Consider the following 57100-nt stretch of genomic DNA (forward strand, 5'->3'; position numbering starts at 1 on the left):
GATGCCAGACGATCTTTGAAAATCCGCGTGTCCTTGGTTCGATTCCGAGACTGGCCACCACTTCCAACGGTTCGCGCTTTTCGCGGGCCGTTTTCATTGAAAATCATCCTGTGTCATCCCGCCAGATACGCCGGGTATTACCAGCGGATTTACATGCGCTACACATCGGTACGGGCAGATCGAATTCGCGGTCCCAGGCAACACCGAATGCGATCAAACCTTGCGCTTGCTGACCCAGTCAACGGGGACGGACGCGGGCTGAAAGGCATAGAGAAGCCGGCCCGTATTGATAGCGGGGATGGCACCACGACGGGCGGCGGCACCCTCCCCGCTTGTGTTACATCACTTCTTTTTCGCGGCTTTCTTACCTGCGACGGCGGTCTTGAAGCCAGCGCCTGCGGTGAAGCGCGGCACTGTCGACGCGGCGATCTTGATCTCGGCGCCGGTTTGCGGGTTGCGGCCAGTACGCGCAGCGCGCTTGGACGACTTGAAGGTGCCGAAGCCGACGAGGGTCACGGTGTCCCCTTTCGCCACGGCCTTGACGACTGCATCAAGGATTGCGTCGAGTGCTCTGCCAGCTGCGGCCTTGCTGATGTCTGCCTCGGTTGCGGCGACTTCGATCAATTCGGATTTGTTCATAAATATCCCTTCGTTGGTTGAGAGAACTAAATACTACAAGCATTCAGGCTTCCTTGGCTTATCTGCAAACAACTTCCCCTTCATCAGCCACACAAAGGGTCAGGTTCTAACCACACCATTCCTGAAGAACGGACAATAGGCGGTATTCGAAAGCAATGCTAGGGGTAGAGGCCGGCCAATCCCGGCGGTGCCGCAGTTCTTCCTTTTGTGTTTTCGTCCAGACGCGTGAGCGTTTCGGCCAGCGGTTTTCCCGTCCACGTTCCGCCGGCATAACAGGCCCGGTCGAGCTGCTTCAGCAAGCTTGTCGATTCGGCATCGTCAAGCCGCTCCGACAAGGCCTGGAGACCCAGCGGCGGATCGCTCGGCCAAGTGGCACGTGCCCAGCCGAGCAGCGTCCGTCGCGCCGCGTGCGGATCGTCATCGTGGCAGGCCTGCCGGAAGGCCTTGCGCGCATCTGCGACGGCAACCGTCGATGTCGGTCTGCTTGCGCCCGGGCTGGATGACGGGCGGCGACGCCGGCTGAACCACCATGCTGTGAGCGTCCCCAGCCAGAGCATGCCCAGAACCAGGCTGAGCCAGTACCCGTGGGTGTTTGCCGGCGCCCGGATCTGTTCGGCGATCGACTTGGACGGACTGGCCGGCAACAGCGGCGTGCCGGCAGTCGGGCCTGCGGACGTGACCGTGGCAGCGACGCCGCCGGAACCGGGCAGGACAAACAAGGTACGCGCCGGCAGCTCGACTTCACGCTGCTGGTTGCGAGTGGTATCCCACCAGTACAGATGCAACGCGGGGATCTGATAACGACCCGAACGGCTGGCGATCAGCGCAATGTCCTGGTCGCGGGTGCCGACGACGCCGTCGCCCTGCACGCCGGTATCCAGCTTGGCTTGGTCGGAGTAGGCCCGCAGGCCGTCCGGCAGTGGCATCAGCACGCTCAGGTCGGGCAGTTGCGAGGCAGTGAGGCCGAGCGCACTGAGATGCACGTGGCGTGTGATGGGGTCGCCGACGTGGAACGGCCCGTTGTCGGGCTGCCAGCTTTCCGCCAGCGTCACCTTCTGCGCAGGCAGCCAGTCGTGCCCGGTTCCGCTCGCAGGACGCGGGCGCACGTCGAGGATCAGCGGGTCGGCCCGGGCCCGTAGCGGCTTGGTGGCATTCATCATGCCCGCGAACGGGTTGCGACCGAATACGTTGCCGAAGAAGGCGTTCGTCCCGAACGGGTCGTTGCCGTTGCGGTCGTCCTGCACCTCGGCATTCAACACCGGGCCGTCGAGGTGTATCTTGCCGCTGCGCTGCGGGAACAGCAGGTATTTGCGCTCGACCACCCGATAGCTGCGGCCGTCGCGCGTGGCGCTGGTCTGGCTGTCCTGGCCCAACTGCTGCACCAGCACGTCGTTGCTCGGTTGCAGTTCGAGGCTGGCCTGATAAAGCGGCTGGTCGGTATAGAGACGAACCGTCAGGGTATCGGCGGCCTGGACGTAGGGCTGTTTCTGGTCGAGCGTCGCGCTGAGGAAGACGTGCGCCGAGCCGCTGGCGGGGACGCTGTCCGGATGGGCAGCGGCCGCGTTTCCGCTTACGATCAGGGTGAGGGCGGGCGTCGTCTCGCCGTCCCACTGCAGGGCCGGCACCTGCAGCGTGCCGCCGTGTTTCGGCATCAGCGTCAGGTTGATTTCGGTCTGCGCCGACATCGTGCCGTTGACGATCTGGATGCTGGAACCCGTACTGCGACCAAGCACGTCGAAGTCCTGCTTGAGCGGGCCGAGGTCGGGCTGCTTCCCCGTCTGGCCGTCGTGTTTGAGTATGAGCTGTACTGCTTCGCCCGGGCCGGCCTGGGTCGGGTCGAGCCAGGCGCTCACCGCGGCGGAAGCGGTCAGGCTGAGGGTGCTGAGTGCTGCAAAAACGAAGAGGCGGCATGGGGTGTTCATGGTTGCGTCCCTTGCTGTCGGATGAGATGTTCGATCATGAATTTGTGCCGCAACAGGCCGCCCGGGTCGTCCGGAATGCGGCGCAGCCATTGTTCCTCGGCGAGCTGGCGTTCGCTGGACGGGCGGGTCGCGGCCTGTGGCGCCTGGAGCGCCTGCGGCTTGGCCAGTCCGGCGGCGGCATCATTGCGGGCCTGGGCGGCGTCGTTCGCGGCCTGACCCTGTTGTGAACCGTTCGCGTCCGTGTTGCGGCGATCGGACGGCTGACCCGGATTGGTCTGATCGGGCTGGGTCTGTCCTTGCTGTGGCTGGCCTTGTCCGGCGGGTTTGGTTTGGGCGCCTCCGGCCTGGTTTCGGTCCTGCTTGCCCGCTTGCGCCGTATTGTTCGAAGACGGCTTCGACACCTCGCCGTTCTGCGTGCCGGAATCCTGTTTCTGCTTGCCCGGATCGCCCTGCTTCTGGGCGTCCTGATTCTTGTTGCCCTGCCGGCTCTGGCCCGAGGCGGATTGCGTCTTGGGTGGCTGCGTCTGCAAGGCCTTGGCCACCAGCTCGCGGTTGTGCCGCGCATCGCGATTGTTCGGATCGCGCGCCAGCGCCGCGTCGTAGGCCTGGATCGCTTCCTGCAGATGGCCTGCGCGCGCCAGGGCATTGCCCCGGTTGTACTGGCCGTCGCTGTCGCCAAAGACAGCGAAATCCTGTGCCGCCTGCAGGAAATTGCCGGCCTGCAGCTCAGCATAGGCCTTGCGGCGCGGGTCCTGAAATAGCCGGGACGCTTCGGCCGGCTTGCCTTGATGCAGGAGTTGCTGGGCGCGCTGGTCGGGCGTACTCCACAGGCTGTCCCAGGTCGGGCTTGCCTGCGCGGCAGCGGCCCACATCAGCAGCCCGGCCAGCCACAGGCCGCGCATCACAGCCACCCCCGCCGCGCCAGCAGGCCGGCAAACAGCAGCAAAAACGGCAACAGCCAGATCCCGCCGTCCAGCCAATGCGCCACGCGGATATCCTGCGCGGCCCGTGTCATGCCGGCACGACTGGCGCGGGCCTGGAGCTCGCCGATCAAAGCGGGCAGGCCGGCCACATCGGCATAGTGTCCGCCGCCCGAGGCGGCCAGTTGCCGTAGCCGGTCGACGTCGGGCGGCCTGGCATTCAACTGGCCCGTCCGGACGAAACCGCCGCCGTGGGCACCGACCACCACGACGCTGACGGCGATGCCGCGCGACCGCAGTTTCCCGGCAGCGTCGAAGGCGGCGGCCGGGTCGGCGAAGCCGTCGGTCAGCACCACCACCTGGCCTGCCTGGCCCCCGCCGTGTGCCAGCAGTTTGCCGGCCTGTTCGAGCGCCGGTGCCAGGTCGTCGCCGCGCGTCGGCATGATGCCCGGGTCGAGCGGCGGCAGCAGGGCGCGTACGGTGGCGACATCGTCGGTCAACGGCGCAACGGTATAGGACTCGTCGCTGAACACCACCAGGCCGACACGGGCATCGTGTGCGGCGTCGAGCAAATCGTCGAGGGCGTAGCGGGCGCGGGTGGCCCGATTCGGCGGCACGTCGGCCGCGTTCATCGAAGGAGACAGGTCGAGCACCAGCACCCAGGCTGCATTGCCGCGATAGGCAGGCGAAGGCGCGCGTTGCCAGCTGGGACCGGCCAGCGCCAGCGCCGCCAGGGTCCAGGCCAGCGCCAGCCAGGGCCACGGAGAGCGCCCGGGTGTGCCGCCACCGTCGAGGCGCAGCGCCGGCAGCAGGTCGGGGTCGATGAGCCGGGCCCAGTCGCCGTCGCGGCCGCGACGCCGGGCGAGCCAGAAGACCAGACTCCAGAGTACGGGCAAGGCCAGTAGCCAGGCCGGCCGCAGGAAGTGAAGCGACTGCATCAGCGCCATGCGCGTCCGCTCCACAGCACGGCCGGCAGGCTCAGCAGCAGCGCCAGCCCCAATGGCCACGCGAACCATTCGTCGCGCGGGCGATACCACTGCTGGCGCGCAGCGCTCGGCTCCAGTTGGTCGATGCGGTCGTAGACCTGTTCGAGGGCGGCGGCATCGGTGGCGCGGAAGTATTCGCCGCCGGTTGTCTTGGCGATGCTTTTCAGCGTGTCCTCGTCCAGGTCGCTGTTGCCGCTGACGCCAAAGAAGCCGTCCTGCGCGGCGGCACCGACGCCGATGGTGTAGATGCGCAGCCCGGCCTGGGCGGCCATCTTGGCGGCTTCCACGGGCGGCATGGCGCCGGCGTTGCTGCTGCCGTCGGTGAGCAGGATCAGTACGGTATCGCCCTGGTGGCCCGATCGGGTCGGGTCCTGCTTGAGCCGCTTGATGGCGAGGCCGATGGCGTCGCCGATCGCCGTCTGCGTGCCCGCCACGCCAATCATGGCCTCGTCGAGAAACTGGTCCACCGTGTTGAGATCGGGAGTGAGCGGCGCCTGCAGATAGGGCCGAGTGCCAAACAGGATGAGACCGACCTGGTCGCCGTGACGGCGGCGGATGAAATCGCCGGCCACTTTCTGCACCACCTGCAGACGAGTTGCGCCACCCGCCATGTCCTGGTTGGCCATGGAACCCGACACGTCGACCGCCAGCAGCAGGCGCCGCCCGGTTGCGGCGACCGCTTCGGGGTCACCCACCCACTGCGGCCGGATGGCGGCGAGGACCAGCAGCAGCCAGACCAGGGCGAACAGCAGTTTGCGCGGGGGCGGGGCCGGATGCCCGGCCGGCAGCGCCGCGCCCGCGACCATGGCGGCGAAGGGCAGGAACAGCGCCGCGCCGTGCGGCTGCGCGGGCGGCAGCCAGCGCGCCAGCAGCCACGGCAACGGCAGGCTCAGCAGCATCCAGGGCCAGGCGACATGGATCACCGGCGGACTCCGAGGAAGCCGCGAACCCCTTTCAGCCAACGGGCGCGATCGGCTGAGACCCGGCTGCCGTAAGCAGCGCGCAGCAGCGCCTGGCCCGCGTCGCCCGCCAAATCCCGGCCACCGTGCGCAACGACGAAGTCCAGCCAGGCCGATCCACTCAGATGCGCTACAGTCTCGCGGCCATGGACGGCGATCGCGTAGCGGCGCATCAGGTGTTCCAGCTCGCCGGCCAGGCGGGCGGCGTCGTTCGGCCCGCTTTCCAGACGCTTGAGCTCGCGCAGAGCGACGCGCCGCAGGCGACCGGCAGGGCGCCGGTACCAGTAGACCCCGGCTGCCGCGACCAGTCCGAGCAGCAATGCCAGTCCCCACCAGCCGGGCGCCAACGGCCACCACCCGGGCGGCGGCGGCGCATGGGCTGGCGCCAGTTGGGACAGCCAGTCGGCATTCATGCCGCCCATGCCGTTTCCCTGAGTAGCGGCGGCAGCGACTCGGCCACGGCATCCGCGGTATCCAGGTGGGTCAGCGGCAAGGCAAGCCGGCAGGCCAGGGCATCCAGCTGCTGGTGCCGCGCCGTCCATCTTTCCTGCCAGGCGTCCCGGCTGCGCGCGCCATCGAGCCACCAGAGCCGGCCAGGCAGGCCGGCACGATACAGGCCGGCGGGCAGGCCATTGCGCTCCAATGGATCGCTCAGTCCCAACAGCCGGCAGTCGCTGTGCGCGCTCAGCGCGGCCAGGGCGGATTCGGTGCGCTCGTCCAGCGCGCTGAAGTCGCTCAGTACCAGCACCAGACTGCCGGGTTGCAGCAACGGCCGCAATCCGGCCAGCAGGGCGTTCAGGTTGTCGGCATTGGGCACGCCGGGCGCCTGCGGCTGCGCCTCGACCAACGCTTCGAGCACCGGCAGCACGCCGGCTTCGCGGCCACGAGGCGGGAAGATGCGTGGCTGATCATGGCCGCTGGCGATCAGGGCGCCAAGGCGGTCGCCGCCCAGCACCGCAACCCAGGCCAGCAGGGCCGCCGACCGCAACAGCAGGGCGGACTTGAACTGGCGGCGGCTGCCGAAATAGAGACCGGGATGCAGGTCCGCCAACAGCCAGACCGGCCGCTCACGTTCCTCGCGAAACAGTTTGGTGTGCGGCCGGCCGCGCCGCGCAGTGACGCGCCAGTCGATGTTGCGGGCGTCGTCGCCGGGCGCGTAGGGCCGCACCTCCTCGAATTCCAGGCCGCGCCCGCGTTGGGCGCTGCGGTGCGAACCCTGCAGTCGCGCGAGTGCGGGGCGGTGCGCGTGCAGGCTGAGACCGCAAGCGGAGCCGCGCAACGCGACCAGTTCCGCCAGATCGGGCAGGCTCACGGGGCGGGCACCTGCTGCAACAATTCGGCCACGCATTGCTGGGCGGTGACGCCGCGCGCCTGCGCGGTGTAGTCGAGCAGCAGCCGGTGGCGCAGGGCATCGGGGGCAATGGCCTGGACATCGTCGGGACTGACGTAGTCGCGCCCGTCGAGCCAGGCCAGTGCACGGGCGCCGCGCTCGATGGCGATCGCCGCGCGCGGGCTAGCGCCCCAGCGCAGCCATTCGGCGAGGCCGGCACTGTACTTTTCCGGGCTGCGCGTGGCCTCGACCAGAGCGGCGATGTATTCCGCCACCGAATCGGCGAGCGCGAGGTCGAGCACGTCGCGGCGCGCGGCGAGGATCGTTTCCTGGCTCAGCCGGCTGGGCGGCGGCGGCAGTTCGCGCGCTTCCCGTGCCTCGCGGCGGGCCAACTCCATGATGCGCAGGGTGGTGGCGCGGTCCGGGTAGTCGACCCGGGTATGCAGCATGAAGCGGTCTAGCTGCGCCTCGGGCAACGGATAGGTGCCTTCGTGCTCGATCGGGTTCTGGGTGGCCATCACCAGGAACAGGCGCGGCAAGGGATAGGTGGCGGCACCGACGCTGATCTGCCGCTCGGCCATCGCTTCGAGCAGCGCGGATTGCACCTTGGCGGGCGCGCGGTTGATCTCATCCGCCAGGATCAAGTTGTGGAACAGCGGGCCGCGCTGGAAATGGAAGCCGCCTTCCTCGGGACGGTAGATGTCGGAGCCGGTGAGGTCGGCCGGCAGCATGTCGGGGGTGAACTGCAGACGCTGGAAGTCGCCTTCCAGACCGTGCGCCAGTGCCTTGATGGAACGGGTCTTGGCGAGACCGGGTGGGCCCTCGACGAGCAGGTGGCCATCCGCCAGCAGGGCCACCAGCAGGCGCTCGACCAGGCTTTCCTGGCCGAGGATCTGGTCGTTGAGATAAGCGCGCAGGCCGTTGAGCGCGGCGAGCGCGGGGCGAGTGACTGAAGCAGTTGCGGCGTCCACGGCATCCTTCCGATCAGGTGTGTTGTTGAGTTGCCTGATAGAGAAACGCGGCATGGCCACGAAGTTCCCGAACGCCTGTCGGCCACGCAAGGACAGGTCGACGCGATCTGCCCTATCATGCTTGGCGAACCAGGCAGACCGGCCGACCCGCTCGAAGGACGTGACATGAAAATTAAAATCATCCTGCTCATCGCCGCAGTCGTCGCCGTGCTTGTCGGCGTCGGCTGGTTCTGCAACGAAGAGGGGCCGCCGCAGAATGAACTGACCCTGCACGGCAACGTGGACATCCGTCAGGTCGAACTGGCTTTCAACGCCAGCGGCCGCATCGTCCAGGTCCTGGCGCAGGAAGGGACGCGTGTGAAAGCCGGGCAATTGCTGGCCAGCCTGGACACCGAGCGGCTGCGCCTCTCGCGCCAGCAGGCCGAGGCGCAAGTAGCCGTCCAGCGCCAGGTGGTGGCGCGCTACCTGGCGGGTTCCCGTCCGGAGGAAATCCGCCAGGCGCGCGCGCAGCGCGACGCGGCCCGGGTGGCCGTGGCGGACGCCCAGGCCTATTACCAGCGCCAGGCTGACCTGGTGGCTCGCAACTTCATCTCGCAGCAGCAGGCGGACAGCGCCCGTTTCGCCCTCGACAAGGCGCGCGACCAGTTGAAGGCGGCCGAGGAAACGCTGCGTCTGGCCGAACTCGGTCCGCGCAAGGAGGACATTGCGGCGGCGAAGGCGACCCTCGCTGCCGACGAGGCAACCGTGGCCGTGCTGCAGCGCGACCTCGACGAAGGCGAACTGCACGCGCCGTCCGACGGCGTGATCCAGAACCGCATCCTGGAACCGGGCGACATGGCCTCGCCGCAGAAACCGGTGTTCACCCTGGCGCTGACCGATCCGGTCTGGGTGCGCACCTGGCTGGCCGAACCCCAACTCGGCCGCGTGCCGGTGGGCGCGCGGGCCTGGGTACAGACCGACAGCCACCCGGACAAGCGCTACCGCGCCTGGGTCGGCTATGTCTCGCCGAGCGCCGAGTTCACCCCCAAGTCGGTCGAGACCACCGAAATCCGTTCCAGCCTGGTCTACCAGACCCGCGTGTTCGTCTGCGAAGGGCAGAGCGAACTGCGCCTGGGCATGCCTGCCACGGTGACGATTCCGCTCGACCAGGCACCGCCGGCGCAGGGCGTCGCCCCTTGCGCGGACGGCAAGTAGGCGGCGCCGTCATGGACGACGCGCCGATCCTGGAGGCGGTTGACCTGACCCGGTCCTTCGCTTCCGGCCACCAGCGCACCCAGGCGCTGGATGGCGTGAGTTTCGCCATCCGCCCCGGCGTGGTGACCGGGCTGATCGGGCCGGACGGGGCGGGCAAGACCACCCTCATGCGCCTAGCGGCCGGGCTGCTGGTTCCCGACGCCGGCCGCATCCGCGCACTCGGCATGGACTCCACCCGCGAGTCCCTCGCGGTGCAGGCCGCGCTCGGCTACATGCCGCAGCGCTTCGGCCTGTACGAGGATCTCAGCGTGCAGGAAAACCTCGACCTCTACGCCGACCTGCAGGGCGTACCCCATACGGCACGCGCCGAACGCTACGACGAACTGATGCACATGACCGGCCTCGGCCCCTTCACCCGCCGCCTGGCCGGGCGCCTGTCCGGCGGCATGAAGCAGAAACTCGGCCTGGCCTGCACCCTGGTACGGGCGCCGCGCCTGCTGCTGCTGGACGAACCCACCGTGGGAGTGGACCCGGTATCGCGTCGCGAACTGTGGAGCATCGTCGACCGCCTGGTGAAGAACGAAGGCATGAGCGTGCTGCTGTCCACCGCCTATCTGGACGAAGCGGAACGCTGCCAGGCCGTGATCCTGCTCGACCGGGGGAAGATCCTCGACCAGGGCCCGCCGGCGACGATCAGCGCGCGCATGACGGGAAGAACCTGGGCCGTCAGCGTCGCCGGACAGCGCCCGCGCGACCTGCAGGCCGGGCTGACGGGCCAGCCTGGCGTGGTAGACGCCCTGGTCCAGGGCGACCACGTGCGCCTGGTGACGCAGACGGCTGACGATCCAGCGCAGCTGATCCGGCTGCCCGGCCTGCAGGACGCCCGCATCGAGGCGGTGCCGCCGCGTTTCGAGGACGGCTTCATCGATCTGCTGCATACCCGCAACGACCCAATGGCCGCCCCGCATGGCGTACCCCGCGTCGACACGCTGCCGCAACGCGCCGATGCGGGCGATACGCCGGTCATCCAGGTGGACGGCCTGCGCCGCCGCTTCGGCAATTTCTGGGCGGTGGACGGGATCAGCTTCGAGGTGCGTCGCGGCGAGATTTTCGGCCTCCTGGGCGCCAACGGCGCCGGCAAGTCCACCACCTTCCGCATGCTCTGCGGCCTCCTGCCTGCCAGCGCCGGCACCCTGCGCGTGGCCGGCCTCGACCTGCGCCATGCGGCGTCCACGGCACGCGGCCGCATCGGCTACATGTCGCAGAAATTCTCCCTCTATGGCAACCTGAGCGTGGCGCAGAACCTCGATTTCTTCGCCAGCGCCTACGGCCTGACGGGCACGATGCGCGAGACACGACGGGACTGGGCGCTGACCGAATTCGAGTTGTCGCCCTACGCCGAACGGCTTTCCGCCGACCTCTCGCTCGGCTACAAGCAGCGCCTGGCGATGGCCTGCGCGCTGATGCACCAGCCGGAGATCCTGTTCCTCGACGAACCGACCTCGGGCGTCGACCCGCTGGCCCGGCGCGAGTTCTGGCTACGCATCAACGCGCTCGCCCGCGCCGGCGTGACGGTGCTGGTGACCACCCATTTCATGGAGGAGGCGGAATACTGTGACCGCCTGGCCATCATGGCCGCCGGCCGCATCCTCGCGATGGACGAACCGGCCGCCATCAAGGCCGGCGCCCGCACGCCCGAGCAACCCGAGCCCAGCATGGAAGACGCCTTCATCCGGCTGGTGGAAGCCGCCGGTGCGGCGAAGGAAGCAGCATGAGCGTCGCGCGGAAACGCCCTCTGCGCGGCGGCGGCCTGATGCGGCTGAAAGGCCTGGTGCACAAGGAATTCCTGCAGATCGTGCGCGACCCGAGCAGTATCGCCATCGCCTTCGTCATGCCGATTTTCCTGCTGGTGCTGTTCGGCTACGGGGTGTCGCTCGATGCCGACCACGTCCCGGTGGCCCTGGTGGCGGAGGCCCCTTCGCCGGATACGGCGGATTTCTTCGCCAGCCTGGAGAGCAGCCATTATTTCGCTCCGTTGCATGCCCGCACGCTTGCCGCGGCGGAGCAGGCGCTACGCGAAGGCCGGGTGAACGCCATCGTGCATCTGCGCGCCAACTTCGCCGAGCAACTGCGGCGATCCGACGGCGCCCCCATTCAGGTCATCGTCAACGGCGTCGACGCCAACACCGCACGGCTCACCCAGGGCTATATCGAGGGCGCCTGGGGCAACTGGCTGGCACGCCGTGCCACAGGCCAGGGACAGGCGCTGGCCACGCCGGTGCAGCTGGAGCAGCGGGTGTGGTTCAACAGCGAACTGCGCAGCCGCAACTATCTGGTGCCGGGCCTGGTGGCCATCATCATGACCCTGATCGGCACCCTGCTCACCGCCCTGGTGATGGCCCGGGAATGGGAGCGCGGCACCCTGGAAGCGCTGCTGGTGACACCGGCCAGCATGACCGAAATCCTGCTGGGCAAGATCATCGCCTACTTCGTGCTGGGCACCGGCGGCATGCTGCTGACCGTGGGCCTTGCAGTGGGGCTGTTCGGCGTGCCGCTGCGCGGCGCGTTCTGGCTGCTGTGGGTGTGCGCCTCGCTGTTCCTGCTCGCGGCCCTGGGCATGGGCCTGGCCATCTCTGCGGTGGCCCGCAACCAGTTCGTGGCGGGGCAGGTCGCCATCATCGGCACCTTCCTGCCCGCCTTCCTGCTGTCCGGTTTCATCTTCGACATCGACAGCATGCCGGCCGTGGTCCAGGGCATCACCCACGTCATCGTCGCGCGCTATTTCGTGTCCATCGTGCAGACCCTGTTCCTCGCCGGCGACGTCTGGTCGGTGGTGCTGCCCAATGCCCTGGCCCTGCTGCTCATGGCGGCAATCTTCCTCGGCATCACCTGGCGCAAATCCCGAAAGCGACTCGAATGACAGGGCACGCGACATGCTGATCCGCCTGCTGGCGCTCATCCACAAGGAATTCCTGGCCCTGCTCAAGGATCCCCGCAGCCGCATGGTGCTGATCGTGCCGCCGATGATCCAGTTGCTGGTGTTCGGTTACGCCGCCACTTTCGACCTCAAGGACATTTCCTACGCCCTCTACAACGAGGATCGCGGCACGGCTTCGCGCGAGTTGGTGGCGGCATTCGACGGCGCGCCCGCTTTCCACCGTGTGTCCACCCTGCATGCCGAAGGCGAGATCGCGCCGCTGGTGGACAAGCGGGCTGTGCTGGTGGTGCTCCACATCGGTCCGCGCTTCAGCGCCGACTTGCAATCGCGCGGCAGCGCACCGGTGCAGGTCATCGTCGACGGCCGCAACTCCAATACCGCCATGATCGCCCTGAACTACGTACGCGCCATCGTGGACGACTTCAACCGGGCATGGATCGCCGCGCACGGCCTGCCAGCCCCGCCGGCCCGCCTGGAAACGCGGGCCTGGTTCAATCCCAACCTGGAAAGCCGCTGGTTCTTCATCCCCGGCATCATCGGCATGCTCACCCTGGTGACCACCATGCTGGTGACGGCGCTGACCGTGGCACGCGAGCGGGAACAGGGTACCTTCGACCAGCTGCTGGTGACGCCGCTGCGGCCCGGCGAGATCCTGCTGGGCAAGGCGTTGCCGGGATTCATTATCGGCATGGTGCAGGGCACGGCGATCCTGCTCATCGCCACGCTGTGGTTCAAGGTTCCGCTGCTGGGCAGTCTGTCCGCGCTCTACGCCGGACTGGCGCTGTTCCTGCTATCCGGGGTGGGAGCCGGACTGCTCATTTCCTCGCTGGCGGTGACCCAGCAGCAAGGTCTGCTGGGCGCCTTCCTGTTCATGGTGCCGGCGGTGATCCTGTCCGGCTTCGCGACGCCCATCGCCAACATGCCGACGGTCGTGCAGACGATCACGCTGATCGACCCGCTGCGTTATTTTCTGGTGATCCTGCGCAAGGTGTTCCTGGAGGGCGCAGGCTTCGACGTGCTGACCGGCCAGCTATGGCCCATGGCGGTGATTGGCCTGGTGTCGCTGAGCCTCGCGAGTTGGCTGTTCCGGCACCGCCTGTACTAGGTCCGCATCCCGGAATCAACCCGCGATCTGATGCTGCGCCTGCGCAAAGCCCCGCGCATGCCGGCCCAGCAGGGTGGTGGCTTCATGGCTGGACATGGCGGCACTGTAGTAATACCCCTGCACTTCGTGGCATTGCATCTGCTGCAGGCTGGCACGCTGGGCCTCGGTTTCGACCCCCTCGGCGACGACGTTCAGATTCATGCCGCGCCCCATGGCGATCATGGCGTTCACGATGGACATGTTCTCTTCCCGCTCGAGGTCCTGCACGAAGGACTGGTCGATCTTCAGTGTGTGGATCGGGAAGCGCGAAAGATATTTGAACGAACTGTAGCCGGTGCCGAAGTCGTCGATGGCCAGCCGGATGCCCGAAGCGGAGAGCCGGCCGAGTTTGATCGCGTTGGCCTCGAAGTCGCGCATCAGCAGGCTCTCGGTGATTTCCAGCTCCATCTGGTGGCCGTCCAGCGAATACACCTGGATGGCACGCATGACGCTGTCGACGAAATCGGGGTTCTCGAGCTGGCGCGCCGAGATGTTCACCGACAGGCGCACCGGCGGCAACCCGGCCTTGCGCCAGTCGGCCATCTGCGCGCTGGCCTGGCGCAGCACCCAGTCGCCGATCGGCACGATGACGCCGGACTCCTCGGCCACCGGGATGAAGTCGGCGGGCGTCAGCAGGCCGCGCTGCGGATGCCACCAGCGCAGCATGGCTTCGAACCCGCGCACCTCGCCGGTCGTGGTGTCGACCTGCGGCTGATAGAACAGCACGAATTCGTTGCGCGCCAGTGCACGGCGCAGGTCGGCCTCGATCTGCATGCGCTCGGAGTAGGGCGCCTGCATGCCGGATTCCCAGAACTGGAGGCGACTGCGGCCCTGCGATTTGGCCTGGTACATGGCGATTTCCGCCTGGCGAATCAGGCTGTCGATCATGTCGCCATCTTCCGGCGCGACGCAGGCGCCGATGCTGACCGAGATATAGATCTCATGGCCCTTGACGTACACCGGCTTGGACAGCACCTGGATGATCTTGCGGCAGATGTGCTCGACGTCGCTGCGCGACACCAGGGTGGGCAACAGCACGGCGAATTCGTCGCCGCCCAGACGCGCCAGCGTGTCGCCCTCGCGCAGACACTGGCGCAGGCGCGCACCGACTGCAAGCAGCAGTTCGTCGCCGATGGTGTGGCCGAGCGAATCGTTGATCACCTTGAAATGGTCGAGGTCGAGGCTCAGCACCGCCAGCGGTTTCTGGTTGCGCTTGGCCTGCGCCAGCATGAGCCCGAGATGGTCGCGGAACAGCGCGCGGTTGGGCAGGCCGGTGAGCAGGTCGTGATAGGCCTGGTAGTGCACGGTTTCCTCGGCCTGCTTGCGCTCGGTGACGTCCTTGGCGACGCCGTAGCTGCCGATGAAGCGTTTCTCGAACGGACTCGCCTCTTCGTCGTACATGCCGGTCGCGGTGAGCTCGACCGACTTGCAGCGGCCGTTCATCAGGCGCGGGCGGCGCAATCCGGGATTGCACTTGAGGCGGATTTCGGTGTTGCGCGCGCTGCGGTCGCCAGCCCGGCGCTCGTTGAACACGTGTTCGGCTCGTGCGATGTCGTCCTCGTGGATGACCAGGCTGTAATGCTGGCCCAGCAGTTCCTCGCTGCGATAGCCAAGCAGGCTTTCGACGCGGTCGTTGACGAAGGTGAAACGGCCGTCGCAATCCAGCGTGTAGATGAAGTCGGGCGAACTGTTGACCAGGAAGCGATGCCACTTCTCCGACTGCTGCAGGCGCTGCAGGATGTGGTTGTTTTCCTTTTCCAGCCGTCGTCGCGTCAGCGTATTGTCGATGCGCCGCAGCAGTTCCTCGGGTTCGTAGGGCTTGCGCACGAAATCGGCGGCGCCACCGCGCAGCGCGCGGATCGCCGCGTCGATGGTGCTGTCGCCCGACACCACGATCACCGGCGTATCGGCGCTGCGGTCGGCGACGAAGCGCAGTACCTCGTTGCCGTTGAGATCCGGCATGCCGAGGTCGAGCAGGATGGCGTCGAACTGCTGCTTGCCGATGGCGATCAGCGCGTCGCAACCGCCGTTGGCGGTCACCACGTCGTAATCACGGGTGGCCAGCAAGCGCGTCAACCCCTCCAGAATCAGCGGCTCGTCGTCCACCACCAGAAGGCGTGGGCGCACCGGAAACGTGCTGACCGTACTGCGTGGCGGGGAGGATTCGATGGGATCGTCTGACACGTGTGTTCTCCTTGAGCGCGGGTTACATAGACCCGTAGCGTGTTGTTGTGAGCGGGGCCTGGCCGTTTTGCAAAGTCGGCAGGCGGATCAGGAAACGGGTTCCCTGCGGTGTACTGGTGCAGCTGAGCTGGCCGTTCAGACGCTCGACCAGGCTGCGGCTGATGGTCAGTCCGAGGCCGGCATGGTCGCCGCCCTTTTCGCTGATCACCGGTTCGAACAAATGCGACGCGACGGCGGCCGGCAGGCCGGGGCCGGTATCGGCCACTTCGATTTCGATCTGACGCTGGCCGTCGGCCGCAACCAGCCGCGTGATGAATTTGAGATGGCCGCCCGTATGCATGGCCTCGACTGCGTTCTTGGCGAGGTTGAACAACACCTGCTTCAGCAGGTCCTTTTGCAGCGGCATCGGCGGCACGTCAGGGTTGAGGTCGATCTGCACGTTGACCTTGTTCGGCGCGAACAGGGTGCCGAGGGCCATGCGCACCAGTTCGGAGACCACGCTGTTGACCGACACCAGTTCGAGCGACGCGGCAGGCACCGCGATTTCTTCGGCCAGCGTAATGCCGCGCACGATACGCGCCACCCGTTCGATTTCGTCGCTGATGATGCCCAGGTCGCGCTGCACGGCCGAATCCGCACCCAGGCGCTCGGACAACAGGTTGACGTAATTGCGCATGATGGTGAGCGGGTTGGCCACCTCATGAACGGCCCGCCGCACCCGGTCGCGCGGAATATCGTCGCTCTGTGCGGCGGGCACAACGGACGGCGGGGCGGCGGGCGGGGCGGCAGCCGGCACGACGGCCGGTCGCAACACTTCGCTGCATTCAGTCAGGGTAAACCGCCACAGCGGCGACAGTCCCAGACCGGGCAGGGCATCGCCTGCCACCAGCACACCCATCTGACCATCGTGCAATGCCAGCGGTTGGCACAGAAAGCGCGCCACGCCCAGCAAACGAGCGATCTGTTCGTCGACCAGCGCGGCATCTGCCTCGCCGCGTTCGAACTGCTGGGGCGCGCTGCGTGCCAGCGCGCGAGGCAGCGCGGAGTGGCCGTCATCCGGAGGGATCGCCAGCGCCCGCAAACCGGCTCCCGCCGGAATCAGCGTGGTCAATCGCAGAGTGCCGTCGACCCCGGGGGCGAAGAGACAGGTATGTTCGATCCCGAACAGAGCGCGCAGGCTGTCCTGCAACAGCCCGAAAGTCTGGCTGGACGACCCGTCCGACTGGCGGAAGTGCCCATGCAGCGCGGACTGGGCCGCCTGGGCGGCATACAGGCGGGCGAGGCGGTCGAATCCGCCGCTGGCCGACTGCGCCACGGCATCGACCAGCCCGAAGCGCTGCGCCAGCTGGCGTACCTGAACCTGGCTGTCGGCCAGCAGTTGAGCGGCTTCGCCCGCGCCCATCTGCAAGGCGGCGAGCGCGGCCCGCACATCCACGCTGTCCACCGCATCGGCACGCGTCGCCAGCTGATAGGCCAGTTGGACGATGCGCACCAGCGGATGGGCGGCGCGCCCGCGCGCCAGCGGTTCGGCGTGATAGCGCACCGCATCGGCCAGCCAGCCGTCGGTGTCGAGCGCCTCCAGCCAGTCGGCCGCATGGGCCGGCGGCATGATGTCCGTGTCGAGATAGTCCGCCAGATTGTGAGCGAGGCCGGCCGTCCAGGCGGCCTCGGCATCCACCGCGCCCGACCGCACGCCCAGGGCCTGCGCCAGATGCGCCACCCCGATCGACTGCCGCCAGCGGCCCACATAGCTCACCTGCGCCGCGCCCGTCGCAACTGGCGCGGCCAATAGCAGTGCGCGCAGCAGGTCCGGCTGCGCGCAGAAATCGACCGGCAGCAATAGCAATCGCAGCGCCAATACGGGATCACAGCGCACGCAGGCGGCGAACTCCGCCTGCGCGGCCTCGCCTCGCATCAGGAGCTCCAGCGCCTCGGCCACCACGCCGGGGGCGCACTGACATGCTGTTAGCCCCGATTTCTTTAGTAAATTATTCGGAAGTTCTCCCATGTCATTGCTATATATAATAAATTTTGTTACACCGTCAATCTAGGACTTAAAATAATTGGGCAGGCGCCCCGAACTGTTGTTTTCAAGTTTTGGTCTGCATGTCCGTAATTCGCTATAGCTGTTATATTTTCGTCACCCTTCTTTAAAGCAGAATGCACATGAAAGTTGTTCTGACCGGATTGATTTTGCTGTGCGTACATACCGGCGCTGCCGCGCTCGACGGCAACACCGCGCTTGAAGTGGACAAGCCGGTCGCCGCCCCGCAATCGCAGCCCGAACCTGCGTCCATGCCCGAGCTGAATGCGCAGTCCGTACTGGTGTACGACCAGGCCAGTGGACGGCCGCTGCTGGCCAAGAACGCCACCATGCAGACGCCGATCGCGTCGATCACCAAGCTGATGACGGCGATGCTGGTGATCAACGCCGGTCAGCCTCTGGACGAGCACATCACCATCACGTCCGATGACCGCGACACCATCAAGGGCACCGGCTCGCGTCTGGCGATCGGCGCCCACTACACCCGCGAACAGCTGCTGCATCTTGCCCTGATCGCTTCCGACAACCGCGCGGCGCACGCGCTGGCCCGCTCCTACCCGGGCGGCCTCGACCGCTTCATCGCCACCATGAACCGCACGGCGCGCGTGCTGGGCATGCACGACACCGTGTACGTCGAACCCACCGGCCTGTCGAGCAGCAACCGCTCGACTGCGCTCGATCTCGCCAAGCTTGCAGATTACGCCTATCAGAACTATCCCGAAATCCGCCAGATCACCGCGACCGGCCAGTACACGCTGGGGACCCAGCGCGTGGTGCTGAAGAAGAAGCACCACCAGCAGGCAAAGGTGTACTACCGCACCGTTGCCTTCAACAACACCAACCGCCTGACACGCATGGACGACTGGCATATCGGCCTGTCGAAAACCGGCTTCATCAATGAAGCCGGGCACTGCCTGGTGATGCAGGCCGAGGTGGCGCAGCGCGACGTCATCATCGTGCTGCTCGACTCCAGCGGCAACAACAGCCGCGCCAAAGACGCCGCACGCATCAAGGCTTGGCTGGAAGAAACCAATCTTCCGCGCAACACCGGAACCCACTATACCGCCGCGTCCCGTACCTGACGCCTCCCGGCACCGGCCCAACGGGCTTTCACGGGCTCATCGTCCCGTGAAAGCCCGTTTCATTTGACGGCCACCTTAGCCGGATCGGATCCCGCCGGAACCCGGGCGACACGCGTTATGATGGCCGCCCCGTCCGCCCGACATCTCGTTTCATGTCTGCCGATCTCGCCCAGCAACTGCTGCTGAAAACGCTGCTGCCCCTGTCCCTGCTGATCGCCGCGGGCGGCATCTGGCCACGCTGGCAAAGCGGCATTTCCATCGTCGGCCTGCGCGGCGAGATCAACCGGCTGGTGCTGAATTTCTTCGCGCCCGTGCTGTTCTTTTCGGCCGGTGCCGCGGCCACGGTCGACCTGAACCTGTTGCAGGTGCCCTTGATTCTCGGCGTCGCCACGCTGGCCGGCCTGGGGCTCGCCGCACTGGCGCTGTTCGCCACCCCGCTCGGCCACGGTCTGTCGCGGCCGCAACGCGGCGCGGTCATGCTGGCCGCCGGGTTCGGCAACGTCCTGTTCTTCGGCTACCCCTTCCTCACCACGGTCTTCGGCGAACGCGGCGCGCGCTATCCCTTCTTCGCCGACATGCTCGCGACCACGCCGCTGGTGTGGTCGCTCGGCGTATGGATCGCCTTCCGTTGCGGCAAGCACACCGAACACGCCTCGTTTCTGCGGATGTGGCTGAACCTGCCGCCGGTATGGGGATTCGCCGCGGGCATCGCGGTCAACCTGTCCGGCGCGCACCTCGACCCGCTGGTGGAGGCCGCGCGCTTGGCCGGCAGCCCGACCATTCCGCTGATGCTGTTCGTACTCGGCCTGACCATACCCTGGCACGACCTGCGCCCGCAAAAAGCCGTCTCCGTAGCCTTGCTCATCAAGCTGGCGCTGATGCCCTTGCTCGCGCTCGGCGTCGCGCTGGCATGGCCGGGCCCCCTCACCGAACCCGGCGAAGCCGGTGTCCTGGAGGCCGCCATGCCGACCATGGTGATGGTCATCGCACTGGCCGACCGCTTCGGGCTCGACACCCGCCTGGCCGGCCTCATCATGGGCTGGTCAACGCTGACGGGATTGGTTACGCTGCCATTCTGGTTATGGCTGCTGAAGGAACTTGCATCATGAAAATCGGATTTATCGGCAGCGGCATCATGGGCCGCCCCATGGCGGAAAATCTCCTGCGCGCCGGGCACCAACTCTACGTCTACGGCCGCCGTTTCGACCGTATCGAACCCATGCTGGTCGCCGGCGCCCTCGGCAAGGGCACGCCTGCCGAAGTGGCCGCCGAGGCCGACATCAGCTTTACCGTCGTCTCCGACACTACCGACGTCGAGCAGATCATCCTCGGCGACCGCGGCCTGGTGCACGGCGCCAAGCCCGGCCACACCATTGTCGACATGAGCACCGTGTCGCCTGCCGCCACCCGCCGCATCGCCGCCGCGCTGGCAGAGCGCGGCGTGCACATGCTCGACGCCCCGGTGTCAGGCGGCGAGACCGGCGCCAAGGAAGGCACGCTGTCCATCATGGTCGGCGGCGAAGCACCCATCTTCGAGAAGGTGCGCCCGCTGTTCGAGGTGCTCGGCAAGAACGTCGTCCATGTCGGCGGCCACGGTGCCGGTCAGGTCGTCAAATGCTGCAACCAGATCGTCGTCGGCCTCACCTTCGAGGGTGTCGCCGAGGCCATCCTGCTCGCGCGCCGCAACGGCGTCGACCCGGTGAAGATGCGCGAGGCGCTGATGGGCGGCTTCGCCGGCAGCCGCATCCTCGAAGTCCACGGCCAGCGCATGCTCGACTCCAACTACAAGCCCGGCTTCAAGGTCAAACTGCACCACAAGGACATGGCCATCGTCATGGACAACGCGCAGGAAACCGCCACCCCGCTGCCGGGCGCCGCGCTGATCGCGCAGCAGATGAATGCGCTGATGGGTGCGGGCGATAGCGAACTCGATTCCTCGGCGCTCATGCGCGCGCTCGAGCGGCTGACCGGCGAAAACCACGGCAACGGCAAGTGAGCGGCAAGGAGCGCGTCGTCTACCTCGATCGCGCCGCCTTTACCGCGGACGAACTGCCGATCCCGAGCTTCGAGCATAACTGGAGCGAGTACCCGGACACCGAGGCGGCCGACATCGTGCCACGGCTGTTCTGGGCAACGACCGCAATCACCCATGCATGCCCGATCGATGCGGGAGCCATCGGGCAGCTGCATAAGCTGAAGCGCATTGTCGTCACCGGACCTGCCCGGGTCGATGCCGAAGCGTGCGAAGCGCGCGGAATCGTGCTGCAGCCACTGGCGGCAAGCGATGGTTCGGGACGGGCGCTGGGCGGCCTGCTCGAAGCAATGGTTGAGGCCGCGTCCCGCAGCGCGCAATCCTGAATTCACAGGCGATCTGCACACGCTCACGGGATGATGCTCGGCGATTCCACACTGTTCAGGCAACAGGCACTGATCGACGGCGAATGGCAAGACGCCGCTAACGGCGCCCGCTTCGCCGTTCATGACCCGGCCAATGCGGAGCTCGTCGGCCACGTGCCGAGTTGCAGCACTGCCGACACCGAACGCGCCATCGAAGCCGCTCATGCCGCCTTTTCCGGCTGGCGCGACCAAACCGCCAAGACGCGCTCACAGCTGCTACGCCGCTGGTTCGACCTCATCCTCGCCCACCGCGACGATCTCGCCACCATCATGGTGTCCGAGCAGGGCAAGCCGCTCACTGAAGCGCGCGGCGAGATCGACTATGCGGCAAGCTTCATCGAGTGGTTCGCCGAGGAGGCGCGGCGGGTCTACGGCGACGTGGTGCCGTCGCCGTGGCCTGACCGGCGCATGTTCACGCTGAAGCAGCCCATCGGCGTGGCGGCGCTGATCACGCCGTGGAATTTTCCCGCCGCGATGCTGACGCGCAAGGCCGGCGCGGCGCTCGCCGCCGGCTGCACGGTGGTGGCGAAGCCGGCGTCGCAGACGCCGTTCACCGCGCTGGCGCTGGCCGAGCTGGCGCAGCGCGCGGGCTTGCCGCCGGGGGTGCTGAACGTGGTCACCGGCGACGCGGCAACCATCGGCAGCGTGCTGACATCGCATCCGCTGGTCAGAAAGGTCTCGTTCACCGGCTCGACCGCAGTGGGCAAGCAACTCCTCGCGCAGAGCGCCGGCACAGTCAAGCACGTGTCGCTCGAACTCGGCGGCAACGCGCCTTTCATCGTGTTCGACGATGCCGACCTCGACGCGGCGGTGGCGGGCGCGCTCGCCAGCAAGTACCGCAACAGCGGGCAGACCTGCGTGTGCGCGAACCGGGTGTTCGTGCAGGACCGAATCTTCGATGCCTTCGCCGGAAAATTCGCCGCCGCGGTGGCGCAGCTGAAAGTGGGCGAGGGCTTCACGCCGGACGTGGAAACCGGCCCGCTGATCAGCGCCGCCGCACTGCAGAAAGTCGAAGCCCACATCGCCGACGCCCTCGCCCACGGCGCGTCGCTCCTCACCGGCGGCCATCGCCACGCGCTTGGCGGACTGTTCTTCCAGCCGACGGTGCTGAGCCCGTGCACGCCCGACATGCAGATCTGCCGCGACGAGACCTTCGGCCCGGTAGCGCCGTTGATCCGCTTCGCCGACGAAGTCGAGGTGATCGGCATGGCCAACGACACCGAGTTCGGGCTCGCCGCCTACGCCTACACGCGCGACCTCGGCCGCGCCTGGCGGCTCGCGGAGCAGCTCGATTACGGCATGGTCGGCATCAACGCCGGGCTGATTTCCACCGCCGAGGTGGCGTTCGGCGGCGTCAAGCAGTCGGGGCTGGGGCGCGAAGGCGGGCGCAGCGGCATCGACGAATACCTGGAAAGCAAATACGTGAATCTGGGCGGGCTGGGATAAGCCGCCGCGCCTGCTAGGCTGACAGCATGAACCCGGCCTCCGTTTTTTCCTCACGCAACATCATCGTCATCGGCGCCGCCAGCGGCGCCGGCGCACCCGATGCGGCCACTGCCGAAGGGCCGGACGCGCTGCGCCATTACCGCGTCTTTCACGACACGCCGCTGCAGCATGTGGAATGGGATGCGATCCTGCGCATGCCGCGCGAAGCACAAGACACGCCGCTACACGCGGTGAGGGCGCTCGGCGAACGGCTGGCTGCCGAAGTGGAAAGGATACTGCAGACAGGAAATTTTCCGCTGGTGGTCGGCGGCGACCATTCCTGCGCGATCGGCACCTGGAGCGGCGTGCATCGTGTGCTGGCCGACCGGGGGCCGCTCGGCCTGATCTGGATCGACGCCCACATGGACAGCCACACCTTCGCCACCACGCCGAGCGGACAGATCCACGGCATGCCGCTGGCCGTCCTGCTCGGCCACGGCGAGGCGGCGCTCACGTCGATCGACGGCGCGGAAGCCAAGCTACTGCCCGAGCACGTGTGCCTGATCGGCGTGCGCAGCTACGAGGCGGGCGAGGCGGCGCTGCTGCATCGGCTGGGCGTGCGCGTGTTCGAGATGGACGAAGTGCGCCGACGCGGGCTCGCCACGGTATTCGACGAGGCGCTCGCCATCGTGCGGCAGGGCACCGCCGGTTTCGGCGTGAGCGTGGATCTGGATGCGCTCGATCCCGAGGAGGAACCGGGCGTGGGCACGCCGGTGCCCGGCGGCCTGCGCCGCGCCGAGCTTGCCGCCGTGCTCTCTCGTCTGCGCGGCGACCCGGGCTTCGTGGCGATGGAGATCGTCGAGTACAACCCGCGCCGTGACCGCGGCCATGCCACGGCCGACGCCGCCGGCGCGCTGGCCGGTGCCATCACGCCGCTTTGAGCCTCGTCCCACGCTGGTTGGGCTACTCGATCGGCAGGCCGGCGCGCCTCCAGTTGACGAAGCCGTCGCGGTAGTTCTTCACGTTCGTGTAGCCAAGCTTGATCAGCGTGTCGGCCGCAAGCGGGCTGCGCTGGCTGACGCCGCAATAGACGACGATGGGCGTGGCCTTGTCCGGTACCGCCGCTTCGATCCTGAATTCCAGCAGACCGCGCGTGATATTGAAAAAATGCGCTGCCGCGATGTGGCCCGAGTAGTCGACTTCGACCGGGGTGCGCACGTCGAGCACCACCGTTTCCGGCTGTATCTTCAGCTGCGTCAGCAGGCCCGCCGTGTCGAGCTGCGGCACGCGCGCATTGGCAGCGTCGACCAGGGCTTGCGCGGTCTGCGTGAGCGCGGGCGCTTCGGGCGGCGGAACGACGATGACGGAGAGGTCCTGCGCCTGCGCAGCGACCGCCAGCATCAGCGCGGCCGGGAACAGGGCACATGACAATCGGGAAGGGTTCATCTCGGTCTCCTTTCGCTGATGAGAAGCTGCGACACGGGGATCAATCCGCCGACTGGCCGACAAAGGGATTTTCAAGGCGCTCGTGGCCGAACGTGGACATTGCCCCGTGTCCCGGCACAAAGCGCACATCGTCGCCAAGCGGGAACAGCTTTTCGCGGATGACGGCGATCAAGGCTGCATGGTCGCCGCGCGGAAAATCGGTACGGCCGATCGAGCCTTTGAACAGCACGTCGCCAACGAAGGCGAGCCGCGCATCCGGCTGATAGAACACGATATGGCCGGGCGTATGGCCGGGACAATGCAGCACGTCGAAACGGATGGACCCCACGTCCACCCGATCGCCGTCGCTCAACCATTGGTCGGGCGTGAACGCCGCCGCAGGTGGAAACCCGAACAGCTCGGCCTGCCGCGGCAGCAGGTCGAGCCAGAACTGCTCCTCGCGCTGCGGGCCGACGATGGGGATGCCAAGGGTTTCGCGCAGTTCGACTGCTGCGCCGACGTGGTCGAGGTGGCCGTGGGTGAGTAGGATTTTTTCCAGCGCGAGGCCGCGCGATTGCACCTCGCCCAGCAGGCGTGCGGCCTCGCCGCCCGGATCGATCAAGGCCGCACGGCCATCGGCGTCCCATACCAGCGAGCAGTTTTGTTGATACGGGGTGACAGGGAGGATGGTAAATTCCATCCTGCCATTATCTGCCGATTCCACCGTACCGGATTCACGCTGCCATGTCCGCTCCCGACGCCCTGCTGCTCATTTCCACCCAATGCCCGTACTGTTCGGCCATGTTGTCGGCGCTTGCCGACCTGGTGAAGCGGGGCGCGATCGGACGCCTCGAAGCCGTGAACCTGAACGTTCACCCCGAAGCGGGGCAGGCACTCGGCGTCTGGACTGTGCCGTGGCTGCGGCTCGGCCGCATCGAACTCGCCGGCATGCGCAGCCCGGCTGAACTCGCCGAATGGGCGGCCAAGGCGGACAGCGAGGCCGGCCTGGCCGACTGGTTTCACATGCTGCTGAAGGAAGGCCAGCTGCCGCATGCGCAGGCGCTGATCGAAGCCGACTCCTCGCTGCTTGCGGCGGTACTGCCCATCGTCGGCAATGTCGAGGCCAGCCTCAATGTGCGGCTAGGCGCCGGCGTGCTGCTGGAAAACTTTGCCGGCAGCGACACGTTGCGCGGGTTGCTGCCGCGTCTGGGCGAACTATCGCAACACGCCGACGCACGGGTGCGTGCCGATGCCTGCCATTACCTGGGGCTGACCGGGGATGCCGCCGCACGCACCTGGCTGGACGCGCGGCTGACGGACGAAGACGCGGACGTACGCGAGATCGCCGCAGAGAGCCTCGAGACCCTGCCGCCTGCCGCCTAGTTGCAGGCTGGTCCGGTTTCCCCTTCGGTGCTATAGTTTTGCGCATATACCGCCCGGGCTTCGGCCCGGGCGGTTTTCATTTTTCAGACTTGTTCCAGGAGACCGCCATGGAAATCACGACCCGTCCCGCCATCACCGTATCCGAACTCGACCTGGAGCGCCTCGAAACCATGCTCGCCGGCTTGCCGGGCGACCAGCCCGGGGTGGAAGCGCTGCGAGAGGAACTCGATCGCGCGCAGATCGCCTGCCCCGAAGCGATGCCGCCCAACGTCGTGACGATGAATTCGCGCATCCGTTTCGTGCTCGAACCGGCGGACCGGGAAGTCGAGATGACCCTGGTGTATCCGCGCGACTTCACCGGCCGCCCGGATCAGCTGTCGGTGGCCGCACCGGCAGGCATCGCCGTACTGGGCCTGGCGGTCGGCCAGCACATCGAATGGTGCGTGCCGGGCGGGCAGACCGTGCGCGCGCGCATCATCGACATTCCCTATCAGCCCGAACGCGCGGGCGACTACATGCTCTGAGCCGGGCGCCCGATGTCCGTTCCTGCCGCCTATCTCGGCGTCATCCTCATCTGGTCGACCACGCCGCTCGCCATCCAGTGGAGCGCGCAGGGCGCCGGCTTCAGCTTCGCAGTGATGGCGCGCATGCTGATCGGCCTGGCGGTCTGCCTGGTACTGCTGCTCGCCACCCGCACCGCGTTTCCCTTCACCCCGGCCGCGCGCCGGCTGTATGCGATCAGCGGGCTGTCGCTGTTCGCGTCGATGCTGCTCACCTACTGGGGCGCGCTGCATATTCCATCGGGGCTGATTTCGGTCATCTTCGGATTGTCGCCGCTGGTCACCGGCGTGTTTGCCGCGTTGTGGCTCGCCGAACGCACGCTCACGCCGCTGCGCATCGGCGGGCTAGGGCTGGCGCTGGCCGGCCTGTGGCTGATCTTCGGCCAGCCGTGGCCAGGTGACAGCCATGCCACGCTCGGCACGCTCGCCGTGGTGGCCGGCATGGCGCTGCAGGCGCTGGGGCTGGTGTGGATCAAGCGCCTGAATCTGCGGGCCTCGTCGCTCGCCATCACCACCGGCTCGCTCGGGGTGGCCGTGCCCTGCTTCGTGCTGGCCTGGATGATTACCGACGCCGCGCAACTGCCGACGACGACCACGCTACGCGCCGGGACCGCCATCGTCTACCTCGGCATCCTCGGTTCGGTGGTGGGGTTCACGCTGTACTACTACATGATCAAGCATCTCGACGCCGGCCGCATTGCACTGATCATGCTGGTCACGCCGGTGTCGGCGCTGCTGCTCGGCCAGACGCTCAACCACGAACGCATCCCGGGCATCGGCTGGGCCGGCATCGCGCTGATCGGCGCGGGCCTGTTGCTGTACGAGTGGCAGGCGCTACGGCAGCTGCGGCAGCCGCTTATTTCCTGAACAGGTCGTCGAGCGAAGCCGGGGGAACCGGCTTGTCGGGTTCGCCGTCGGCCGGCTGGTTCGTGCCGGATGCGTTCGAGAACAGCGCATCGAGCGCGCTACGGCCGGGCTGTGCCATCACTGCACCGCCACCCCGATAGGCTTCCGGCCGCGGCACGAACCAGCCGCAATCGTTGACGCGCGTCTTGTCGGCGACCCGGTCGGCCGCCAGCTCGCGGCACTGGCCGGCGCGGTGCGCATCGTAGTGGCGGCACAGCTTGCAGACGTGCAGGTCGACGCGGCAGCTCGGGCAGGTATCGCGGCGCGCCAGCGGCAACGGCATGCCGGCCAGGCTGGCGCCGCATTTCCAGCAGACCAGGCTCATGATTCGGGGGACAACTGGCCGGGGTAATCGGGATAGCGCAGGGCGTGATACTTGAGGTCCGCCAAGGCGACCGTCTGCAGGGTGTGCTCATGGGTCGCATCCAACACCACCGGCGGCGCCATGCCATCCTCGGCGGCTTCGAGCCAGCGCGCGGCACACACGCACCAGCGGTCGCCGGCCTTTAGGCCTGGAAAGCCATATTCCGGAATCGGCGTGACGAGGTCATTGCCGCGGCTTTGCGCATATTGCAGGAAGGCATCGGTCATCTGCGCGCAGACGGTATGGCTGCCGAGATCCTGCGGGCCGGTATGGCAGACGCCATCGCGAACGAAACCGGTCATCGGCGATACGCTGCACACCTGCAGCAGGCCTCCCAATACATTGCGCGCGTCACTCACCCTTCGTCTCCTGGATTGAACGGCTAAAAAATATCACAGTTGCCGTATGGATGCGTCAGGGCAGGCCGCTGGACTCGGCAAAGGTCGGCGCGGGTGCCAGCGTGAGTTTGCCTGCCACGGCGGCGGCGGCATGGGCCTGCTCGACATGCGCCAGCACGCTCGGTGCAGGATAGCCGTCGACCGGCAGCTGGTGCAGGGCCTGATATACGCGGATCGCGGTTTGCGTGCGCGGCCCGAGCAGACCGTCCGGCGTGCCGGCGTCGAAGCCCATTTCGTTGAGCGCCTGCTGCATCGCTTTCAACTGTTCGACGCTGAGCGCCCCGGCTTCGCCTTCACGCGCGGCCAGTGCATGGCCTCCCGCCAACTGGTGCGACAGCAGCGCCACTGCCAGCGCGTAGTTCTGCGAGCGGTTCCATTTCATCACCACGTCGAAATTGTCGAACACCATGAAGGCCGGCCCCTGCCAGCCCTGCGGCAGGACGACGGCGGCGCGTCCGGCCACCTCGGGCAGGGCGTCCGCATCCGCCGCCTGGACGCCCAGCGCCTTCCAGTCCGCTACCGGCAAGCGGTGCGCCACCCTGGCCTGACGCCAGTCGAATCCCTCCGGCAGCCGCACCTCGATCGCCACCGGCTCGTTCGCGTGCCAGCCTGCCTGCTGCAGGTAATTGGCGGCGGAGTATAGGGCATCAGGCAGCGACTGCCACACGTCGATGCGGCCGTCGCCGTCGCCATCCACCGCATAGGCGCGGAAAGTCGATGGCATGAACTGCATATTGCCCATCGCGCCCGCCCAGGAACCGTTCATGTCGGTCGCGCTGACATGTCCTGCGTCGATGATGCGCAGCGCGTCGAGCAGCTGGTTGCGGAAGAACCCGCTGCGCCGCCCGTCCCAGGCCAGCGTGGCCAGGCTCGTCGGCACGTTGAGGCTGCCCTGGACCTCGCCGTAGCGGGTTTCCAGTCCCCAGAACGCCACCAGCACGGTCTTTGGAATGCCGTATTTCTGCTCGACCGCATCCAGCAGCGCCGCGTGCTGCTCCAGCTGGGCCTGACCGCGCGCCACCTGGGCCGGCGTGACGCGCCGTTCCAGGTAATTGGAAAAGGTCTGCAGGAATTCAGGCTGGCGGCGATCGAGTTCGATCACGCGGGCGTCCGGCACGACGCCTGACAGTGCGGCGTCGAGCGTAGCCGGGGAAATGCCCTGCGCCCTGGCATCCTGGCGGAAGGCGCCGAGCCAGCTGTCGAAGTCGTCCTGCGCCTGAACCGGGCCTGCCGCCAGCAGAGCCAGGAACAAGAACGTTCTACGCATGTTTCTGTAGCCAGTATTCGAGCAGCGCCAGGTGCCATAGCTTGCTGCCCTGGATGCGGGTGTGGTGCTTCTCCGGCGCATCCAGCAGCCTGTTCACGTAACTGCGCTGGTACAGGCCGCGCTCGCGGCAGGCCTGGGAATTCAATATGTCCTGCATGAAGTACAAAAAATCTCCTCGCACGAACTTGAGCGCCGGCATGGGAAAGTAGCCCTTCTTGCGATCGATCACCGCGTCCGGGATCAAGCCGCGCGCAATGCTCTTCAGCACGTGCTTGCCCTCGGATGCCAGCTTCAGTTCGGCGGGCATCGCCGCGGCAAGTTCCACCAGATGATGGTCGAGAAAGGGCACGCGCGCCTCCAGCCCCCAGGCCATGGTCATGTTGTCGACCCGCTTCACCGGGTCGTCGGTGATGAGCATGGTCGTGTCCATGCGCAATACCTGATCGATGAAGTCATCGGCGAAAGGTTCCGTCAAATGCGCCGCGATGGTTTCTGCCGTGTAATCCGGGCCGTGATAGGCCGGCATCGCCATATCCAGGAACTCGTCGTGGTCGCGGTCGAAGTAGTGGCGGCGGAAGCGCTCCAGGGGGGTCCCGTCCGTTTCCGCCGCCATGCGCGGATACCAGAAATAGCCGCCGAACACCTCGTCGGCGCCCTGTCCGCTCTGCACCACCTTGACCGTCCTGCTGACCTGTTCGGACAGGAGATAGAAGGCCACCGCATCCTGCGCGAACATCGGTTCGGACATTTGATCGACGGCCTCGGGCAGGCGACGCAGCACCTCCGAATTGGGGATCAGGTACTTGTGGTGGCGGGTGCCGTACATGGCTGCCACCGGGTCGGAATATTCGAACTCGTTGCCACGCTCTTCCGGCTGATCCTCGAAGCCGACCGAGAAGGTCATCAGGTCGGGCACGCCTTGTTCGGCCAGCAGGGCTACCAGCAGGCTCGAATCGAGTCCGCCGGAGAGCAAGACCCCGACCTTGACGTCGGCGATCTCGATGCGCTTCTTCACCGCCTGGCGCAGGCTGTCATGGATGGCCTCGGTCCACTCGGCTTCGGTTTTCGGCTGGGCCGGACGTTGCGCCTTCAGCGACCAGTATTTCCGGTGGCAGAGTTCGCCGCGCACATTCACCGTCAGCGTGGTGCCGGGGGCGAGCTTGCGGATACCATTGAGGATCGTACGGGGCGCCGGCACCACCGCATGCAGGGTGAACAGGTGGTGCAGCGCCACCGCGTCGATGCTGGTGTCGACGCCGCCTGCGGCGATCAAGGCCTGGGGCGTCGAAGCGAAGCGGAAGCGGCCGAGGTTTTCGCTGTAGTACAGCGGCTTGATGCCAAGGCGGTCGCGCGCCAGGAACAGTTCCTCGCGATTCCAGATGGCGAACGCGAACATGCCGTGCAGGCGCTCGACGCAGGCCTCGCCCCACTCCAGGTAGGCGCGCAGGATGACTTCGGTATCGCCGTCGGAATGAAAAACATGGCCGAGATCGATCAACTCGGCACGTAGTTCCGGGTAGTTGTAGATAGTGCCGTTGAACACCAGCGCGGTGCCGCTGGCGGCGTCGACCATCGGCTGGCGCGAGCGCGGCGACAGGTCGATGATCGCCAGCCGCCGGTGGCCCAGGCGGACGGGTCCATCGGTGTGCTGGCCTTCGGCATCGGGCCCGCGCCGCGCCAACCTGGCCAGCATCCGCGCCATCGCTGCCGCATCGGGTGCCGTGTTGTCGAAGCGAAATTCACCTGCTATGCCGCACATACCTTTGTCCTCATCAAGCCGCCAACGGCGGCTCGTCCATCAGCGCGATCTGCTCGCGTAATTCGAGGATGCGCGCCTGCCAATACTGTTGCGTATTGAACCACGGAAACGCAGCAGGGAAAGCGGGGTCGTCCCAGCGCCGGGCCAGCCAGGCCGCATAGTGGATCAGCCGCAAGGTTCTGAGCGCTTCGACCAGATGGAGTTCGCGCGGATCGAATTCCATGAAGTCCTCGTAGCCCGTCAGGATCGCGTTCATCTGCGCCTGTTGCTCCTCGCGTTCGCCGGACAACAGCATCCATAGATCCTGCACCGCCGGCCCCATGCGGCTGTCATCGAAGTCGACGAAATGCGGTCCGGCCTCGGTCCACAGCACGTTGCCGGCATGGCAGTCGCCGTGCAGGCGGATGGCATGCACCCGACCGGCGCGTTCATAACAGTACGCCACGCTGGCAAGCGCATGCTCGACCACGCTGTCCCATGCGGCGATCAGGTCGGCCGGCAGCCAGCGGCCCTGACGCAGGAAATCGCGCGACGCGTAACCGAAGGTCTCCAGATCGAGTGCCGGCCGGTGCGCGAAAGCGGTCGTCGCCCCGACCGCATGAATGCGTCCGAGGAAGCGGCCCATCCATTCAAGGGCATCGGCACGGTCGAACTCGGGCATGCGACCACCCTGTTTAGGATAGACTGCAAAGCGGAAACCGGCGTGGCGATGGAGCGTGACGCCGTTCAAAGTCAGCGGCGCCACCACCGGGATTTCACGCTCGGCCAGGTCCTGCGTGTAGACATGTTCCTCCAGGATTGCTTCGTCGCTCCAGCGTTCGGGACGATAGAACTTGACGACGACCGGCTGCGCGTCTTCGACGCCCATCTGGTAGACGCGGTTCTCGTAGCTGTTCAAGGCCAGCAGACGGCCGTCGGCCTTGAGGCCGGTGCTGTCGAGCGCGTCGAGGGCACAGTCTGGGGTCAGGGTGGAATATGGGTGGGGCGAGTCCATCATGGTCAGGAACAAAGCAGCTATATCCAAAGGACCGCTGCCCAGAAAACGTTAGGAGGCAGATAATGCCTCAAACGCCGCCTGACATCGTATCCGCATGAAGACGAACGACCCATTCAGCATGGATATCTCCCGCCATATCTGGGAAACCCGCTACCGTGCCACAGGCGAGCCCGATATCCGCGCCAGCTGGCGGCGCGTGGCGCAGGCGATCGCGCAGGCCGAAACGGACAGGCGTGAACAATGGACCGAACGTTTCGCCACGCTGCTGGACGATTTCCGCTTCCTGCCCGGCGGGCGCATTCTTGCCGGCGCCGGCACCGGCCGCCGGGTGACGCTATTCAACTGCTTCGTCATGGGCGAGATCGCCGACGACCTCGAGCACATTTTCGAGGCGCTGAAGGAAGGCGCACTCACCATGCAGCACGGCGGCGGCGTGGGCTACGACTTTTCCACCCTGCGCCCGGCTGGCATGGTGGCCCAGGCGACCGGCAGCATCGCGTCCGGGCCGGTGTCGTTCATGCACATCTGGGACGCGATGTGCGCGACCCTGTTGTCGACCGGCGCGCGGCGCGGCGCCATGATGGCGACGCTGCGCTGCGACCATCCCGATATCGAGACCTTCGTCGACGCCAAGCGCGACTCCGCAATGCTGCGGCATTTCAATCTGTCGGTACTGGTGAGCGACGCCTTCATGGCGGCAGTGGCCGGGGACCGCGACTGGCCGCTGGTGTTTCCCGGCTTCGCCAGCAGGCGCACGGTGAAGGCGCGCGCACTGTGGCAGCGCATCCTGCGCGCCGCCTACGACACTGCTGAACCTGGCGTGCTGTTTACCGACACCATCAACCGCGACAACACGCTGGCGGGCCGTGAGACCTTGACCGCCACCAATCCCTGCGGCGAGATCCCCCTGCCGCCCTACGGCGCCTGCGATCTCGGCTCGCTCAATCTGACCGCCTTCGTAACGGCACCCTTTGCCGCCCACGCGCGTCTCGATCTCGCCGCACTGGCCGACGCGGCAGCGCACGCAGTGCGCTTTCTCGACAATGTCATCGACGTCTCGCGCTACCCGCTGCCGGCTCAGGCGCAGGAAGCGCGCCTGAAACGCCGCATCGGCCTCGGCATCACCGGACTGGCGGACGCACTGGTGCTACTGGGCTTGCGCTACGACAGCGCAGCCGCGCAGCGCCTGGCCGCGCAGGTAATGCAGGCGGTGCGCGACCATGCTTACCAGGCGTCGATCGAGCTCGCGCACGAGAAAGGCGCGTTTCCTGCCTTCGAGCGCGACGCTTTCCTGGCAAGCGGTTTCGCCACCCGCCTGCCGGCCGGCATTCGCGACGCCATCGCTGCACACGGCATCCGCAACAGCCATGTATTGGCCATCGCGCCGGCCGGTACCATCAGCCTGCTCGCCAATAATCTTTCCAGCGGCATCGAGCCGATTTTCTCCGCCGAAGCGGAGCGCCGCGTGCTAGAAGCGGACGGCCAGTATCACACCCATCGCGTGGTCGACTACGCCGCCCATCTGTGGCAGCAGCAAGGCCATACAGGCCTGCCGCCTGCACTGATCGAAGCGCAGCAGATCGACCCAATCGCCCATCTGCACATGCAGGCAGCGCTCCAGCCCTTCGTCGACAACGCCATTTCGAAAACCATCAATGTCGCCGCCGACATCCCGTTCGAGCGTTTCGAGGATCTCTATCGGCAGGCGCATGCGCTGGGCCTCAAAGGCTGCACCGTGTTCCGTCCCAACCCGGTCACCGGCGCCATCCTGAGCGAGCCGGCCGGCGAACGGGTCCAATGCTGCGGCATCGAACGCGAGGCGGATTGACCCCATCGTGAGCAAACCTCCCCTTATCGGTCTGGCGCTCGGTGGCGGCTCGGCGCGCGGCTGGGCACATATCGGCGTCATACGCGCGCTGGCGGAAGCCGGCATCGAACCCGACCTGGTCTGCGGCACCTCCATCGGTGCACTGGTGGGCGCCGCCTATGTCGGCGGCGAACTCGACCGACTGGAGACATGGGTGCGCAACCTGCGCCTGCAGACCGTGATGGGCTTCCTGGATTTTTCGCTCGGCAGCGGGCTGATCAAGGGCGACCGGCTGATCGAGTTCTTCCGCAGCCATTTCGTCGATCGCGACATTCGCGAACTGGCCCGCCCGTTCGGCGCCGTCGCCACCGACCTGCAACGCGGTCGCGAAATCTGGCTGCGCGAGGGGAGGGTGACGGATGTGGTGCGTGCCTCGATCGCGCTGCCCGGGCTATTCACGCCTGCGTTGCACGACGGCAACTGGCTGGTCGATGGCGGCCTGGTCAACCCGGTTCCGGTGTCGCTATGCCGGGCGATGGGCGCCGACCTCGTGATTGCAGTCGATCTGAACGCCGATCTGCTCGGCCGCCACCTCAAACCCCGGCCGGCCAAGAGCAAGACGCGCCAGCGCGCCGCGACAGAACCTGAAACACTGACCGACAGCGTGATGGCACGCATCCAGGATGGCATGTCGCAACTCGGCCTCAACCACGGCAGTGGACCCAAACCGCCGGCCGTGCTCGACGTGCTGGCAAGCAGCATCAACATCATGCAGGTACTGATCACGCGCAGCCGGCTGGCCGGCGAGCCGGCAGACGTGATGGTGACGCCGCTGCTCGCGGATCTGGGGTTGATGGAGTTTCACAAGGGCGATGTCGCGATCGGTGCCGGGCGGCGTGCCGTCGAAGGGGCCATGCCGCAGTTGCAGCAGCGTCTGAAAGGCTGAGTGGGTGGGGGCTATCGGCCGGATGCGCACAACGCCAGCTTGTGCACGCGGTCCAGGCGCTTGATCGCCGCTTCGCGCCGCGCCGCCTCGGCGCGATCGGTTGCGGCTTCGACGTAAACCAGTTGCACCGGACGCCGGCTGCGGGTGTACCGTGCACCCAGGCCGCCTTCGCCGTTATGCTCGGCGACGCGACGGGCGATGTCGGTGGTGATGCCGGTGTAGAGCGTGCCGTCGGCGCAGCGCAGCATGTAGACACACCATGCGGCGTCCGGAGCAGTCGACATGTCAGATCATACGTCACCGGACAGCTGCTGCGCCCACAACAGCGCATCCATGTGCACACCGTTGATGTCGGCCACGTCGCGTCCGATCTGCTTGGCCAGGGCTTCGATGCTGCTCTGGTCGTCCCGTTCGCAGGCAATGGCCAGCGCCAGATAGGGCGCATAGGGCCCGCGCTGCGATACGATGGCCTCGGTGATCTCGGCCGGCAGGCTGATCTGCTTCAGTACCTGCTCCATCGGCATGTGCATCACGACATCCAGCAAGGAAAACAGCCCGGCGACGAAAATTTCGTCGCGCGCCTTGGCAAACAGGGCGCGACCGGCCAGTTGTTCGGCCACTCGGCCGCGCACCAGGGCATTTTCCAAAACGGCCTGGTCGAGTTCCTGAGTCTGGCCGCCGGTAAACAGGATCAGCGTCAGCCAGCGATAGAGCTTGTCCTGCCCCATCACCATCAATGCCTGTTCGATGCCGCCGATCTTGTTCATCAGGCCCATGCCGGGCGAGTTGACGTAGCGCAGCAGACGTACCGACAACGCCGGGTCGTGACGGAACTGGGCAGCCAGTTCCGGCTGCTCGGCACCGGTACGCACCCGGTTCATCAAGTCCAGCACCTTGGCGCGCGACGGCCCCATGACCGGGTTGCCGAGATTTTCGCGACGGGTGATGAATGGCCCCATGAACAGCGCGAACTGCAGCTTGTGGCACATGTGGAACGCTTCCAGCGTCTGCACGTCGGTCGCGACCAGCCGCTTGCCCGCAGCCAGTTTGGACACGGCGGCGATTTGCGTGGTGATGGCGGGAATGTCCTCACTGCTGACATCCATCACCACATAATCCATATGCGGCATAAGCGCATGGTGCTCGGGGCGGATGGCCGCATCCGCCTGCACCGCAAAACTGAACCCACGCGTTTTCAGTTCAGCCAACCGGGCCAGCAGAGGCGTGTCCACCGTGGCCCGGGCGTCGATGTTCAGGAGCCAGACCGTGCCGGTAGCGGGCCATTCCTCGATGAGCGGGTGGTCCAGGGTCGCCGGCGAAATCGGCACGAAGGCCAGGCGTTGCCCCAGCAGGCGCGCGATATCCATGCGCTGCAGGTTGCCCAGCAGGGTTTCGTCGTAGAGGCGCTGCACATCGGGCAGGTTCGGATCGGGATGTTCGTCGGCCGTGCGACGCAACATGAAGGTATAGCCCGCGACGCGCTGGTCGCGTCCCAGCATGGCCTCGCGGCGCATGACCGACGGCGCTTTGCCAGTCGGTCTGGCCGCCGGCTCGGGCTCGACGGCCTCGACGCGCGGCGGTGGCGCGACTGTATTTTCCCGATTACCCGACCACATTCCGACAAGACGATTCAGCACGCTACATTCCCCCACAACAGACTTGGACGCATCACGTGAATAATCGGCAACGCCACCCGGGACTGAAGCCTCATCGCACAAATATTTTGTGGGGCGGCGGGCCGGTCGTATCAACGCGCATTTCGACCAGCCGGTCCTCCTCCCATGGCTCGTACGTCCGTCACTGCTATGCTAACGGGACAGGATGAAATGATAGCTGCCGCCCCGGCCCCGACACCGATGAAACGCATCTCCCAGTATTTTTTCCGCGGACTGCTCACTGCGCTGCCGCTCGGCTTGACGGTCTACCTGCTGTACGTCTTTCTGCACTGGAGCGAGACGCTGGCCATGCAACTGACGCGCCCCCTGATCGGCGAATATTACGTGCCGGGAATGGGGCTGGGGCTGGGCGTGGCCTGTATTTTCCTGCTCGGCATCCTCGTATCGCAGCCCGGCGTGGGCAAGCTGCTGTCGCTGGTGGAATTGCCCTTCACCAACCTGCCCGTCGTAAAGAGCATTTATTCGTCGCTCAAGGATTTTGCCGATTATTTTTCGCCCCGCCGCGATGCGGCGGTGCAGCAAACGGTTGTCGTCCTGAAGATTCCGGGACAGGCGCTCGAAGTCGTGGGACTGATCACGCGCCAAAGCGTCGACACCTTGCCCGCCGGTTTCCTGCAGGGCGACCGCGTGGCGGTCTATCTGCCGATGGGCTACATGATCGGCGGATATACCGTCTTTGTGCCGCGGGTCTGGGTGCAGCAGATCGACATGCCGGTGGAGGAGGCCATGCGCGCCTCGCTGTTCGCCTGGATGAGCACAGCAACCCACGACACGTCGACGGCGCGCCCGCCACCGCCTAATTGATCGCCAATCGCCAAGGAGAGCTCCCGCCCATGCAGATCGAATGCTACGCCCAGCGCCTGCTCAACCCGTTTCGCGGGGTGGTGCACACGATCCGATACCAGTCGGCCGAGGCGGTGACGACCGACGGCGTCGAGTGGGACATCTATGTGGCCAACGACGCCTTGCTCGACGGTCTGGGACGTGACGGCCGGCGCGCGCAGATTTCCGACATCCGCTATGGCCACTGGTCGACGGAAAAAGGCCTGAAACGCGGCCCGCTCTTTCCCTCGGACGATTTCAAGCGGTTGGAAGACATGGGCGCCGTGGTCTACGAGCACCTGCTCAAAGTGCATCGCGAGGTACCCTTCGCCTTTCGCGACCAGTTCGAGCTCTGGCTACTCGACCGGCACGACCAGCCGCTCGCGCTGCTGCACAGTGTGCGCACCGACCTCGAGACCGACACCAAGCCCCCGCTCGACTGGCGCGCCGGCATGGCGGCACAGGAACATTTCGGGAGCTCGGCGGTGGCCGATCTCGACGAGCCCGCCGGAGAGTACCTGACGCGCCATGTAAACAGCCTCGCCAGCGGCGTGGTGCAATGGTTCCGCCGCTCGGACGACGGCGCCGGGCTGGGACTGCATACGCTCAAGGGCGGCGATCACCTGCGCGGCCGCGTGCTCGAGGCGGACGCCTTTCCGCAACTGTTCATCTCCACTGTCGGCATGGACAAGGCGCACACCCGGCTTGTGCATGATTACCACGCCTGGCAGGCACCGTGGATGCTGCTGCTGCCGCATCTCGACATTGCCGTTCGCGGCCGGCTCGAGTCCTGCGCATTCCAGCAGGCCGAACTGATCGAGAAGCACTACCGGCTCTATCCCATCGTGCTCGACCGCACGGCCCTGCAGGCCGCGCGCGTCGAGGCGGCGCTGATACGCAGTCAGCCGCGGAAGAACCCCGAGACCGAGGTCATGCCGATGTATTACATCGAGCTCGGCGTCAGCGCCGACGAATGATCCGGTGTGCCTTTCTCTTACGCAGAGGCAGGCTGGAACCGGAACTGCGCCGGACTATCGCTGTGGCGCGAGGGCCTGCTCGATTTTCCGGTTGTCGATGTATTGCTCGAGTTCCGCCAGGCCCTGGGCCACGTTCGGGTCAGCGAACAATTCTCGGGCGGCGACCTGACCCAGTATCTGGAAGCCGGTCTGCAATGCGGTGGCGCCTTCGTATTTCACGGCCTGTTGCGCCTGTGCGCGACACGATTCGGTCAGCAGCTTCACAAACAACTCCGCCGTGGACCGGGTTGACTGGGCGCGCTCTGCATCGGTGACCGCCGCGATCGATTTGACCGCAGGATGCAGGGCCGCGGTGGCGAACATCCATTTGACCAGCGCATTCTTGTCGGCCGCCGTCGTCGATTCGACCAGGCATTTGGCCAGATCGTCGGAATACGGCCCCGCCTGCGCGGCCCCGGCATGCAACACCAGCGCCAGCAGAATGGTCTGACCGACTCGCCTTGCGTGGTCCCGTCGCCCCATCGTAATCGTCCTCACATCCGTACCGGTTCAAATGTCGCGTCGAGATTCTGGTCGTCGCAATAGTCGAGAAAATCGCCGCGCAGCGTGGCGATATGGGTGTCAGCGGGAATACCGAGCGTCATGTGGACGGCAAACATCGGTGCGCCGGTATGCGGTGCCGGATAGGTTTCGGTGTCGAGCGCCTCGATGTTGATATGCAGGCGTGCAAAGAAATTGGCCAGGCTGTTGACGATGCCGGGCTGGTCGAGCGCGGCAACTTCTACGGTGTAGGGAATCAGCGGCTTGTCGGCGCGTGTCGGGCGGGTGCGCTGCTGGGTCAGCGAGAGGCCGAGCTCCTCTGCGACGCCAGGAAGGCGCGCCTCCAGTTTGGCCAGGGCATCCCAGTTTCCCGACACCCGCATCAGCAGCGCAAAGCGCCCGCCGAGCGCGGCCATGCGCGACTCCTCGATATTGCAGCCGCTATCCGAAATGCGGCGCGTGAATCCTTCCACCAGGCCGATTTTGTCCTCGCCGCTGGCAGTGATGACGAGTGATTCGGTGTCGTTGGACATGCTTAAATTAACTCCCTGTCGGACAGTTCTTTTTTGATATAGGCGTAAATGATCGGCGCGGCGATGACGCCCTGCACGCCGAACGCGGCATCCATCACCAGCATGGCGATCAACAATTCCCACGCCCGCGCCTGGATCTGCCCGCCGATGATACGGGCATTCACGAAATATTCGAGCTTGTGGATGAGGATCAGAAACGCCAGGGATGCAGCCGCCACATGCAGCGAATGGGAAAGCGAGATGATGACGATGATCGTGTTGGACACGAGGTTGCCCAGTACCGGCAGCAGGCCAACGAGGAAAGTGACGACGATCATGGTCTTGGTGAACGGCAGATGCACGCCGAAGGCGGGCAGCACCAGCATCAGGTAAATCCCGGTCAGCAGCGCGTTCAAGGCCGAGATGCGCATCTGCGCGAAGACCACGCGGCGGAACGCCTCGCCCAGGCGGGAGACCCGTTCGCACATGGCTTGCGCCAGTGGCGCAAGCTTCAGGGACGGGCGCGCTTCGCGCAGGGCGATAAAGCTGCCGATGATGAGACCGATGATGAAATGCAGCAGGACGCGTCCGGCATCGCCGCTGAATTTGCGGATATCCATTGCATGAGTGCGCAGCCATTCGACTAGCCCCGCCCGGGTGACCGATCCATCCCCCTGTGGCAACCAGGCGGCCGCCCACAGCGGCAGCAGCTGGCGGGAGTTCTCGATGATTTCGGCCATTTTTGTCAGCAGCCCGGCCAACCCGCCTTCGGTACGCAAATAGAGAATCACGGCGGCGGTGAATCCCCCCAACACGCCAAGCACCGTCAGCGTGATCAGGGAGACCACCAGCACCTTGGCCCAGGCATGATCGAGACGGCCGATCACAAAACGCGGCGCTAGCATGTGTACCAGTTGTACCACCAGCAACCCTGCCAACAGCGACGGGAGCAGGTGAAACATCAGTGTAAACAGCAATCCGACCGCCATCAGCAGCCAGGCGGCGATCTGGTAGCGGGTTGTCGCTGCAAAAATGGGGATGTCGGTCATGGCCGCACAGTGCCAAGAAACGGGTTAACGGGCAAGTGTTACCTCATACCAGCATGTCGCCGGGGTATTTGCCGGGCCGGGAACTTTCTGCCAAACATATTGTTCAGAAAACAGTCTGCATTGAGTCAGGCACAGAAGTATTCAAGCATGGACAAGCTGAACCAATGCGTCGATAACGATAAACCGGAGTCAGGAATTTGACTTTTTTGCCGTCATTCTCGCGCTTTTATGCGCCCGCATTTTCCCGAACAGTCACCATTTACAAGCAGGCCATGGGATTCGCATGTGTCGCCGGTGCCCTGCTTGGCTTCCTCTCCACGTCTGCCTCGGCATTCGATTTTGAGGATATCGCGCAACGTGCCCGTCGCTTGGCGGACGATCCATACAAAAAGCCCGATGTGGTCCTGCCGCCGGAATTGCGCAACCTTAACTATGAAAGCTATCACCAGATCCGCTACAAGCCCGAGCGGATGCCGTGGCGCAACGCCAAACTCCCTTTTGAAGTGGATTTCTTTCCTCCGGGCTGGCACTTCGACCAGCCGGTCAAAATCAACGAAGTCACGGCCCAAGGTGTACGCGAGGTCCGCTTCGACCAGGACGCCTTCGACTTTGGGACCACCAAGGTCGACCCCGGCAAATTGCGTGGCCTGAACTTTGCGGGTTTCCGCGTGCGCTATCCGGTCAATTCGGCCACGCGCAAGGATGAGGTGCTGACGTTTCTCGGCGCCAGCTACTTTCGCGCGCTCGGCAAAGGGCAACGCTATGGCCTGTCGGCGCGTGGATTGGCGATCGACACCGCACTGGCCACAGGCGAGGAGTTTCCGCACTTCGTGGAATTCTGGGTATTGCGGCCGCAGGCTTCGGATAAACAGCTGGTCATCTACGGCCTGCTCGATTCGCCGCGCGCGGCCGGCGCCTATCGTTTCGTGCTGACGCCTGGCATCGACACGGTAATGGACGTCACGGCGCGCCTGTATCTTCGCAACACCGTGGGCAAGCTGGGGCTCGCACCGCTGACCAGCATGTTTTACTTTGGCCGGGGCCAACATCCGGTCGAAGACGATTTCCGTCCGGCAGTGCACGACTCCGACGGACTGTCGATCCATATGGGCAACGATGAATGGATCTGGCGCCCTTTGAGCGACCCGAAGCGCCTTCTGATTACCTCGTTTTCCACCACCAATCCGGTCGGCTTCGGCCTGATGCAGCGCCAGCGCGACTTTGCCGATTATGAAGATCCGGTTTTGCGTTATGAGCTGCGGCCCAGCGCGTGGGTCGAGCCTAAAGCCCAGTGGGGCGCCGGGCGGGTCGAGCTGGTGCAGATTCCATCGCCTGACGAGACCAACGACAACATCGTTGCGTACTGGGTGCCTGACCGGCTGCCGGCGCCCAAGGCCGCCTATGACTACGCCTACCGCGTATGGTGGCAGAAGGACAAGGATACGCAGCCGCCCGGACTGCGCGTGGCGCAGACGCTGTATGGGCGCGGCTACACGCATGCGCCCGACGGCAGCGTCTCGCTGGCGGTCGACTTCGAAGGGCCGCCTGACATGGAATCGCCCGAGCTCAAGCCCGAGGCGCAGGTATCGGTCGATGCGAACGGCAAGCTCCTCGAACAGCAAATGATCCACAACGACGCAACCGGTGGCTGGCGGCTCTCGTTACGTCTGCAACGGCTCGACGCAGGTAAACCGGTGGAAATACGCGCGTCCTTGCGCAGCGGAAACAAGGGGATATCCGAGACATGGAGCTACATCTTGCCACCCGATTAAATTGCAGCTTTCCCGGACGGGACAGCTGCGAGCGTTATCTCGACCGCCTGCCGCTGGCGCAGGCACAGCGTGACGCGCTGCTGGCCCAGCTGGCCGAACTGGACGTATCCAGTCCGCGCGAAGCGATGGCGGCATTGCACATTGCGCTCGCCGGCCCCGGACGCAAGGCCGATCCGGATAATCCAGCCGTCGCCTCCATTTGCAGCCGACTGGCCATCGGCAAAAGCGGATTGCCCTCGGCGACCGGAGCCGGCGATGCGGCGCCCGCGCAATCGTGTCTGCCTACCGGTCCGGCAGTCAACCGCAGCTCCATGGCGCCGCTGCGCTGGCCGCCCAAGCCCAGTTTTCGCCTGTTCAAGTCGCGCCAGCCCCGGCATGGCCCCAGCTGTCCCCTGTCGGGCAAGGAGGAGGCGGATCCCGGCGCTACCCGCGGCAGCTGGCAAACCGCCGCCAATCTGCGCCGCCTGGCATTGCTGGTATTGGTCGTCGGCCAGGTCTATTTCTTCACCAGCGCCATGGCTGCGGTGTTGCCTTATCACGGCCGCCGGATGCTGGAGATTGCGATCCTGATCGTGTTCGCGATTTTGACCGCATGGGTCTCGCTCGGCTTCTGGACCGCGATCATGGGCTTTGTGGTGAAAGTCACGGGCGGCGACCGCTTTGCAATTTCCGCGAGCGCGACCGCCGATGCGCCTATCGACGAGCATGCGCGCACTGCGGTGATCATGCCGATCTGCAACGAAAACGTCGCACGCGTGTTCGCCGGGCTGCGCGCCACTTACGAATCACTGGCGCGCACCAGCGAATTGCGGCACTTCGATTTCTTCATCCTCAGCGACAGCAGCGATGCCGATAATCGCGTCGCCGAGGTCGATGCCTGGCTCGCGCTATGCCGCGCCGTGGGGGGGTTCGGACAGGTGTTCTACCGCTGGCGTCAGCACCGGCTCAAGCGCAAGAGCGGCAACGTCGCCGATTTCTGCCGCCGCTGGGGTGCCAACTACCGTTACATGATTGTGCTCGATGCCGACAGCGTGATGAGTGGGGAGTGTCTCGCCAGCCTCGTGCGCCTGATGGAAGCCAATCCCGGCGCCGGCATCATCCAGTCCGCGCCGCTGATCGCGGGACGCGACACCCTCTATGCCAGCATGCAGCAGTTCGCCAACCGCGTATATGGGCCGCTTTTCGTCGCTGGTCTGCATTTCTGGCAACTGGGCGAATCCCACTACTGGGGACACAACGCCATCCTCCGCGTGGCGCCTTTCATGCGCCACTGCGCGCTTGGCCGGCTGTCCGGCGGCGGGCCCTTGTCGGGGGAAATCCTCTCGCACGACTTCGTGGAGGCCGCGCTGATGCGGCGCGCGGGCTGGACGGTATGGATTGCGTATGACCTTCCGGGAAGCTACGAGGAAGTGCCGCCCAATCTGGTCGATGAACTCAAGCGCGACCGACGCTGGTGCCAGGGCAACCTGATGAACGTTCGTCTGTTCCTGGCCAACGGCGTGCATCCGGCGCATCGGGCAGTATTCCTGACCGGGGTGGCGGCCTATGCGTCCGCCCCGCTGTGGTTCCTGTTCCTGCTCCTGTCCACTGCCCAGCTGGCAGAACACGCACTTGCGACGCCGCAATACTTCGTGCAGCCGTTTCAGTTGTTTCCGGTGTGGCCGGAATGGAACCCGCAACGCGCCATTGCGCTCTTCTCGTTCACCGCGGCGCTGTTGTTCCTGCCCAAGATACTGAGCGTACTGCTGGTCTGGATCCAGGGCGCGAAAGACTTCGGGGGAAAGCTGCGCCTCGTTCTAAGCATGGTGATGGAATCACTCTTTTCGGCTTTGCTGGCGCCGATCCGCATGCTGTTCCATACCACGTTCGTGCTGGCTCCGCTGCTGGGTCAGGGCATCCAATGGAAATCTCCGCCGCGAGAGGATGTTGAAACTGGCTGGGGCGAGGCACTGCGCCGCCACGGGCGGCATACGCTGCTGGGTCTGGCGTGGGCTGCCGGCGTCTACTGGCTCAAGCCCTCCTACCTGTTGTGGCTGATGCCTGTCGTGGGCGCGCTCATTCTTTCGATTCCGGTCTCGGTACTCTCCAGCCGGGTTTCCCTGGGCCAGCGGCTGCGCAGACTTCGTTTTTTCCTGATTCCGGAGGAATTGAATCAGCCCGAGGAACTGCGCCGGACCCACGAACACGCCGCGCATGCGGCCGCACCACCGGACTTCATCGAAGCCGTAACCGATCCGGTGATCAACGCCACGATCTGTGCCACCGGCGTGCCGCGTTTCCGGCAGTCTCGCGTTGCGGAACACCGCGCGAAACTGGTGGACAAGGCGCTCCGCGGGGGCCCCGATGCCCTCGGCACCGGCCACAAGATGCATTTGCTCAACGATCCCATCGCATTTTCGCGTCTGCACTTCGAGGTGTGGGTCTCGGCCGAGGCGCATCCCGCATGGCGCAAGACTCTTTCACACACCACAGGCCGCCTGTCATGCATCGACGCAGTTTCCTGAAAGCCGGCATCGCCATCGGTTTTGTCGCGTTCCCCACCTGGAGCCGCGGCGCCGCGGCGCCCGTGCTGCCGAAGACCGTTGGCAAAGCCCGCCATTTCGACTATGCCGCGCTCAAGGGGCAAGCCCAGGCGCTGGCGGCCCGCGCCTATCAGCCCCCGAGCGAGGCGCTTCCCGAAAGCGTGCAGAAGCTCGACTGGGACCAGTTCCAGGCGATTCGCTACAGCCCCGATCATGCCTTGTGGGCAAACGAGCGGCTGCGCTTCGAGGCGCGGTTTTTTCACCTGGGCCTGTTTTTCAAGACACCGGTTCGCATGTTTGAAGTACAGGACGGCCAGGCGCAGGAAATCGCCTACGATCCCGCCATGTTCGATTACGGCAAAAGCGGAGTGCGGAGTGCGCACCTGCCACAGGATCTCGGTTTTGCCGGCTTCCAGCTTTTCTATCACACCGACCACAAGCGCGACATCGTCGCCTTCCTCGGCGCAAGCTATTTCCGCGCGGTCGGGGGTGACATGCAATATGGCATCTCGACGCGCGGCCTGGCGATCGACAGCGGCATGTCGCGCAGCGAGGAATTCCCGCGTTTCACCGCCTTCTGGTTCGAGCGACCCGAGCCCGAATCGGACATGCTCACGGTCTATGCATTGATGGATTCTCCGAGCGTCGCCGGCGCCTATCGTTTCATCATCCATCCGGCGTCGCTGCTGGTCATGGACGTCGATGCCGCGCTTTACCCGCGTAAGCCGATCGAGCGGCTCGGCGTCGCACCGCTGACCAGCATGTTCCTCTTCGGCGAGAACGAAAATCGCATCAACCACGACTGGCGGCCGGAGATCCACGACTCGGACGGGCTGGCGATATGGCGCGGAAATGGCGAGTGGATCTGGCGGCCGCTGGTCAATCCGGCGGACCTGCGTTTCAACGCCTACGCCGACGACAGCCCACGCGGCTTCGGCCTGCTCCAGCGCGACCGCAATTTCGACCACTATCAGGACGACGGCGCCTTCTACGAACGCCGGCCCAGCCTCTGGGTCGAGCCACGCTCGGATTGGGGCAAAGGGTCGGTCCAACTGGTCGAATTGCCGGCGTCCGACGAGACCTCCGACAACATCGTTGCATTCTGGAACCCGGCCGAGAAACCCCAACCCGGCCAGGAGTTGCTGTTCGCCTATCGTCTCTACTGGGGTGACAAGCCGCCGGTTACCGCACCGCTTGCCCGGGTCGTCGCCACCCGTACCGGCCTCGGCGGCATTGTGGGGCAGAAGCGCAAATACTTCTCCTGGCGTTTCGCAGTCGATTTTGCAGGGGGCGATCTCACCATGCTCGGCAAGGACACGGTTGTCGAACCGGTGATCGCCGTTTCGCGCGGTAAAGTCGAGATCACATCAGTGCGCCCCTTGGCATCAATACAGGGATTGCGCGCGATGTTCGACCTGAAACCAACCGATACGGATCCGGCCCCGATCAACCTCCGTATGTTTTTGCGGGCGGACGGCCAGCCTTTGACGGAGACCTGGCTGTATCAATGGACACCGCCGCAGGTGCGGCCGCCCTTGTAACGTCCGGCGGACCCTGCTGAGCCCCTTGGAATCCGCGCCGCGGATGGCAGCCGCCTCTGGCGCGGGCCGGGAAATCCTGCGGCGTTCCACAGCCCCGCACGACATGACCATCGCGCTCATCCGCAGCCAAAAAAGCCCGACGCCGAGGTCGGGCTTGAGCACCAGGGCTGCCTGGGCACCCTTGAGGGCGGCCGGTCAGGCCCGTTTGCGCCGCACTATACCCAGGCCGAGCAGACCCAGGCCAAGCAGGCCCACGGTGGCCGGTTCCGGCACCCCGTTGCTCCGCGGTTGCACGGACAAGGTCAGCGTGTAGGCACCCGGATCAATCGAGATCAGGTTTTCAATATGCGACACGGCACCGAATCCGGCCGACGGCAAGCCATCCATGAACCAGACCTGGTTGCTGGCATTGATCGCATACATTTCGTAATCGCCGATGCCGATGTAATAGATCCCGGCACTGATGGCGTAGGTCAGCATCGAATCGAGGCCACCCGAATCATCGTTTCCGATCAGGGCCTGAAAGCCCGCATCGAACAGGGCGATGTTAGTATCCAAATTCGTCCCAATCTGGCCCGTGGCGTTGATCGTCAGCAGACCGCCGGTAGCGAAAACGAGTTTGTACACATCGCCTTCGTCGCCCTGGCCGATTGTGCCTTGGATCTGCATATCAGTTGCCAGTTGGGCTGACGCCAGGAAATTCGAGGCATCGCCCGATTCGATATACGTGGCATGGGCCGAGCTCATGCCCGCCGCCAGTAGGAGCGCGAGGCTCAGTTTATTCAGGCTGGTTTTCATTTTCTCCGCTTTCCGCTTGATCTTGTTTGTGCTGGCGGGCAGATTTTCCATTCCTTGCATCTGCCCGTTCCAGCCTGCCAGTGAATTAGCACGGAGCATGCCAACCCATACGCGCACAACAGAATCCAGTATTCAATACAATGACTTACAAATATCGTGTGCGCCCACGCCCCAGCTGGGAGGGCTCATTCGGAGCGATTTGTAAAATCCTTCGACAGCACGTACGCACTACGCCACCCGCGCCCCGCTTCGTTTCAGACGATGGCCTGGTAGCCCAGCGCAGCGCCGGTCTGTCCGGCGGCTTTTTTCAAGGCCTCGGCCCAGCCCGGTTTGTGGCGATCGGCCGGCGCCGAGATCGACAGGCCTGCCACCAGCTTGCCTTCGGCATCGCGTATCGGCGCGCCGATGCAGGCCACACCCAGTTCGGCCTCCTCGCGGTCGCGGGCCAGTTGTTCGCGACGGATGGTGTCCAGTTCACCCGACAGGCGTTCCAGCGTGGTCAAGGTATTCGGCGTATAGGCCGGCAGGCCGGTACGCTCGGCATAGCCCATTACCCCGCTGGCGCTGTCCTCGGCAAGGAAGATCTTGCCGACCGCGGTGACGTGAAGCGGCGCATGCGCTCCCACCACCTGCACCACCTGAATCAGCGTCTGGCCGCCCGACACCCGCTCGACGTAGACCGCCTCGTCGCCGCGCCGCACAATCAGGTTGACCGTCTCACCGGTCAACTCGGCCAGTTGCTGCATATACGGCATCGCCACCTGGCGGATATTCAGCCGCGCACGTAAGCGATTGCCCACTTCCAGCCAACGTACGCCCAAGTCATACTCGCCGGCGCCTGTCTTCTCGATCAAGCCATGCGCCATCAGTGCACCGAGAATGCGGTGGGCGCTGGCGGTATGCAGGCCGGCCTGCTCGGCTAACCGGGTCAGGCTGGCCGGACCCGGCGCGCGGGCGAGTACACCGACCAGCGCCATGGCGCGGTCGATGACCTGGATGGAAGAAGCACCTTTTTTCATAAAGTGAAAATTTATCACGCAATGTGAAATTGTTGGCAGTTTACTGCTTCAATACGTTCATCGTTTCACATCATGTGAAACATTTTCATATTGTGAAAGGCATAGCCATGAGCGCCCAGATGCAGCCCGCCCTCGAGACCTTCCCTGCGTTTTGCGAAGGCATCCAGTATTTCGCCGACAGCTTCCCCGAAATCGACCGCCTGGGCACAGCGCCGCTGCTGGGCCCGAATCAGCCCGCACTGCCGGACGCCATCAGCGAGGCCGCGGTCTATCAAACACTGCTGGCCGCCGACGCGCTGCGCTACCTGACCCTGCAGATCACCGGCAGCAAGTCCTCCGGCCATCCCGGCGGCTTCGCCTCCAGCGCCGACGCGGTCGCCGCGCTGCATCTGCTGGGCCACCGCAACATGGTGACCGAGGTCGGCCACCACGCGCCAGGCTTCTATTCGGCGATGTTCCTCGACACCTCGCTCGAGGACATGGGCATTCACACGGTGGCAGAGATGCGCACCCGCTTCCGCGAGCGCCACGGTCTCCTCGGTCACTTGTCGGGTGCGATCCCCGGCCTGCTCGCGCCCGCCGGGCCGCTCGGACAAGGCCAGCATTTCGCCATGGCCGGCGCTTATCTGCACCGCGACAAACTGTTCCCGGTCACCATCGGCGACGGCGGGTTGGGCGAACCCTACATCATGAGTGCGTTCCAGCATTTCGCCACCGCCTACCCCGACGTCACCAACTACTTGCCGGTGCTGGTGTGGAACGGCTATTCGCAGGAACACCACAGCATGGTGTCGCTGTGGGACAACACGCGCATGACCGACTACTGGCGCGCGCACGGCTTCGACGACGTCCATCTGATCGACGCCCGCGACTTCGCCGACACGCCCGGCGCGCCGGTGTACACGGACAGCACCACGTTCGGCTTCGCCGCGCGTATGGCTTTCACCGGCGCCGTGCTCAAAGCCTGCGCTGCCGCAGCGAAGAGCGCCCTGTCCGGCCGCCGCGCCTGCCTCATCATCAAGCAGCTGAAGGGCGCGGGCGTGCACGCCACTGGCGCCAAGTCGCACAACCTCTATGCCCACCACACGCTCGACTCCGACGACGTGAAATCCGGGCTGCAGCGCCGCGCGCTTCCAGCGAAAGCTTGGGCGATCACCCGCGAGAATTTCCGCCACGCTGGCGGCGGGCCCGCCGCACGCGTGGCGGTGACCGAAAGCGTGCGCGACCTGCCCAGCCTGGATGGCCTGCCCCTGACCGAATTCGCCGTCGGCGAAAACCATGTGCCTACCACCGCCTTCGGCAATGTGGTCGGCGAGGTGGGTAGGCGCGACCCGATGTTTGTGGTCACCAACGCCGACGGCAACGAAGCCTCGGGCATGGCCAACATCAACAAGGCGTTGACGATCCGCCACCCGACCGCCGACGAACTGTATTTCCAGGGCCCGTCCGGCCAGGTCTACGAACCGCTCAACGAAGATGCGTGCGCCGGTCTCGCGGTGGGCGTCGCGCTGTTCGGCGGCCGCAGCCTGTGGTGCAGCTATGAGTCGTTCGCGATCAACGGCCTGCCGATCTGGCAGACGGTGACGCAGGCGATGGCCGAATTGCGCCGGCCGACGCCGGCGACGGTGTGCCTGTTCACCGCCGGGGCGCTCGAGCAGGGCCGCAACGGCTGGACCCACCAGCGTCCCGAAGTCGAAAGCTACTTCGCCGCGATGATGCGCAACGGCAACGTCTACCCGTTGTTCCCGGTCGACGCCAACATGATCCAGGCGAGCTACGGCTGGGCGCTGAAGCAGAAGAACAAGGGCATCGTCATCACCGCCTCGAAGTCGCCGCTGCCGGTGCGTACCTCGCTCGCGCAGGGCGAGGCCGCCATCGAGCAGGGCGCGATCGTGCTGCATGAGCATGCCGGCAAGAAATCGGTCGTGTTTGCCGTGACCGGCGACATGGTGCTGCAGCCGGTGTTCGCCGCTGCCGAGAAACTGGCCGAATCCGGCATCGGCTCCCGCATCGTCGCCGTGGTCAACCCGCGTCGCCTGTACCGTCCGGGCGACGTGCTGTGGGGCAGCGTGTCGGAGCCCGACGGCCGCTTCATGGACGACGACTCCTTCAAGGCGATGTTCCACGGCGACGTCCTGCTCGGCATCAGCGGCGGCCCGTCGGCGCCGCTCGAGCCGGTTTTGCTGCGTAGCCAGGCCGCCCAGCGGGATGTGTTCTGCTGGAAACGCGGCGAAACCACCGCCAGCCCGCAGCAGCTGTTCGACTTCAACGGCATGAATGCGCAGGCGATGAGCGCACGCGCGTTGGCAATGCTGGAGCGCACGGCATCATGAGCCCCAAGATCGTCGTTCTCGACGACGATCCCACCGGCTCGCAGACGGTGCATTCCTGTCTGCTGCTGACGCGCTGGGATGTCGCCACGCTGAAGGCGGCGCTGGCCGATGCGGCGCCGCTGTTCTTCATCCTCACCAATACGCGCGGGATGGATGCGGAACGCGCGGCCGCCGTGACGCGCGAGGTGTGTGAAAACCTCAGGCTCGCGCTCGCCGATTTCCCCGGCCCGGTCCTGTTCGTGTCGCGCTCGGATTCCACCCTGCGCGGCCACTACCCGGTGGAGACCGACGTGATGAACGCCGTGCTCGGGCCGTTCGACGCGACGCTGCTGACGCCGGCTTTTTTCGAAGGCGGCCGCATCACGCGTGACAGCACGCATTACCTGATGGTCGACGGCAAACCGGTGCCGACCCACGAGACCGAGTTCGCGCGCGACTCGGTGTTCGGCTATCGCACGGCGTATCTGCCGGACTATGTCGCCGAGAAGACAAACGGTCGCGTGGCATCCGGTTCGGTTCGGTGCCTGACGCTGACCGATCTGCGCACAGGACACGCGGACGCCTGGCTGGCGGCACTGCACGACAATCAGGTGGGGGTGATCGACGGCGAAACGGCGGACGACTACCGGCTGTTCGCCGATGCTGCGCTGAAGGCCGCGGCCGGCGGCAAGCGATGGCTGTTCCGTAGCGCCGCCTCGCTGCTCACCGCGTTGGCGAAGCTGCCCCAGCAGCCGGTGGCCGCCGAAGCCTTCGCCACCTTGGTGCGCGACCGTCAGCCCGGCGCGGTCGTGGTCGGCTCGCACGTCGCCAAGACCACCGCGCAACTCACCGCGTTGCTGAAGGAACGCGGCGTGGTTGGCCTGCCGCTCGACGTTGCCCGCCTGCCCGACGCTCGCGCCGCGGTAGTCGACGAGCTCACCGCCGGCATCGCCCACGCCCACGCACGCGGCCTCACCCCGGTGGTGTTCACCAGCCGTAGCGAACGGCAATTCGCCAACATTGCAGAACGCCTGACATTTGGCGAGTCGGTGTCGGGCACGCTGATGGACGTGGTGAAACGGCTGCCGGACACGCTCGGCTTCCTCATCAGCAAGGGCGGCATCACCTCCAACGACGTGCTCTCGACCGGGCTGGCGCTGACCGCATCGCGCGTGCTGGGGCAGATCCTGCCCGGCGTCACCGTGGTGCAGACGCCGCCCGACCATCGTCTACCGCAATTGCCCGTCGTCATCTTCCCCGGCAATGTCGGCGGCGACGGTGCGCTGGCCGAAGCCTATCGACGTCTCGCACCCTCGCACGCGCAGGCAAGCCCGGCTACACTCGCAGCCTGAACGTACACATCGCTTTTCATGCTCAGCCCCGCTTTTTTGTCTCAGCTCCGCAAACTGCTGCCCGACCATTGCGTGCTCCACGCACGCGAGGATCTCGTGCCGTTCGAGAGCGACGGTCTGTCGGCGTACCGCAACATACCCGACGTGGTGGCGCTGCCGGAAAACGAGTCGCAAGTGGCGGCGATCCTGCGGCTGTGCCATGCCAACCAGGTGGCCGTGGTGGCGCGCGGCGCCGGCACGGGTCTGGCTGCCGGCGCGCTGCCCGTAGACGGCGCGGTACTGCTGGTGCTGTCCAAGCTCAATCAGATCAGGCACATCGACCCGCTGGCCCGGACGGCGACGGTGCAGCCCGGGGTGCGCAACCTCGCAATTTCCGAAGCCGCCGCCGTGCACGGTCTCTATTACGCACCCGACCCGTCGTCACAGATCGCCTGTTCGATCGGCGGCAACGTGGCGGAAAACTCCGGCGGCGTGCACTGCCTGAAATACGGTCTCACCGTACACAACATCCTCAAGCTGCGCGCCTGGACCATCGCCGGCGAACTGCTTGAAATCGGCAGCGACACGCTCGACAGTCCGGGCTACGACCTGCTGGCGTTGATGACCGGATCCGAGGGCATGCTGGCGGTGATCACCGAGGTCACGGTCAAGCTGCTGCCGCGACCCCAGCGCGCGCAAGTGGTGCTGGCCGCGTTCGACGACGTGGCGAAAGCCGGTGTCGCGGTGGGCAACATCATCGCCGCCGGGGTCATTCCGGCCGGACTGGAGATGATGGATCGCCTCGCCATCCAGGCTGCCGAAGCCTTCGTCCACGCCGGCTATCCGCTGGACTGCGAAGCCCTGCTGCTGTGCGAGATTGACGGCGTCAACGAGGAAGTCTCGGACGACATCTTCACGGTGCGCGAAGTACTCGCAGCCTCCGGCGCGATCGAGATCCACACGGCCGAGAGCGAGGAACAGCGCCTCCGGTTCTGGGCCGGGCGCAAGGCGGCGTTCCCTGCCGTAGGGCGGCTGGCGCCCGACTACTACTGCATGGACGGCACCATTCCACGCGCCCAGCTGCCGCACGTTCTGCGCCGCATCAGTGAAATGAGCATCGAATTCGGGCTGGCCGTCGCCAACGTGTTCCATGCTGGCGACGGCAACCTGCATCCGCTGATCCTGTTTGACGCCAACCAGCCGGGCGAACTGCATCAGGCCGAAATCTTCGGCAGCAAGATCCTGGAATTGTGCGTGGAGGTCGGCGGCACCATCACCGGCGAACACGGCGTCGGCCTGGAGAAAATCAACCAGATGTGCGCGCAGTTCGCTACGCCGGAACTGACCCGTTTCCACGAGGTGAAGGCCGCGTTTGATCCCGACACGCTTCTCAACCCCGGCAAGGCCGTGCCCGAGCTGCACCGCTGCGCCGAGTGGGGCGCGATGCACATCCACGGCGGCCAGCTCCCGCATCCCGAGTTGCCGAGGTTCTGATGCTGGACGCCTTCATCGACCGCATCCGCGCGGCCCACGCCGAAGGCTCGCCGCTCATTCTTCAGGGCGGCGGCAGCAAGACCTTCTACGGCAACGCCGACGAAGGCGAGGTGCTCAGCACACGCACACTCACTGGCATCGTCGACTACCAGCCCAAGGAACTGGTGCTGACCGCTCACGCCGGCACGCCATTGGCCGAGATCGAAGCCGCGCTTGCCGAACGGAACCAGATGCTGGCGTTCGAACCGCCGCACTTCGGCGGTGCAGCCACGCTGGGTGGCAGCATCGCCACCGGCCTGTCCGGCCCGCGCCGACCGTATGCCGGTGCCGCACGCGACTTCGTGCTCGGCGTGCGCATGATCGACGGCACCGGCCAGCTGCTGCGCTTCGGCGGTCAGGTCATCAAGAATGTCGCCGGCTACGACGTGTCGCGGTTGATGGCTGGTGCACTCGGCACGCTCGGCCTGATTACCGAGGTGTCGCTCAAGGTGCTGCCGAAACCGGCAGCGGAAACCACGCTGCAATTCGAACTCGACGAAACCGCCGCGATCGAGAACATGAATCGGTGGGCGGGGCAGCCGCTGCCGCTGTCGGCCACCTCATGGCATGCTGGCCTGCTGACGGTGCGGCTGTCGGGCGCGGAATCCGCGGTGCATGCGGCACAGGCTCGGCTCGGCGGTGAGTCGTTGCATGACGCAGCCGCCTTCTGGCAGCGCCTGCGCGACCAGGCCACGCCTTTCTTCGACAAGCGCCCGCTCTGGCGGCTGGCGGTCAAACCGACCACGCCGCCTCTGAATTTCGGCGACGCCGAATGGATCGAGTGGGGCGGGGCAGTGCGCTGGCTGGCGTCCGATCTGCCTGCAGCCACCCTCCGCGACGCGGCGAAAGCAGCCGGTGGCCACGCCACACTTTTTCGCGGCACGGCGCCCATCGACGGCGCTTTCGCCCCGCTTGCCCCGGCCCTGCGGGCCTTGCATCGCAACCTGAAGCAGCGCTTCGATCCCAAGGGCATTCTCAACCGCGGCCGCCTGTATCCGGAATTCTGAATGGACCTCGACGCAATCGATCACGTGGTGCTGACCGTACGCGACATCCCTGCCAGCATGGCCTTCTACACGTGCGTGCTGGGCATGCGCGAGGTGATTTTCGGCGGCGACCGCCGGGCCCTGGCCTTTGGCCGCTGCAAATTGAACCTGCATCAGGCCGGCCGCGAATTCGAGCCGAAAGCGGCGCATCCCACGCCGGGCGCGGCCGATCTCTGCCTGCTCGCGCGCACGCCCATCGCCGACATCACGCGCCAACTCGCCGCACAGGGCGTCGCCATCGAAGCCGGCCCGGTCGAACGCACCGGCGCGCAAGGCCCTCTCCTGTCAGTCTATGTGCGCGATCCCGATGGCAATCTGATCGAACTTTCCAATCCGCTTTGACATGCAGACCACGCTCGCCGAACCTTATCGCAACACCCCCGAAGGCGACGTCGCCGAGCGCATCCTGCGCAATTGCGTGCATTGCGGCTTCTGCCTCGCCACCTGTCCGACCTACCAGATTCTCGGCAACGAGCTCGACTCGCCACGCGGCCGCATCTATCTGATAAAGCAGGTGCTCGAAGGAGCGACGCCGACGGCCAAGACCCAGCTCCACCTCGACCGCTGCCTGACCTGCCGCAACTGCGAAACCACCTGCCCGTCGGGCGTGGAATACGGCAAGCTGCTCGACATCGGCCGCCATATCGTGGAAGACAAAGTCGGGCGCGGCATCGCCGAGTCCGCGACGCGCACTGCGCTCAAGACCGGCCTCGGCTCGCCCATGCTGTTCAACGGCGCGTTGAAGCTCGGCCAGGGGATGCGCAGCCTCATGCCCGGTTTTCTGAAGTCCCGCATTCCGCCAACGGAGACCGCCGGCACCTGGCCCGCACCGCGCCACCCCCGCCGCATGCTGGTCTTGCAAGGCTGCGTGCAACCCGGCCTCAAACCCAACATCAACGCCGCCGCCGCGCGCGTGCTCAACCGCATCGGCATCTCGCTGATCGCCGCGGATGAGGCCGGCTGCTGCGGCGCGCTGGCGCACCACCTCAACGACACCGACGCGGGACTCGCCGCCGCGCGCCGCAACATCGACGCCTGGCTGCCGCATCTCGAGGCCGGCGCGGAAGCCGTCGTGATGACGGCGTCGGGCTGCGGCGTGATGGTGAAGGATTACGGCTGGCTGCTGCGCCACGACCCCGCCTACGCCGACAAAGCTGCCCGCATCTCCGCCGCCACGCGGGACCTTTCGGAGATCCTCGCCGCCGAGCGCGACGCGCTGAAGCCGCTCGCCACTCACCGCTTACCACTCACCAGCAAGCGCATCGCCTACCATCCGCCCTGCACCCTGCAGCACGGGCAGAAGCTCACTGGCGCCGTCGAGGCGCTGCTGATCGACGCAGGCTTTGAGCTCACGCCGGTGGCGGAGAAGCATCTGTGCTGCGGCTCGGCCGGTACCTATTCGATCCTGCAGCCCGAGATCGCCGGCGCGCTCAAGACCCGCAAGCTTGACCATCTGCAAGCCGGTGCGCCAGAGATGATCGCGACCGCCAACATCGGCTGCCTGACCCATCTGCAATCGGCCAGCCCGATCCCGGTACGACACTGGGTGGAACTTTTGGATGAAACGATGGCCGCATCCTGACCACCCACGGGAGAACGACATGATTTTCAAGCAGATGTTCGAGCCCATTTCCAGCACCTACACCTATCTACTGGGCTGCGAGGAAACCGGCCAGGCCCTTTTGATCGATCCGGTTCTGCCTGCCTGGGAACGCGACCTGGCCACGGTCAACTCACTTGGACTGAAGCTCGCGTTCACACTGGAAACGCATATCCACGCCGACCACATCACCTCGGCCAATAAACTCAAGGCCATTGCCGGCAGCCGCATCGCCGGCCCCGCGCTCGACCGGCTGCCGTGCACCGAGGTCGGCATTGCCGAAGGGACGCCGTTCAAAATGGGCGCGGTCGAACTTGTGCCACTCCACACGCCCGGCCATACCGACAACCACTTCGCCTATCTGCACGGCGATCGCCTCTACAGCGGCGATGCCCTGCTGATCGAGGCCTGCGGCCGCACCGATTTCCAGAATGGCGACGCGACCGCGCTCTACCACTCGGTGCGCGGCAAGCTGTTCGCGCTCGACGACGACACGCTGGTCTATCCCGCCCACGATTACGAGCAGCGCCGCATCAGTACCATCGGCCAGGAAAAGGCGCGCAACCCCCGGCTCGGCGGCGACCGGACGCTGGATGATTTTGTCCGACTGATGGACGAGTTGAAGCTCGCCTACCCCAAGTTCATCGACTATGCCGTCCCCGGCAACCGCGAATGCGGTACCTGTCCGCCCGGCGTGCCGGAACATTTGCAGCAGTATTGCGCGCAGATCACGGAAAGCCGCCAGGGCTGATTGGATCTGGATCGGCCCCGTCCAAAATGGACGAGCGGGCTAGGGCTGGAGATCGTCAGGCCGATTGAGGTTGGCAAAGGCCGCCGCGTCGAAACGCACGGTGGTCGAGGATAGCTCCGCCTGCCAATGACGCACCGCGCGTTCGCCGCGTGCCAGATAACCGGCCAGATGCTCGCGCTGGTCGGTATGCACCAGGAAGCAGCTATGGTGTATGCGCGCGTCGTCCTCCGCCACCGCCAGCGGCACGCCTTCCAGTTGTGCCGCGCCCAGCAGGCGAAATGCCAGATCGGCAGGCAGGTGCGGCGTGTCGCATGGGACGACCAGCAGCCAGTCTGTCGTCACCGCCTGCAACGCCGCCAGGACGCCCGCCAGCGGGCCCGGATAGTCAGGCAGGGTGTCGGGCAGGACGCGCCGGCCATAGGCCGCGTAACGCTCGAGATTGCGATTGGCGCTGATGACGATCTCCCCGACCTGCGGCGCCAGCACGGCCAATACCCATTCGACCAGCGGACGGCCCTGATAGTCGACCAGCCCCTTGTCCGCGCCGCCCATGCGGCGGCCCTGCCCGCCGGCCAGAATGACGGCCGTCACGTCCTGCATGCCAGGGGTGTCAGCGGTGGCCATACAGGTGGAAAAGATCCGAGCGGTCGCCGGGGCGGGCACCGTCCCACACCTTGACCCAGTCGGGGGAGATATGCGGCTCGATATCGCGCTGCCGCGTCTCCACCAGCAGCCAGGCGCAGCCGATGTCGGCGGGCGCGAGCATGCGCCCGCTGTGATAGGCCAGCAGCAGACGCTGCTGGCTGCGCACCTGATAGGTCTGGATGCATTCCGTCGGAGGCACCCGTGCCGCCAGCACCGCGCCCACGCTGGCGTAGGAGAGGCGCTGGTCGAGCGGCGCCTGGAACAGCGCCATCAGCAGCCCCCAGCTGAAAGTCATGCCGGCCGTCCACACCAGGATCGGGCGCAGCGGCGAACGGCGAATGCGTGCGAGGAACACAACCCACGCCAGCGTGACGACGACGCCCAGCGCGAGCGCCCACGGACGCAGCACGCCCACGCCCGTCATACCCAATCGGGTCAGCCGCGCTGCCAGCCGCGCCGGGCTGCCCAGGTCGTGTGCGCTCCAGTAGACCCACAGGACCAGGGCGAGAAAGCCGAACAGCATGATGCCGAACCACAACAAGGCATAGGCGGCGCCGCGCCGCAGGGTATAGAGGCCGGACGCTCCCAGCAAGGCGAGCGGCAGCAGCAGAATGAGGCCTTGTTCCTCGCCGGGATCGGTGTCGAATACATACAGGGCGAGCAGGCCCAGCAGCGCGCCCACCGGTAGCACGATGCCCGGGGTGCGC

General features: G+C 65.9%; 53 protein-coding genes (1 of these 53 cut by a window edge). 27 read left to right on the forward strand and 26 right to left on the reverse strand.

The genetic code is table 11. The annotated features are described in order from the left end of the window. Positions 1 to 342: 342 nt before the first annotated feature. The 8 genes from B058_RS0114435 to B058_RS0114470 form a co-directional block, all read right to left on the reverse strand. Positions 343 to 639: an HU family DNA-binding protein gene (locus tag B058_RS0114435; protein ID WP_018509203.1), complete on the reverse strand. Its 297-nt coding sequence runs from the start codon at positions 637 to 639 to the stop codon at positions 343 to 345. A 158-nt stretch (positions 640 to 797) separates the two neighbouring features. Beyond that, complete coding sequence (locus B058_RS0114440; protein ID WP_018509204.1) at positions 798 to 2561, reverse strand: BatD family protein; 1764 nt, start codon at positions 2559 to 2561, stop codon at positions 798 to 800. Further along, complete coding sequence (locus B058_RS0114445) at positions 2558 to 3463, reverse strand: tetratricopeptide repeat protein (RefSeq protein WP_018509205.1); 906 nt, start codon at positions 3461 to 3463, stop codon at positions 2558 to 2560. Before B058_RS0114445 ends, B058_RS0114440 begins: the two co-directional genes overlap by 4 nt. After that, positions 3463 to 4428: a vWA domain-containing protein gene (locus tag B058_RS0114450; protein ID WP_018509206.1), complete on the reverse strand. Its 966-nt coding sequence runs from the start codon at positions 4426 to 4428 to the stop codon at positions 3463 to 3465. The genes B058_RS0114445 and B058_RS0114450 overlap by 1 nt, the downstream gene beginning before the upstream one ends. Beyond that, positions 4419 to 5390, reverse strand: a complete 972-nt coding sequence (locus tag B058_RS0114455) for a VWA domain-containing protein (protein WP_018509207.1) — start codon at positions 5388 to 5390, stop codon at positions 4419 to 4421. The genes B058_RS0114450 and B058_RS0114455 overlap by 10 nt, the downstream gene beginning before the upstream one ends. Then, positions 5387 to 5839, reverse strand: a complete 453-nt coding sequence (locus tag B058_RS0114460) for a DUF4381 domain-containing protein (protein ID WP_040724642.1) — start codon at positions 5837 to 5839, stop codon at positions 5387 to 5389. Before B058_RS0114460 ends, B058_RS0114455 begins: the two co-directional genes overlap by 4 nt. Beyond that, a complete protein-coding gene (locus B058_RS0114465) occupies positions 5836 to 6738 on the reverse strand; it encodes a DUF58 domain-containing protein (RefSeq protein ID WP_018509209.1) in 903 nt (300 codons plus the stop codon). The genes B058_RS0114460 and B058_RS0114465 overlap by 4 nt, the downstream gene beginning before the upstream one ends. Then, positions 6735 to 7781 (reverse strand): AAA family ATPase, encoded by a 1047-nt coding sequence (locus B058_RS0114470; protein ID WP_081616818.1) that lies wholly within the window; start codon positions 7779 to 7781, stop codon positions 6735 to 6737. Before B058_RS0114470 ends, B058_RS0114465 begins: the two co-directional genes overlap by 4 nt. A gap of 111 nt (positions 7782 to 7892) precedes the next feature. Between B058_RS0114470 and B058_RS0114475 the strand changes: the two genes are divergently transcribed. From B058_RS0114475 to B058_RS0114490, 4 genes are read left to right on the forward strand one after another with little or no spacing between them, the layout of a single operon-like run. Beyond that, positions 7893 to 8921 carry an HlyD family secretion protein gene (locus B058_RS0114475; protein ID WP_018509211.1) on the forward strand — a complete coding sequence of 343 codons (1029 nt, stop codon included), beginning with the start codon at positions 7893 to 7895 and terminating at the stop codon, positions 8919 to 8921. A gap of 11 nt (positions 8922 to 8932) precedes the next feature. Further along, positions 8933 to 10696: an ATP-binding cassette domain-containing protein gene (locus tag B058_RS0114480; protein WP_018509212.1), complete on the forward strand. Its 1764-nt coding sequence runs from the start codon at positions 8933 to 8935 to the stop codon at positions 10694 to 10696. Continuing rightward, complete coding sequence (locus tag B058_RS0114485) at positions 10693 to 11841, forward strand: ABC transporter permease (RefSeq protein WP_018509213.1); 1149 nt, start codon at positions 10693 to 10695, stop codon at positions 11839 to 11841. The genes B058_RS0114480 and B058_RS0114485 overlap by 4 nt, the downstream gene beginning before the upstream one ends. 13 nt (positions 11842 to 11854) lie before the next feature. After that, positions 11855 to 12964, forward strand: a complete 1110-nt coding sequence (locus B058_RS0114490; protein ID WP_018509214.1) for an ABC transporter permease — start codon at positions 11855 to 11857, stop codon at positions 12962 to 12964. Between the two features lie 15 nt (positions 12965 to 12979). On the opposite strand, the gene B058_RS0114495 is transcribed toward B058_RS0114490, so the two are convergent. Both B058_RS0114495 and B058_RS0114500 read right to left on the reverse strand, forming a co-directional pair. Next, positions 12980 to 15187, reverse strand: coding sequence for a two-component system response regulator (locus B058_RS0114495; RefSeq protein ID WP_018509215.1), 2208 nt, complete (start codon positions 15185 to 15187; stop codon positions 12980 to 12982). Between the two features lie 22 nt (positions 15188 to 15209). Further along, positions 15210 to 17102 carry an ATP-binding protein gene (locus tag B058_RS0114500; RefSeq protein ID WP_245539319.1) on the reverse strand — a complete coding sequence of 631 codons (1893 nt, stop codon included), beginning with the start codon at positions 17100 to 17102 and terminating at the stop codon, positions 15210 to 15212. A gap of 251 nt (positions 17103 to 17353) precedes the next feature. Between B058_RS0114500 and B058_RS0114505 the strand changes: the two genes are divergently transcribed. The 6 genes from B058_RS0114505 (at position 17354) to B058_RS0114530 (ending at position 23076) form a co-directional block, all read left to right on the forward strand. Next, on the forward strand, positions 17354 to 18313 hold the full coding sequence (locus B058_RS0114505; protein ID WP_018509217.1) for a D-alanyl-D-alanine carboxypeptidase family protein: 960 nt from the start codon (positions 17354 to 17356) through the stop codon (positions 18311 to 18313). Positions 18314 to 18465: 152 nt separating this feature from the next. After that, positions 18466 to 19422, forward strand: coding sequence for an AEC family transporter (locus tag B058_RS0114510; protein WP_018509218.1), 957 nt, complete (start codon positions 18466 to 18468; stop codon positions 19420 to 19422). Beyond that, positions 19419 to 20309: a 2-hydroxy-3-oxopropionate reductase gene (locus B058_RS0114515; RefSeq protein WP_018509219.1), complete on the forward strand. Its 891-nt coding sequence runs from the start codon at positions 19419 to 19421 to the stop codon at positions 20307 to 20309. Before B058_RS0114510 ends, B058_RS0114515 begins: the two co-directional genes overlap by 4 nt. Beyond that, the gene (locus B058_RS0114520; protein ID WP_018509220.1) at positions 20306 to 20671 is read left to right on the forward strand and encodes a Rossmann-fold NAD(P)-binding domain-containing protein; all 366 of its coding nucleotides are present in this window, start codon (positions 20306 to 20308) and stop codon (positions 20669 to 20671) included. Before B058_RS0114515 ends, B058_RS0114520 begins: the two co-directional genes overlap by 4 nt. A gap of 33 nt (positions 20672 to 20704) precedes the next feature. Beyond that, positions 20705 to 22156 (forward strand): NAD-dependent succinate-semialdehyde dehydrogenase, encoded by a 1452-nt coding sequence (locus B058_RS0114525; RefSeq protein WP_425425269.1) that lies wholly within the window; start codon positions 20705 to 20707, stop codon positions 22154 to 22156. A gap of 26 nt (positions 22157 to 22182) precedes the next feature. After that, on the forward strand, positions 22183 to 23076 hold the full coding sequence (locus B058_RS0114530) for an arginase (RefSeq protein WP_018509222.1): 894 nt from the start codon (positions 22183 to 22185) through the stop codon (positions 23074 to 23076). Positions 23077 to 23098: 22 nt separating this feature from the next. On the opposite strand, the gene B058_RS17055 is transcribed toward B058_RS0114530, so the two are convergent. Then, positions 23099 to 23581, reverse strand: a complete 483-nt coding sequence (locus B058_RS17055; protein WP_018509223.1) for a rhodanese-like domain-containing protein — start codon at positions 23579 to 23581, stop codon at positions 23099 to 23101. A gap of 40 nt (positions 23582 to 23621) precedes the next feature. Continuing rightward, complete coding sequence (locus tag B058_RS0114540) at positions 23622 to 24260, reverse strand: MBL fold metallo-hydrolase (protein ID WP_018509224.1); 639 nt, start codon at positions 24258 to 24260, stop codon at positions 23622 to 23624. 44 nt (positions 24261 to 24304) lie between these two features. Between B058_RS0114540 and B058_RS0114545 the strand changes: the two genes are divergently transcribed. From B058_RS0114545 to B058_RS0114555, 3 genes are all read left to right on the forward strand, one after another. Further along, positions 24305 to 24943, forward strand: a complete 639-nt coding sequence (locus tag B058_RS0114545) for a HEAT repeat domain-containing protein (protein WP_018509225.1) — start codon at positions 24305 to 24307, stop codon at positions 24941 to 24943. Between the two features lie 107 nt (positions 24944 to 25050). Next, entirely contained in the window at positions 25051 to 25467 is a 417-nt protein-coding gene (rnk, locus tag B058_RS0114550; RefSeq protein ID WP_018509226.1) for a nucleoside diphosphate kinase regulator, read from the forward strand. Positions 25468 to 25479: 12 nt separating this feature from the next. Further along, the gene (locus tag B058_RS0114555) at positions 25480 to 26370 is read left to right on the forward strand and encodes a DMT family transporter (RefSeq protein ID WP_018509227.1); all 891 of its coding nucleotides are present in this window, start codon (positions 25480 to 25482) and stop codon (positions 26368 to 26370) included. On the opposite strand, the gene B058_RS0114560 is transcribed toward B058_RS0114555, so the two are convergent. From B058_RS0114560 to B058_RS0114580, 5 genes are read right to left on the reverse strand one after another with little or no spacing between them, the layout of a single operon-like run. Further along, positions 26360 to 26734 (reverse strand): hypothetical protein, encoded by a 375-nt coding sequence (locus B058_RS0114560; RefSeq protein ID WP_018509228.1) that lies wholly within the window; start codon positions 26732 to 26734, stop codon positions 26360 to 26362. The genes B058_RS0114555 and B058_RS0114560 overlap by 11 nt on opposite strands. Then, a complete protein-coding gene (locus tag B058_RS0114565; RefSeq protein ID WP_018509229.1) occupies positions 26731 to 27132 on the reverse strand; it encodes a DUF2237 family protein in 402 nt (133 codons plus the stop codon). The genes B058_RS0114560 and B058_RS0114565 overlap by 4 nt, the downstream gene beginning before the upstream one ends. A gap of 55 nt (positions 27133 to 27187) precedes the next feature. Then, positions 27188 to 28438, reverse strand: a complete 1251-nt coding sequence (locus B058_RS0114570) for a lytic murein transglycosylase (RefSeq protein ID WP_040724622.1) — start codon at positions 28436 to 28438, stop codon at positions 27188 to 27190. Continuing rightward, the gene (locus tag B058_RS0114575; protein ID WP_018509231.1) at positions 28431 to 30197 is read right to left on the reverse strand and encodes an N-acetylglutaminylglutamine amidotransferase; all 1767 of its coding nucleotides are present in this window, start codon (positions 30195 to 30197) and stop codon (positions 28431 to 28433) included. The genes B058_RS0114570 and B058_RS0114575 overlap by 8 nt, the downstream gene beginning before the upstream one ends. 13 nt (positions 30198 to 30210) lie before the next feature. Further along, positions 30211 to 31194: a serine/threonine protein kinase gene (locus B058_RS0114580; RefSeq protein WP_040724646.1), complete on the reverse strand. Its 984-nt coding sequence runs from the start codon at positions 31192 to 31194 to the stop codon at positions 30211 to 30213. Positions 31195 to 31288: 94 nt separating this feature from the next. Here B058_RS0114580 and B058_RS0114585 point away from each other — a divergent pair, with 94 nt between their 5' ends. Then, positions 31289 to 33022: an adenosylcobalamin-dependent ribonucleoside-diphosphate reductase gene (locus B058_RS0114585; RefSeq protein WP_026240960.1), complete on the forward strand. Its 1734-nt coding sequence runs from the start codon at positions 31289 to 31291 to the stop codon at positions 33020 to 33022. A gap of 7 nt (positions 33023 to 33029) precedes the next feature. Next, positions 33030 to 33947 (forward strand): patatin-like phospholipase RssA, encoded by a 918-nt coding sequence (rssA, locus tag B058_RS0114590; RefSeq protein WP_018509234.1) that lies wholly within the window; start codon positions 33030 to 33032, stop codon positions 33945 to 33947. 11 nt (positions 33948 to 33958) lie between these two features. Here the strand turns inward: rssA and B058_RS0114595 are convergent, their stop codons facing one another. Next, positions 33959 to 34231, reverse strand: a complete 273-nt coding sequence (locus B058_RS0114595; RefSeq protein ID WP_040724626.1) for a GIY-YIG nuclease family protein — start codon at positions 34229 to 34231, stop codon at positions 33959 to 33961. Between the two features lie 6 nt (positions 34232 to 34237). After that, positions 34238 to 35584 carry an EAL and HDOD domain-containing protein gene (locus B058_RS0114600; protein ID WP_245539320.1) on the reverse strand — a complete coding sequence of 449 codons (1347 nt, stop codon included), beginning with the start codon at positions 35582 to 35584 and terminating at the stop codon, positions 34238 to 34240. 219 nt (positions 35585 to 35803) lie between these two features. Between B058_RS0114600 and B058_RS17060 the strand changes: the two genes are divergently transcribed. Together B058_RS17060 and B058_RS0114610 are read left to right on the forward strand one after the other, a co-directional pair. Continuing rightward, a complete protein-coding gene (locus B058_RS17060) occupies positions 35804 to 36427 on the forward strand; it encodes a DUF502 domain-containing protein (RefSeq protein WP_018509237.1) in 624 nt (207 codons plus the stop codon). 29 nt (positions 36428 to 36456) lie between these two features. Further along, positions 36457 to 37422 carry a hypothetical protein gene (locus B058_RS0114610; protein ID WP_018509238.1) on the forward strand — a complete coding sequence of 322 codons (966 nt, stop codon included), beginning with the start codon at positions 36457 to 36459 and terminating at the stop codon, positions 37420 to 37422. A gap of 54 nt (positions 37423 to 37476) precedes the next feature. Here the strand turns inward: B058_RS0114610 and B058_RS0114615 are convergent, their stop codons facing one another. The 3 genes from B058_RS0114615 to B058_RS0114625 are packed head-to-tail and all read right to left on the reverse strand — an operon-like array spanning position 37477 to position 39523. Next, complete coding sequence (locus B058_RS0114615; RefSeq protein ID WP_018509239.1) at positions 37477 to 37944, reverse strand: hypothetical protein; 468 nt, start codon at positions 37942 to 37944, stop codon at positions 37477 to 37479. A gap of 11 nt (positions 37945 to 37955) precedes the next feature. Then, entirely contained in the window at positions 37956 to 38495 is a 540-nt protein-coding gene (locus B058_RS0114620; RefSeq protein ID WP_018509240.1) for a glycine cleavage system transcriptional repressor, read from the reverse strand. Between the two features lie 2 nt (positions 38496 to 38497). Beyond that, a complete protein-coding gene (locus B058_RS0114625; protein WP_018509241.1) occupies positions 38498 to 39523 on the reverse strand; it encodes an AI-2E family transporter in 1026 nt (341 codons plus the stop codon). Between the two features lie 272 nt (positions 39524 to 39795). Between B058_RS0114625 and B058_RS0114630 the strand changes: the two genes are divergently transcribed. From B058_RS0114630 to B058_RS0114640, 3 genes are read left to right on the forward strand one after another with little or no spacing between them, the layout of a single operon-like run. After that, positions 39796 to 41295 carry a glucan biosynthesis protein G gene (locus B058_RS0114630; protein ID WP_157265908.1) on the forward strand — a complete coding sequence of 500 codons (1500 nt, stop codon included), beginning with the start codon at positions 39796 to 39798 and terminating at the stop codon, positions 41293 to 41295. Then, positions 41268 to 43799: a glucans biosynthesis glucosyltransferase MdoH gene (mdoH, locus tag B058_RS0114635; protein ID WP_018509243.1), complete on the forward strand. Its 2532-nt coding sequence runs from the start codon at positions 41268 to 41270 to the stop codon at positions 43797 to 43799. The genes B058_RS0114630 and mdoH overlap by 28 nt, the downstream gene beginning before the upstream one ends. Continuing rightward, positions 43778 to 45358, forward strand: a complete 1581-nt coding sequence (locus B058_RS0114640) for an OpgD/OpgG family glucan biosynthesis protein (RefSeq protein WP_018509244.1) — start codon at positions 43778 to 43780, stop codon at positions 45356 to 45358. Before mdoH ends, B058_RS0114640 begins: the two co-directional genes overlap by 22 nt. Positions 45359 to 45553: 195 nt before the next feature. Here B058_RS0114640 and B058_RS0114645 read toward each other — a convergent pair whose 3' ends face one another. Then, on the reverse strand, positions 45554 to 46156 hold the full coding sequence (locus B058_RS0114645) for a PEP-CTERM sorting domain-containing protein (RefSeq protein WP_040724648.1): 603 nt from the start codon (positions 46154 to 46156) through the stop codon (positions 45554 to 45556). Positions 46157 to 46410: 254 nt separating this feature from the next. Next, positions 46411 to 47175, reverse strand: a complete 765-nt coding sequence (locus B058_RS0114650) for an IclR family transcriptional regulator (protein WP_018509246.1) — start codon at positions 47173 to 47175, stop codon at positions 46411 to 46413. Between the two features lie 107 nt (positions 47176 to 47282). Between B058_RS0114650 and B058_RS0114655 the strand changes: the two genes are divergently transcribed. From B058_RS0114655 to B058_RS0114685, 7 genes are read left to right on the forward strand one after another with little or no spacing between them, the layout of a single operon-like run. Beyond that, the gene (locus B058_RS0114655) at positions 47283 to 49508 is read left to right on the forward strand and encodes a phosphoketolase family protein (protein WP_018509247.1); all 2226 of its coding nucleotides are present in this window, start codon (positions 47283 to 47285) and stop codon (positions 49506 to 49508) included. After that, positions 49505 to 50839 carry a four-carbon acid sugar kinase family protein gene (locus B058_RS0114660; protein WP_018509248.1) on the forward strand — a complete coding sequence of 445 codons (1335 nt, stop codon included), beginning with the start codon at positions 49505 to 49507 and terminating at the stop codon, positions 50837 to 50839. The genes B058_RS0114655 and B058_RS0114660 overlap by 4 nt, the downstream gene beginning before the upstream one ends. A gap of 18 nt (positions 50840 to 50857) precedes the next feature. After that, positions 50858 to 52312 carry an FAD-linked oxidase C-terminal domain-containing protein gene (locus B058_RS0114665; protein ID WP_018509249.1) on the forward strand — a complete coding sequence of 485 codons (1455 nt, stop codon included), beginning with the start codon at positions 50858 to 50860 and terminating at the stop codon, positions 52310 to 52312. Further along, entirely contained in the window at positions 52312 to 53358 is a 1047-nt protein-coding gene (gene glcE / locus B058_RS0114670; RefSeq protein ID WP_018509250.1) for a glycolate oxidase subunit GlcE, read from the forward strand. Before B058_RS0114665 ends, glcE begins: the two co-directional genes overlap by 1 nt. Beyond that, complete coding sequence (locus B058_RS0114675; RefSeq protein ID WP_018509251.1) at positions 53359 to 53739, forward strand: VOC family protein; 381 nt, start codon at positions 53359 to 53361, stop codon at positions 53737 to 53739. A 1-nt stretch (position 53740) separates the two neighbouring features. Beyond that, positions 53741 to 54979 carry a glycolate oxidase subunit GlcF gene (glcF, locus tag B058_RS0114680; protein ID WP_018509252.1) on the forward strand — a complete coding sequence of 413 codons (1239 nt, stop codon included), beginning with the start codon at positions 53741 to 53743 and terminating at the stop codon, positions 54977 to 54979. A 19-nt stretch (positions 54980 to 54998) separates the two neighbouring features. Next, a complete protein-coding gene (locus B058_RS0114685) occupies positions 54999 to 55748 on the forward strand; it encodes an MBL fold metallo-hydrolase (protein ID WP_018509253.1) in 750 nt (249 codons plus the stop codon). A 39-nt stretch (positions 55749 to 55787) separates the two neighbouring features. On the opposite strand, the gene mobA is transcribed toward B058_RS0114685, so the two are convergent. Together mobA and B058_RS0114695 are read right to left on the reverse strand one after the other, a co-directional pair. Continuing rightward, positions 55788 to 56372: a molybdenum cofactor guanylyltransferase MobA gene (mobA, locus tag B058_RS0114690; RefSeq protein ID WP_018509254.1), complete on the reverse strand. Its 585-nt coding sequence runs from the start codon at positions 56370 to 56372 to the stop codon at positions 55788 to 55790. After that, positions 56359 to 57100 carry the 3' portion of an ArnT family glycosyltransferase gene (locus B058_RS0114695; RefSeq protein WP_018509255.1) on the reverse strand. Its footprint extends 824 nt past the window's final position, so the window shows 742 of its 1566 coding nt (coding positions 825–1566); its start codon lies beyond the right edge, outside the window; it ends in the stop codon at positions 56359 to 56361. Before B058_RS0114695 ends, mobA begins: the two co-directional genes overlap by 14 nt.

It is taken from the genome of Thiobacillus thioparus DSM 505, assembly GCF_000373385.1.
Taxonomy (GTDB): Bacteria; Pseudomonadota; Gammaproteobacteria; order Burkholderiales; family Thiobacillaceae; genus Thiobacillus; species Thiobacillus thioparus.

Bases quoted from the DNA above. Each gene is read 5' to 3' on its own strand.
- B058_RS0114435 (WP_018509203.1), bottom strand. From the start codon at position 639: ATGAACAAATCCGAATTGATCGAAGTCGCCGCAACCGAGGCAGACATC.
- B058_RS0114440 (WP_018509204.1), bottom strand. From the start codon at position 2,561: ATGAACACCCCATGCCGCCTCTTCGTTTTTGCAGCACTCAGCACCCTC.
- B058_RS0114445 (WP_018509205.1), bottom strand. From the start codon at position 3,463: ATGCGCGGCCTGTGGCTGGCCGGGCTGCTGATGTGGGCCGCTGCCGCG.
- B058_RS0114450 (WP_018509206.1), bottom strand. From the start codon at position 4,428: ATGGCGCTGATGCAGTCGCTTCACTTCCTGCGGCCGGCCTGGCTACTG.
- B058_RS0114460 (WP_040724642.1), bottom strand. From the start codon at position 5,839: ATGAATGCCGACTGGCTGTCCCAACTGGCGCCAGCCCATGCGCCGCCG.
- B058_RS0114470 (WP_081616818.1), bottom strand. From the start codon at position 7,781: ATGCCGCGTTTCTCTATCAGGCAACTCAACAACACACCTGATCGGAAG.
- B058_RS0114475 (WP_018509211.1), top strand. From the start codon at position 7,893: ATGAAAATTAAAATCATCCTGCTCATCGCCGCAGTCGTCGCCGTGCTT.
- B058_RS0114480 (WP_018509212.1), top strand. From the start codon at position 8,933: ATGGACGACGCGCCGATCCTGGAGGCGGTTGACCTGACCCGGTCCTTC.
- B058_RS0114485 (WP_018509213.1), top strand. From the start codon at position 10,693: ATGAGCGTCGCGCGGAAACGCCCTCTGCGCGGCGGCGGCCTGATGCGG.
- B058_RS0114490 (WP_018509214.1), top strand. From the start codon at position 11,855: ATGCTGATCCGCCTGCTGGCGCTCATCCACAAGGAATTCCTGGCCCTG.
- B058_RS0114500 (WP_245539319.1), bottom strand. From the start codon at position 17,102: ATGCGAGGCGAGGCCGCGCAGGCGGAGTTCGCCGCCTGCGTGCGCTGT.
- B058_RS0114505 (WP_018509217.1), top strand. From the start codon at position 17,354: ATGAAAGTTGTTCTGACCGGATTGATTTTGCTGTGCGTACATACCGGC.
- B058_RS0114510 (WP_018509218.1), top strand. From the start codon at position 18,466: ATGTCTGCCGATCTCGCCCAGCAACTGCTGCTGAAAACGCTGCTGCCC.
- B058_RS0114515 (WP_018509219.1), top strand. From the start codon at position 19,419: ATGAAAATCGGATTTATCGGCAGCGGCATCATGGGCCGCCCCATGGCG.
- B058_RS0114525 (WP_425425269.1), top strand. From the start codon at position 20,705: ATGCTCGGCGATTCCACACTGTTCAGGCAACAGGCACTGATCGACGGC.
- B058_RS0114530 (WP_018509222.1), top strand. From the start codon at position 22,183: ATGAACCCGGCCTCCGTTTTTTCCTCACGCAACATCATCGTCATCGGC.
- B058_RS17055 (WP_018509223.1), bottom strand. From the start codon at position 23,581: ATGAACCCTTCCCGATTGTCATGTGCCCTGTTCCCGGCCGCGCTGATG.
- B058_RS0114540 (WP_018509224.1), bottom strand. From the start codon at position 24,260: ATGGAATTTACCATCCTCCCTGTCACCCCGTATCAACAAAACTGCTCG.
- B058_RS0114545 (WP_018509225.1), top strand. From the start codon at position 24,305: ATGTCCGCTCCCGACGCCCTGCTGCTCATTTCCACCCAATGCCCGTAC.
- rnk (WP_018509226.1), top strand. From the start codon at position 25,051: ATGGAAATCACGACCCGTCCCGCCATCACCGTATCCGAACTCGACCTG.
- B058_RS0114555 (WP_018509227.1), top strand. From the start codon at position 25,480: ATGTCCGTTCCTGCCGCCTATCTCGGCGTCATCCTCATCTGGTCGACC.
- B058_RS0114560 (WP_018509228.1), bottom strand. From the start codon at position 26,734: ATGAGCCTGGTCTGCTGGAAATGCGGCGCCAGCCTGGCCGGCATGCCG.
- B058_RS0114570 (WP_040724622.1), bottom strand. From the start codon at position 28,438: ATGCGTAGAACGTTCTTGTTCCTGGCTCTGCTGGCGGCAGGCCCGGTT.
- B058_RS0114575 (WP_018509231.1), bottom strand. From the start codon at position 30,197: ATGTGCGGCATAGCAGGTGAATTTCGCTTCGACAACACGGCACCCGAT.
- B058_RS0114580 (WP_040724646.1), bottom strand. From the start codon at position 31,194: ATGATGGACTCGCCCCACCCATATTCCACCCTGACCCCAGACTGTGCC.
- B058_RS0114585 (WP_026240960.1), top strand. From the start codon at position 31,289: ATGAAGACGAACGACCCATTCAGCATGGATATCTCCCGCCATATCTGG.
- B058_RS0114595 (WP_040724626.1), bottom strand. From the start codon at position 34,231: ATGTCGACTGCTCCGGACGCCGCATGGTGTGTCTACATGCTGCGCTGC.
- B058_RS17060 (WP_018509237.1), top strand. From the start codon at position 35,804: ATGAAACGCATCTCCCAGTATTTTTTCCGCGGACTGCTCACTGCGCTG.
- B058_RS0114610 (WP_018509238.1), top strand. From the start codon at position 36,457: ATGCAGATCGAATGCTACGCCCAGCGCCTGCTCAACCCGTTTCGCGGG.
- B058_RS0114615 (WP_018509239.1), bottom strand. From the start codon at position 37,944: ATGGGGCGACGGGACCACGCAAGGCGAGTCGGTCAGACCATTCTGCTG.
- B058_RS0114620 (WP_018509240.1), bottom strand. From the start codon at position 38,495: ATGTCCAACGACACCGAATCACTCGTCATCACTGCCAGCGGCGAGGAC.
- B058_RS0114625 (WP_018509241.1), bottom strand. From the start codon at position 39,523: ATGACCGACATCCCCATTTTTGCAGCGACAACCCGCTACCAGATCGCC.
- B058_RS0114630 (WP_157265908.1), top strand. From the start codon at position 39,796: ATGGGATTCGCATGTGTCGCCGGTGCCCTGCTTGGCTTCCTCTCCACG.
- mdoH (WP_018509243.1), top strand. From the start codon at position 41,268: ATGGAGCTACATCTTGCCACCCGATTAAATTGCAGCTTTCCCGGACGG.
- B058_RS0114640 (WP_018509244.1), top strand. From the start codon at position 43,778: ATGCATCGACGCAGTTTCCTGAAAGCCGGCATCGCCATCGGTTTTGTC.
- B058_RS0114645 (WP_040724648.1), bottom strand. From the start codon at position 46,156: ATGAAAACCAGCCTGAATAAACTGAGCCTCGCGCTCCTACTGGCGGCG.
- B058_RS0114650 (WP_018509246.1), bottom strand. From the start codon at position 47,175: ATGAAAAAAGGTGCTTCTTCCATCCAGGTCATCGACCGCGCCATGGCG.
- B058_RS0114655 (WP_018509247.1), top strand. From the start codon at position 47,283: ATGAGCGCCCAGATGCAGCCCGCCCTCGAGACCTTCCCTGCGTTTTGC.
- B058_RS0114660 (WP_018509248.1), top strand. From the start codon at position 49,505: ATGAGCCCCAAGATCGTCGTTCTCGACGACGATCCCACCGGCTCGCAG.
- B058_RS0114665 (WP_018509249.1), top strand. From the start codon at position 50,858: ATGCTCAGCCCCGCTTTTTTGTCTCAGCTCCGCAAACTGCTGCCCGAC.
- glcE (WP_018509250.1), top strand. From the start codon at position 52,312: ATGCTGGACGCCTTCATCGACCGCATCCGCGCGGCCCACGCCGAAGGC.
- B058_RS0114675 (WP_018509251.1), top strand. From the start codon at position 53,359: ATGGACCTCGACGCAATCGATCACGTGGTGCTGACCGTACGCGACATC.
- glcF (WP_018509252.1), top strand. From the start codon at position 53,741: ATGCAGACCACGCTCGCCGAACCTTATCGCAACACCCCCGAAGGCGAC.
- B058_RS0114685 (WP_018509253.1), top strand. From the start codon at position 54,999: ATGATTTTCAAGCAGATGTTCGAGCCCATTTCCAGCACCTACACCTAT.
- mobA (WP_018509254.1), bottom strand. From the start codon at position 56,372: ATGGCCACCGCTGACACCCCTGGCATGCAGGACGTGACGGCCGTCATT.